Source organism: Bacillus taeanensis (assembly GCF_003318295.1).
In the GTDB taxonomy this organism is placed as follows: domain Bacteria; phylum Bacillota; class Bacilli; order Bacillales; family UBA6769; genus Maribacillus; species Maribacillus taeanensis.
The window spans coordinates 57672-98829 of the sequence record NZ_QOCW01000017.1 but is presented as its reverse complement, the minus strand read 5'-3'; the positions used below and the strand labels follow the sequence as shown (position 1 = coordinate 98829).

Annotated in this window: 45 protein-coding genes and 1 pseudogene (1 of these 46 running past the window's edge); 2 read left to right on the top strand and 44 right to left on the bottom strand. The window is 40.6% G+C overall.

The window, feature by feature from the left end; genetic code table 11:
• From DS031_RS15465 to DS031_RS15365, 22 genes and pseudogenes are all read right to left on the bottom strand, one after another.
• Nucleotides 1-437: pseudogene (locus tag DS031_RS15465) on the bottom strand (RNA-guided endonuclease InsQ/TnpB family protein); the annotation flags it as partial.
• 115 nt (nucleotides 438-552) lie between these two features.
• On the bottom strand, nucleotides 553-957 hold the full coding sequence (locus DS031_RS15460; protein WP_113806976.1) for a diguanylate cyclase domain-containing protein: 405 nt from the start codon (nucleotides 955-957) through the stop codon (nucleotides 553-555).
• Complete coding sequence (locus tag DS031_RS15455) at nucleotides 912-1826, bottom strand: MHYT domain-containing protein (RefSeq protein ID WP_113806975.1); 915 nt, start codon at nucleotides 1824-1826, stop codon at nucleotides 912-914. Before DS031_RS15455 ends, DS031_RS15460 begins: the two co-directional genes overlap by 46 nt.
• A 99-nt stretch (nucleotides 1827-1925) precedes the next feature.
• Nucleotides 1926-2759 carry a stage II sporulation protein SpoIIQ gene (gene spoIIQ, locus DS031_RS15450; RefSeq protein ID WP_113806974.1) on the bottom strand — a complete coding sequence of 278 codons (834 nt, stop codon included), beginning with the start codon at nucleotides 2757-2759 and terminating at the stop codon, nucleotides 1926-1928.
• A gap of 117 nt (nucleotides 2760-2876) precedes the next feature.
• Entirely contained in the window at nucleotides 2877-4094 is a 1218-nt protein-coding gene (locus tag DS031_RS15445; RefSeq protein WP_113806973.1) for a Ger(x)C family spore germination protein, read from the bottom strand.
• A 115-nt stretch (nucleotides 4095-4209) separates the two neighbouring features.
• On the bottom strand, nucleotides 4210-5418 hold the full coding sequence (locus DS031_RS15440) for a Ger(x)C family spore germination protein (protein ID WP_113806972.1): 1209 nt from the start codon (nucleotides 5416-5418) through the stop codon (nucleotides 4210-4212).
• Nucleotides 5419-5551: 133 nt separating this feature from the next.
• Entirely contained in the window at nucleotides 5552-5722 is a 171-nt protein-coding gene (locus DS031_RS23770; protein WP_181833184.1) for a hypothetical protein, read from the bottom strand.
• A 250-nt stretch (nucleotides 5723-5972) separates the two neighbouring features.
• Nucleotides 5973-6986, bottom strand: a complete 1014-nt coding sequence (gene spoIID, locus DS031_RS15435) for a stage II sporulation protein D (protein ID WP_113806971.1) — start codon at nucleotides 6984-6986, stop codon at nucleotides 5973-5975.
• Between the two features lie 388 nt (nucleotides 6987-7374).
• On the bottom strand, nucleotides 7375-8703 hold the full coding sequence (gene murA, locus DS031_RS15430) for a UDP-N-acetylglucosamine 1-carboxyvinyltransferase (protein WP_113806970.1): 1329 nt from the start codon (nucleotides 8701-8703) through the stop codon (nucleotides 7375-7377).
• 29 nt (nucleotides 8704-8732) lie between these two features.
• Nucleotides 8733-9473 (bottom strand): YwmB family TATA-box binding protein, encoded by a 741-nt coding sequence (locus tag DS031_RS15425; protein ID WP_142675782.1) that lies wholly within the window; start codon nucleotides 9471-9473, stop codon nucleotides 8733-8735.
• Nucleotides 9474-9762: 289 nt separating this feature from the next.
• Nucleotides 9763-9996: a DUF1146 family protein gene (locus DS031_RS15420; RefSeq protein ID WP_113806968.1), complete on the bottom strand. Its 234-nt coding sequence runs from the start codon at nucleotides 9994-9996 to the stop codon at nucleotides 9763-9765.
• A gap of 138 nt (nucleotides 9997-10134) precedes the next feature.
• The gene (gene nuoN, locus DS031_RS15415; protein ID WP_113806967.1) at nucleotides 10135-11658 is read right to left on the bottom strand and encodes an NADH-quinone oxidoreductase subunit NuoN; all 1524 of its coding nucleotides are present in this window, start codon (nucleotides 11656-11658) and stop codon (nucleotides 10135-10137) included.
• Nucleotides 11658-13175 (bottom strand): complex I subunit 4 family protein, encoded by a 1518-nt coding sequence (locus tag DS031_RS15410; protein ID WP_113806966.1) that lies wholly within the window; start codon nucleotides 13173-13175, stop codon nucleotides 11658-11660. Before DS031_RS15410 ends, nuoN begins: the two co-directional genes overlap by 1 nt.
• A complete protein-coding gene (nuoL, locus tag DS031_RS15405) occupies nucleotides 13172-15028 on the bottom strand; it encodes an NADH-quinone oxidoreductase subunit L (protein WP_113806965.1) in 1857 nt (618 codons plus the stop codon). Before nuoL ends, DS031_RS15410 begins: the two co-directional genes overlap by 4 nt.
• A gap of 159 nt (nucleotides 15029-15187) precedes the next feature.
• Nucleotides 15188-15502, bottom strand: a complete 315-nt coding sequence (gene nuoK / locus DS031_RS15400; protein ID WP_113806964.1) for an NADH-quinone oxidoreductase subunit NuoK — start codon at nucleotides 15500-15502, stop codon at nucleotides 15188-15190.
• A complete protein-coding gene (locus DS031_RS15395) occupies nucleotides 15499-16008 on the bottom strand; it encodes an NADH-quinone oxidoreductase subunit J (protein WP_113806963.1) in 510 nt (169 codons plus the stop codon). Before DS031_RS15395 ends, nuoK begins: the two co-directional genes overlap by 4 nt.
• On the bottom strand, nucleotides 16008-16427 hold the full coding sequence (gene nuoI / locus DS031_RS15390; protein WP_113806962.1) for an NADH-quinone oxidoreductase subunit NuoI: 420 nt from the start codon (nucleotides 16425-16427) through the stop codon (nucleotides 16008-16010). The genes DS031_RS15395 and nuoI overlap by 1 nt, the downstream gene beginning before the upstream one ends.
• A gap of 154 nt (nucleotides 16428-16581) precedes the next feature.
• The gene (gene nuoH, locus DS031_RS15385; protein WP_113806961.1) at nucleotides 16582-17583 is read right to left on the bottom strand and encodes an NADH-quinone oxidoreductase subunit NuoH; all 1002 of its coding nucleotides are present in this window, start codon (nucleotides 17581-17583) and stop codon (nucleotides 16582-16584) included.
• Nucleotides 17583-18683, bottom strand: coding sequence for an NADH-quinone oxidoreductase subunit D (locus DS031_RS15380; RefSeq protein ID WP_113806960.1), 1101 nt, complete (start codon nucleotides 18681-18683; stop codon nucleotides 17583-17585). Before DS031_RS15380 ends, nuoH begins: the two co-directional genes overlap by 1 nt.
• Before the next feature lie 3 nt (nucleotides 18684-18686).
• Complete coding sequence (locus tag DS031_RS15375) at nucleotides 18687-19904, bottom strand: NADH-quinone oxidoreductase subunit C (RefSeq protein WP_113806959.1); 1218 nt, start codon at nucleotides 19902-19904, stop codon at nucleotides 18687-18689.
• Entirely contained in the window at nucleotides 19901-20419 is a 519-nt protein-coding gene (locus tag DS031_RS15370) for a NuoB/complex I 20 kDa subunit family protein (protein WP_113806958.1), read from the bottom strand. The genes DS031_RS15375 and DS031_RS15370 overlap by 4 nt, the downstream gene beginning before the upstream one ends.
• Nucleotides 20410-20787 carry an NADH-quinone oxidoreductase subunit A gene (locus tag DS031_RS15365; protein ID WP_113806957.1) on the bottom strand — a complete coding sequence of 126 codons (378 nt, stop codon included), beginning with the start codon at nucleotides 20785-20787 and terminating at the stop codon, nucleotides 20410-20412. Before DS031_RS15365 ends, DS031_RS15370 begins: the two co-directional genes overlap by 10 nt.
• A gap of 250 nt (nucleotides 20788-21037) precedes the next feature.
• Here DS031_RS15365 and DS031_RS15360 point away from each other — a divergent pair, with 250 nt between their 5' ends.
• The gene (locus tag DS031_RS15360) at nucleotides 21038-21871 is read left to right on the top strand and encodes an STAS domain-containing protein (RefSeq protein ID WP_113806956.1); all 834 of its coding nucleotides are present in this window, start codon (nucleotides 21038-21040) and stop codon (nucleotides 21869-21871) included.
• A gap of 90 nt (nucleotides 21872-21961) precedes the next feature.
• Here the strand turns inward: DS031_RS15360 and DS031_RS15355 are convergent, their stop codons facing one another.
• From DS031_RS15355 to DS031_RS15275, 17 genes are all read right to left on the bottom strand, one after another.
• Nucleotides 21962-22366: a F0F1 ATP synthase subunit epsilon gene (locus DS031_RS15355; protein WP_113806955.1), complete on the bottom strand. Its 405-nt coding sequence runs from the start codon at nucleotides 22364-22366 to the stop codon at nucleotides 21962-21964.
• 41 nt (nucleotides 22367-22407) lie between these two features.
• Complete coding sequence (atpD, locus tag DS031_RS15350; protein ID WP_113806954.1) at nucleotides 22408-23829, bottom strand: F0F1 ATP synthase subunit beta; 1422 nt, start codon at nucleotides 23827-23829, stop codon at nucleotides 22408-22410.
• Nucleotides 23830-23958: 129 nt separating this feature from the next.
• The gene (locus DS031_RS15345; protein WP_113806953.1) at nucleotides 23959-24819 is read right to left on the bottom strand and encodes a F0F1 ATP synthase subunit gamma; all 861 of its coding nucleotides are present in this window, start codon (nucleotides 24817-24819) and stop codon (nucleotides 23959-23961) included.
• Nucleotides 24820-24939: 120 nt separating this feature from the next.
• Nucleotides 24940-26448 (bottom strand): F0F1 ATP synthase subunit alpha, encoded by a 1509-nt coding sequence (gene atpA / locus DS031_RS15340; protein WP_113806952.1) that lies wholly within the window; start codon nucleotides 26446-26448, stop codon nucleotides 24940-24942.
• 104 nt (nucleotides 26449-26552) lie between these two features.
• Nucleotides 26553-27101, bottom strand: a complete 549-nt coding sequence (locus DS031_RS15335) for a F0F1 ATP synthase subunit delta (protein WP_113806951.1) — start codon at nucleotides 27099-27101, stop codon at nucleotides 26553-26555.
• Nucleotides 27098-27619 (bottom strand): F0F1 ATP synthase subunit B, encoded by a 522-nt coding sequence (gene atpF / locus DS031_RS15330; RefSeq protein WP_113806950.1) that lies wholly within the window; start codon nucleotides 27617-27619, stop codon nucleotides 27098-27100. The genes DS031_RS15335 and atpF overlap by 4 nt, the downstream gene beginning before the upstream one ends.
• A gap of 169 nt (nucleotides 27620-27788) precedes the next feature.
• The gene (gene atpE, locus DS031_RS15325; protein WP_113806949.1) at nucleotides 27789-28001 is read right to left on the bottom strand and encodes a F0F1 ATP synthase subunit C; all 213 of its coding nucleotides are present in this window, start codon (nucleotides 27999-28001) and stop codon (nucleotides 27789-27791) included.
• Between the two features lie 49 nt (nucleotides 28002-28050).
• The gene (gene atpB, locus DS031_RS15320) at nucleotides 28051-28767 is read right to left on the bottom strand and encodes a F0F1 ATP synthase subunit A (protein WP_113806948.1); all 717 of its coding nucleotides are present in this window, start codon (nucleotides 28765-28767) and stop codon (nucleotides 28051-28053) included.
• Between the two features lie 17 nt (nucleotides 28768-28784).
• On the bottom strand, nucleotides 28785-29153 hold the full coding sequence (locus DS031_RS15315) for an ATP synthase subunit I (RefSeq protein ID WP_113806947.1): 369 nt from the start codon (nucleotides 29151-29153) through the stop codon (nucleotides 28785-28787).
• Complete coding sequence (locus DS031_RS15310) at nucleotides 29153-29374, bottom strand: AtpZ/AtpI family protein (RefSeq protein ID WP_425451973.1); 222 nt, start codon at nucleotides 29372-29374, stop codon at nucleotides 29153-29155. Before DS031_RS15310 ends, DS031_RS15315 begins: the two co-directional genes overlap by 1 nt.
• A 543-nt stretch (nucleotides 29375-29917) precedes the next feature.
• A complete protein-coding gene (gene upp, locus DS031_RS15305; RefSeq protein WP_113806946.1) occupies nucleotides 29918-30547 on the bottom strand; it encodes a uracil phosphoribosyltransferase in 630 nt (209 codons plus the stop codon).
• A 561-nt stretch (nucleotides 30548-31108) separates the two neighbouring features.
• Nucleotides 31109-32206 (bottom strand): GerAB/ArcD/ProY family transporter, encoded by a 1098-nt coding sequence (locus DS031_RS15300; RefSeq protein ID WP_245947464.1) that lies wholly within the window; start codon nucleotides 32204-32206, stop codon nucleotides 31109-31111.
• Between the two features lie 163 nt (nucleotides 32207-32369).
• Nucleotides 32370-33623 (bottom strand): serine hydroxymethyltransferase, encoded by a 1254-nt coding sequence (gene glyA, locus DS031_RS15295; protein ID WP_113806944.1) that lies wholly within the window; start codon nucleotides 33621-33623, stop codon nucleotides 32370-32372.
• 417 nt (nucleotides 33624-34040) lie between these two features.
• A complete protein-coding gene (locus DS031_RS15290) occupies nucleotides 34041-34610 on the bottom strand; it encodes a TIGR01440 family protein (protein ID WP_113806943.1) in 570 nt (189 codons plus the stop codon).
• Nucleotides 34611-34644: 34 nt separating this feature from the next.
• A complete protein-coding gene (gene rpiB / locus DS031_RS15285; protein ID WP_113806942.1) occupies nucleotides 34645-35091 on the bottom strand; it encodes a ribose 5-phosphate isomerase B in 447 nt (148 codons plus the stop codon).
• A 146-nt stretch (nucleotides 35092-35237) separates the two neighbouring features.
• Nucleotides 35238-35849 (bottom strand): low molecular weight protein arginine phosphatase, encoded by a 612-nt coding sequence (locus tag DS031_RS15280; protein ID WP_113806941.1) that lies wholly within the window; start codon nucleotides 35847-35849, stop codon nucleotides 35238-35240.
• Between the two features lie 390 nt (nucleotides 35850-36239).
• Nucleotides 36240-36800, bottom strand: a complete 561-nt coding sequence (locus DS031_RS15275; RefSeq protein WP_113806940.1) for a manganese efflux pump MntP — start codon at nucleotides 36798-36800, stop codon at nucleotides 36240-36242.
• A gap of 160 nt (nucleotides 36801-36960) precedes the next feature.
• Here DS031_RS15275 and DS031_RS15270 point away from each other — a divergent pair, with 160 nt between their 5' ends.
• On the top strand, nucleotides 36961-37215 hold the full coding sequence (locus DS031_RS15270) for a DUF2533 family protein (RefSeq protein WP_113806939.1): 255 nt from the start codon (nucleotides 36961-36963) through the stop codon (nucleotides 37213-37215).
• 234 nt (nucleotides 37216-37449) lie between these two features.
• Here the strand turns inward: DS031_RS15270 and DS031_RS15265 are convergent, their stop codons facing one another.
• From DS031_RS15265 to prfA, 5 genes are all read right to left on the bottom strand, one after another.
• The gene (locus DS031_RS15265; protein ID WP_425451975.1) at nucleotides 37450-38484 is read right to left on the bottom strand and encodes an L-threonylcarbamoyladenylate synthase; all 1035 of its coding nucleotides are present in this window, start codon (nucleotides 38482-38484) and stop codon (nucleotides 37450-37452) included.
• A 152-nt stretch (nucleotides 38485-38636) separates the two neighbouring features.
• A complete protein-coding gene (locus tag DS031_RS15260; protein ID WP_113806937.1) occupies nucleotides 38637-39065 on the bottom strand; it encodes a GNAT family N-acetyltransferase in 429 nt (142 codons plus the stop codon).
• A 165-nt stretch (nucleotides 39066-39230) separates the two neighbouring features.
• Nucleotides 39231-39899, bottom strand: coding sequence for a stage II sporulation protein R (gene spoIIR, locus DS031_RS15255; RefSeq protein WP_113806980.1), 669 nt, complete (start codon nucleotides 39897-39899; stop codon nucleotides 39231-39233).
• 289 nt (nucleotides 39900-40188) lie between these two features.
• Nucleotides 40189-41055 carry a peptide chain release factor N(5)-glutamine methyltransferase gene (gene prmC, locus DS031_RS15250; protein ID WP_113806936.1) on the bottom strand — a complete coding sequence of 289 codons (867 nt, stop codon included), beginning with the start codon at nucleotides 41053-41055 and terminating at the stop codon, nucleotides 40189-40191.
• Nucleotides 41055-41158, bottom strand: partial view of a peptide chain release factor 1 gene (prfA, locus tag DS031_RS15245; protein WP_113806935.1) — the end only. It continues 967 nt past the right edge of the window; the window shows 104 of its 1071 coding nt (coding positions 968-1071); the start codon falls outside the window, past its right edge; the stop codon is at nucleotides 41055-41057. The genes prmC and prfA overlap by 1 nt, the downstream gene beginning before the upstream one ends.

The following is a 41158-nucleotide window of genomic DNA, read 5'->3' as shown; positions in this document are numbered from 1 at the left end:
TTCACATTTCCTGGAGGGACTTTAGGCAGTTTAAGTGTTAATCTAGGCTGACGTTTGCCATTCCATATTCCTAATGAAAGGGTGATTTTCTTCCCTTCAAGTGTAAACGATTCTCCGACCCATTTGGAGTTGAACACAAATTTATGCTTCCAAGGATAGCGGACATTGAATCCTGCTTTTCTCGCTTTTTGCGCGCCCTCTCTTGCTTGAAGGAATTTATGAGCGACAGCTTGAATTGTTTGGCTGTGAAGAGGATAGAGCCCTTTTAGTTCCTTTTGAAGATCGCTCTTGGTGATCCATCCCCCGCCGAGCCGGTAATAATAACGGGCGATTTGAACACAATCATTCCAAACAACGGCACAAAGACGACGAATCTCAAACAACTTTTGAATGGCAGCAGCAGAAGCAGAAAACGGGACTTTCATTGTTCGATACATGGGTTTCACCTCCATGCCTCTATTTTACTATTAGGAACAAATGTTTTTATATAAGGAAATTGTATTATTTTTTATTTCTGCGCACAAAAACAAAAAAACGCCATTCATCCCCCACCTAAAATTCTATCAAATTTTTGAGGAAGGGGACTTCTGGCTGAATTTCGTTAAAAAGTTGATAATGATTTCTTCCGTTTTGTTTTGCATAAGAAAGGGCCTGATCAGCATCCCGTATAATCATATGAACCTCCTTGGTAACCGTCGGAAATATCGTAATCCCCGCTGAGATTGTTGCCACAAAAGAGTTGTTCTCAACGAAGATCGGCTTCTGCATTTTTTTAATAATTTGATCGGCAAGAGCGATCACGCACTGCTCGGATTCGATGTTTGGGAGCAGAAGAATAAATTCATCACCGCCGACACGAGCAAGTATATGATCCTTTCCAATTAGCTTCTTCACTCTTTTAGCAAATTCTTTTAATACGTAATCGCCCCCGCATGACCAGCCGTGCCGTTGATCCATTTAAAGCGATCAAAATCCATATAAATCACAGCGAGCTCTCTCCCTTTAAGCGCTGCTTGTTCAGAAGCTTCGGCTAATTTCAATTCAAACAACCGGCGATTTGGAATTTCCGTTACGGAATCATAATAAGCGAAACTGAACATCGTTGTTCGCTCCATATTTGTTTTCGTAAAAATTGCATTAAAAATTAATCCAGAACCAATAATGACACCTACAACGAGAATCGTAGTATCCATTTGGAATGGGTTTACATAATTTTTAAAAACGCTCGGAAGAAAAAACGATATCCCTTTCATCCCAATATAGTGTGCCGATGTAACGGCCGCTCCCATTAAGAGCGCGCTGATTGTTTTTAAGAGAATAGAAGAATGAATGCGTAAAAAAGAAAACACAAATAAAGTAGCCGAAGCAAAAAAAACAGCTCCACTAGTCGAAACACTCACATAAAAAAGATCATATTCGATGTGACGAGGAATTGTTATCGCTTTCATAGAAAGGTAATGCATCACACTTATTCCTAATCCTATTGCGATTCCGGCAAACAGAATAGGAAGCTTTTTGTGTTTATAAACAGACAATAAATAAAATGTGAGCATTGAAGCGGCAAAAGGAGGAAGCACTGAAAGAAGCGTCAGCCACCAGTTGTACGAAAACATAACCGGAAGCCTTAATGCTGTCATTCCGATATAATGAGTTGACCATATCCCTACTGCAAGAGCACTTGCCCCAATAATCAACCACGTTTTTTCCAACTTTGCCTTTTCAGCAATTCGTTCTTTTATATCAAATGACGTATACGAAGCGACAACAGAAATAATCGTAGATAATGCCACAAGTATCATATTATAAGAACCAATTACTTCCTTCATGAGGCACCTACCTTAACCTTCTGTAAAATTATTATGCACGGTAGTAACAAAAAAAGTTAACCCACCTTGTTGTGAGTCAACTTTTTTGCACCTTATTTGTTAGGCATTTGTCATTGCAGCAGAAGCATCTTTTGGCTCTGCTTTTTTGTCTTCACTATCTTCTGTTTCGCTGCGTTCTTCTTTCTCGCTTTCCGTATCTTGATCATCTGCTTTTACTTCATCAGATGCATTGACATCTTCAAGAGACGCGGCTGATTTCTCAAAATAGTTAATCGGATTTACAGCTTGACCATCTTTACGGATTTCAAAGTGTGCGTGAACACCGGCATCTTTATTAAAAGCACTGCGTCCTGCTTGACCAAGCACATCACCTTGGACAACCTCTTCGCCTTTTTCTACTTTTACGTTTTCAAGACTTTGATAGTACGTCATAACGCCATCTTGATGTTCAATGTGAACCACATAACCTAATAAATCATCTTTTTCCGCCTTCACAACCTGACCACTCATCGCAGCAACAACATCAAATGTTTCACCGCTCTCTTTTGCATAGTCGATCCCTTCATTTTGGAAATAACTATTATTATAAAATACGAGAGCAGATTCTTGTTCTTCAGCTGAAGCTTCGACATCATAGTATGGAACTTTAATCTTAATATCATCACCAATGACAGGCTGCTTAAATACTTCTGGACGAGCATTAACGGCAACAGCATCATCATTATACTCATAACCAGTTGGATTGTACTCAACCTCTGTATTCGTATTTGGCGAACCTTCATTTGACCCGCTTTGCATCCAAAGAACTGTTACTAACACAATCGCGGCAAATCCAATATAGACGGCAGGAAAGACCCAACGTTTACGTGCCAACTTTTGCAGTTTTGTCGGCATTTCTTTAACGCGAGAAGAATTTTTGTTTTCATCTTTCATTTTTTCATCACCTCAGAAACCATTTTGATCAGATTTCTGGGAATATATACATGGTCATAAAAAAATTATTAGATTATTTTTCGACAAAGTGTTTCATCTTATTCATCAACCAGCTAATTATTTCTCAGCATCGCTATCTGCCTCTTCTAAAAACGAATTTCCAACCGTTCCTGTCCGGCGAATATGACCATCTATATTAATGGTAACCTTCAGTTCCTGAAAGGCTTCATCCCACTCTTTTTTTAGCTTTTTCCACTCTTTTGGATTGGAGCGATGAACCGCCTCTCCAAATCCGAAAATATCAGTTCCCTCTTCTTTTGCTTTATCAATCGTGTCTTTCATATGGGATTGAATGTCTTTTTCTAATCCCGTATTCAGCTTTTCAATTGTTTCTGTTTTTGTTAAATCAATGCTGCACTGCACTTCACCAACATTTCCTTCCGCAAACAAATCAACTGTTATTTCAGGTTTTCCATCTTTCACTTTTGCTTTTACTTCTGTATCTGTACGAATCAGTTCAATAACAAGCTTGCCGCCCTTTGGACACTTAACATCGATCGCTGTGCTTTCAACTTTCCCCATAATATAGTTATAGCCTTTACTTTGTGACTCATTTAACCAGGCTTTCAGCTTATCGTCTTTAAACATCGCAATCCCTGAATATTTTAAAATTGTTTCCGACATCGTTGTTTCAACATTTTTCTGCTCTGCTCCTACTTTAGGATCGCCAATCATCTTTAACCCTGTTAAGACAGGATGTTTGCCATCGCTTACAAGATCAGAAATCAGTTCGTCTAATGCAACAGAAACAGATGGGGCCCAGGCTTTTTGGGAGATTTCCAAAGAAGTAAACAATTTATTTGCTGGAATATCATCGGCATGTGTTAATATTTTAACGATGTCTTCTGCTTTTGCCTCTTTTGTAACAACAAGATAAAAGTCTGTGCGAAGTTCATGATCGCGTGATAAAAAATCAAGGACTTTATTAATTCCAACTTCTTTAGCAAGTTCTTCCCCAATCACAACCATTCTTAAATGCGACCAGTACAACTTTCGCGGCATCACCGTTGACATTTTTCTTATCGCTTCAAAGACCGTGTCCGCTTCTTCTTGATAAACTGAGACGGGAGTTCGATTTGTCGCACCTGCTTGAGAGGCTACTTCGCCTGGGTTTACAACTTGAACGGTCATTAAAAGCGAATTTTCTTCTTCTCCTTTGTCAATACCAACAGCGGTCATGATAGCAAGATCATTTAATTCACGCCGGCTCCAACAGCCTGTTAATAAATTTAAAATGAGAAGAAACACGAGACCTACAACCCATTTTCTTTTCATTTTTTCATCACCTTCTATTCATTAAAAGCATTCACCCTGTTCGTTCTTTTTAATGTTTGCTCCCCACAATCTTTTATGCGAATCAATAGACTTCTCTACAACGACCAGCGTCCTCTTAGTTTGTACCGACTTCTTCTAAAAACGAATTTCCAACCGTTCCTGTGCGGCGGATATGATAATCAACATTTATTGTAACTGGAATTTCTTTAAACGTTTTATCCCAATTTTTCTTTAGCTTCTTCCACTCTTTCGGATCGGAGCGGTGAATTACTTCTCCAAAACCGAAAATATCGGCTTCTTCTTCTTTTGCTTTTGCAAGCGCGCTTTCTATAATATCTTTTACCACTTCAGCTGCAAGACGATTCAACTCTTTAATCGTTTCTTTTTTTGTTAAATCAATTCTGCACTGCACTTCGTTGATGTTTCCTTCTATAAAAAGATTAACGGTGATTTCAGGCTCTCCATTTTTCACCTTGCCTTTTATTTGCGAATCTGTGCGCACGACTTCAATAACAAGCTTTCCACCTTGTGGACATTTAACATCTCCTACTGTGCTGTCAACATGCCCGACAATATAGTTATAGCCTTTGCTTTCCTTTTCATTTAACCAGCCGATCAGCTTATCTTTTTTAAACATGCCGATTCCTGAATACTTTAAAATGGTTTCTGACATCGTTGTTTCGACATTTTTTTGCGACTGTCCTACTTTAGGATCCCCGATCATCTTTAATCCTGTTAACACTGGGTGTTTTCCATCACTTACAATGTCAGCAATTAGTTCGTCTAATGTAATTGAAACAGATGGGGCCCATGTTTTTTCTGAAACTTCCAAAGAGGTAAACAATTTATTTGCCGGAATATCGTCAGCATGAGTTAATACTTTAACAACTTCTCCTGCCTTCACCTCTTTTGCGATCACAATATAAAAATCAGTTCGAAGCTCATGATCACGCGATAAAACATCAAGTACTTTTTTTATGCCTACTTCTTCAGCAAGTCCCTCACCAATGACAATCATGCGAAGATGCGACCAATAAAGCTTTCTTGGCATCATGGTCGACATTCGTCTTATCGCTTCAAAAATCGTCCTGCCCTCTTCTTGATAGACAGAGACTGGCGTCCGGTTTGTTGCACCCGCTTGAGCAGCTACTTCACCGGGATTCACAACTTGAGCCGTAATAAGGAGCGAATCTTCGGTTTCACCTTTATCAATTCCAACAGCTGTTAGGATGGCAAGTTCGTTTAATTCCCGTCGGCTCCAGCATCCTGCTAATAAACTTAAAATGAGAAGGAACAGTATACATATGACCGATTTTTTCTTCATCACCTAGTCACCTTCTAACCATTGAGCTAACAACCAAAATTTTCTTTTTTAATGTCTGTTCATTTCATACCTTTTATGCGCTTGAAAGGAGACAAAAAAGAGGCCGACAGTTTTGTCAGCCTCTTGCGCTTTGTTATTTTGGAACGTTTGGTTCGCGAACTTTTTTGTTGCGCTGGTATTTTGCCGCTCGTTTATTTCCTTTGTTGCTGTTGCCAATATCAAACTCATTCGCAAGCTCTGTATCACGCTGGCGGTTGTTTTGCCCAGTATGCGGCTGGTTCCGGTTGTCATTGCGGTTTGTCATCCGTTTCCCCTCCATAGTCGCACATTTTGAGAACAAATCGTGCGTTCTCTTTTGTAGTTTATCCAAGTTTGCGCTTCTCATGAATTGATTTTTTTAACAGTTATTTTCATTTTAAACCAGTGAATTGCTTTTGTAGTTCCGCGCTTTCAAATTAAAAAGAGGTTGGCTCAATAGGATCTGCCCCCTCAAAACTATACAATATATAGCGGTTTTGAGGGGGCAGACCTTACACTTTTGAGACAACCCCTACTTATTTTTTCGCTGTCATTTTTGTAACAAAGGGCTGAACGGGCGAGATTTCAATTCCTTGGTAATAATAACTAACAATGTCTTGAAAACTTTGTCCTTCCTGCGCCATTCCATTTGCCCCGTATTGGCTCATGCCGACGCCGTGACCATACCCTTTTGTTGTGACGACAACTTGATCTCCTTTGCGCTCCCAAGTAAAGTCAGATGATTTCAAATCAAGCTTTTCTCTTACTTCCCGTCCTTCTAATGTTTTTCCGTTAATCGTGACTTCCGCAACACGTTTTCCTTCTGTATAGTTTACAATTTTTCCGATTGTTCCATCATCAGGAAGCGTAACATTTAACTTCCGCTGAAACTCTGAGGCGGAAAAGCTTTTTTGATCATAAAATTTAGGCGAATCAACATCCCAAGGACTTTTAACACTTTTTAAATATGGAATTTCATTTTGCCAATAATCTTCTGAGTTTTCCGTATAACCATTGCTCGTTGAAAAAAATGATGCTTCAATTGGATTTCCATCATACGTTAAAATTTGTCCGCCTGTTTCTTTGACTGCTTTCGTAATGCGTTCGATTTTCCACTCATAATCAGCACCCCAAAGCTGTTTTAATTCTTCCTTGCTTCGAAATACTTGATGGAGCGTTGAATCCGTGACGACCGCACCGCTTGGAACTTTCATATCAGATGGCTGTAAAAGCTGTTTAACGATGTACGTTCGTGCCGTTAAGCTTTGCGCTTTTAACGCTTCCATTTCAAACTCAGCCGGCATTTCCGAGGCAACAACACCGATCACATAATCTTCTAAAGAAAGGTTTTCTACAGTTTTTGTTTGCGTTCTGTAGACAGCGACTTCTACGGCAGGATCGGAAGCTGCCGGTGACGATGCTTTTGTGTCTGATTGCGGCATTACATTGGCCTCAATCGATTTTGTTTCCGAAAAAGGCAATACAAGCAAAGCAGGTATAATAATGACGATACTGGTTAAGATGGTAATAACTACAAAAAAACGTTTCACACCAAGCCCCCTTTTCCAATTTTCTTTACTGTAAAATGTATGGGCTTGGACAACCTTTTAGAACAGAGTCACACCAAACTTTTGACTCATTTTTGTCAAATTGTGACAAAAGTTACAGATTAAAAACAATAATTTTGAAAGTTCTATTTTTTATAAACCATAATAAAGTAATAGTGGACGCTGCCCTTTTCAAGGAACTACACAATTTGCGGTAATTATTTCACCGGAAATAAGAAAAGCGGAAGCGCCCGTTCAGCCTCGATTAGCAAATGTTCTTACGACGAAAAGGCGCTGTTTGCCTTTACGACGTAAGGTTATTTGACTCGAGAGGCTGAACGGGCGCTGAAGCTGGACAATAAAAAAACGACCGGCTAAAAGCCAATCGTTTTTAAGCAAATTTCGGTTTTACATTCATTGCAGGAACTGCTTTTTCCTGCTCCTCTTCAACAGCGGCAGGCGCTTCATTCACACGCTCTACATCGGCACCAAGGGCAGCAAGTTTACCAGCAAAGTTCACATAACCGCGGTCTAAATGCTTTAATTCCGTTACACGTGTATAACCATCAGAAACGAGGCCAGCTAAAATTAACGCTGCACCAGCGCGAAGATCTGTTGCTGCTACTTCTGCACCTTGTAAGTTAGAAGGACCTTCAATAATCGCTGAGCGGCCTTCAATTTTAATGTTACCGTTCATACGCTGAAATTCTTCAACATGCATAAAGCGGTTTTCAAACACCGTTTCTGTAATAACGCTCGTTCCTTTTGCACGAAGAAGAAGTGCCATCATTTGTGACTGCATATCTGTTGGAAATCCTGGATGCGGCATTGTTTTAATATCTATAGGCTTTAATTCTTTTGGCCCGATAACCTGAATACCGTTGTCTTTCTCAATTAACGTAACACCCATTTCTTCCATCTTCGCTACTAATGGACGAAGATGCTCTGGGATTGCTCCCTCCACAAAAACATCACCGCCAGTAATTGCTGCGGCTACCATAAACGTACCTGCTTCAATACGGTCGCCAATTACTGTGTGATCTGCACCAGCTAGTTCCTCTACACCTTCAATGCGGATTGTGCCTGTTCCTGCACCTCGAACATTCGCACCCATCGCATTTAAATAGTTTGCCAAGCATACAATTTCCGGTTCTTTTGCGACGTTTTCGATAACTGTTGTACCTTCTGCAAGTACAGCTGCCATCATAATGTTTTCTGTTGCACCTACACTCGGAAAGTCAAGATAAATATTTGTGCCTTGTAACTTTCCGTCAACAGATGCTTCAATAAAGCCGTTGCCAATTGTTACCGTTGCTCCCATTGCTTCAAAACCTTTTAAGTGTTGATCAATTGGTCTTGAACCAATTGCACATCCTCCAGGAAGCGCAATGCGTGCCTGACCCACACGGGCCAATAATGGTCCCATTACAAGAAAAGATGCACGCATTTTCCGAATAACCTCAAACGGTGCTTCTGTTTTTAACGGTTTTGATGCATCGACTTTTAAAACACCATCAGAAAAGTTCGCATCAACATTTAAATGACCTAATAATTCATTAATCGTGTATACATCAGCAAGGGTTGGCACATCATAAATTGTGCTAGTGCCGCTTTTAGCTAATATCGATGCTGCGATGACAGGCAGTACAGCATTTTTTGCTCCTTCCACTTTGACGGAGCCAACCAGCCGCCTACCACCACGGACAATGATTTTTTCCAACGTATTCCCCTCCGCGTCCAATTTATATATTAGTATTCAGTCAGTAGAATGGGTGTACCAATTATCACTGTTGTTTTATCGCCTATTTCTTTTTGTCGTAATGCTACTTGTATATTCATGTCTTCATTGTTTGTGCTGATCTTTTCGTTCCACAGTTCAGTATATGCGGAAAGTGATACAAACGTCTCTTCTTTCAGAGATTCCACTTCTGTCCCTTGAAACTCCTGAAGCAAACCGTTTGCGTAATCATACAAACCAACACCCATTGTATCATTGATATTTCCCTTTAGACAAGTAAAAACTGCAGTATTTCCTGAAAATAATTCCTTTGAACGATTGTTAACAAACTTTTTGATTTTTAGGCGCTGCTTTTTACCTAAATCAGTTGTTCCTCTAAGTTCATACATAATGTACGTATGAAAACTTCCGTTTGTGGGGTAAGCTAAAAAAGTTATTTTTTCTTCTCCTTGAAAGTCAGAAGCGCGCTTTTCTGCAGTCACTTTCAACATGCCGTCTGTTTCTGTGATTTTTCCCCATGTAAACTGAGGTGTTCTTTTCTTTAATGCTTGAAGACCGGTATTATAAGCTGCTTTGTCTGCTGCAATCGTTGTTTCGCCTTTTACAAGAAATGACCATTCTTCTACAGCAATATGCCGCTCTTTCATGACTCGTGAAATTTCTTCAAAAGGATGTTTTTTACCTTCTCCAAACACCTCATGGCCGATGCTGACAGATAGTAAAAGTAAACATATCATACCGATTGTCTTCATTTTCTTCACGTCCTCTCCTTATTAATCAGTTTGACCAGGAGAGGCATTGTCATACATGGAAGTTATAGTCAACTATCGACAATTTTAAAAAGTTTTTGCGCATTATACAATGTGCTAAAAGACCGATATTGTTACTATTGTGTTACAGTTTTTTAAATGCCCGTTTGTGAGACCATGTAAACGTATTATTTATAAATTGTTACAAAAAGATTACAAAAAAAGTGTACCTCATTATAATACAAAGGTACACTAACTTTAGTATGATTTTCTCGTTCTTGTTTCATTTTAATTAAAATAAATACTGCAGTCTTGTTGCCCATTGATAATAGGATAAAAAGAAATTCGCGGCTGTCGATCCAATCGCGATCGTTAATAGAATTTGCAGTACTTTTGCCTGCGGACTGTTAATGTTTTTCACAAAAAAATCAAGCTTTACAATTTGCAGCGCCCACCATGTAACAAATAAAAAAACAAGCTGAATCATAATATGCATAATTGCCTGCTGTCCAAAAAGTTCTTCCACTTCAAAACCTCCATTTTACAAAATATACCTTTTAGCTGTTTAGCTTATTTTTTATTATTTCGTTTAAATCTTACCATGAAAAGGGTCGTTCCAACAAAAAGAAGGGAACATGCTGCTCCCTTCTTTTTCTCTCATTTATTATTTTACTAAAAATACATCTGAGAAGTTAAAATGTTGATTCATAAACTCAAGCCCAATTCCCGGGAAAATTCCGAATAAAAGCGTCCCAGCAAGACAAACAATAATGACAGTTCGGATGCCGATTGGAAGAGATGCTTCCTCTCGCTCCTCTCCTTCGTGCTTCCTAAAATACATTTGAACCATAATATTAAAATAATAAATGTAAGAAACAATTGTTGTCGCAAGCATCACGCCAACTAAAAAGTAATGCTTTGGCACCGTGCTTAAAGCTGTCATAAAAATCCCATATTTCCCAATAAATCCAGCTGTTAATGGAATACCAGCAAGAGACAATAAGAAAATTGTCATTCCAAGGGCAAGAAGCGGATTTTTCTTATAAAGCCCTGAGAAAACATTAAGATCTTCACTGTCCGCTCTCGTTGTAACATAATGAAGAATCGCAAATGCGCCGAGATTCATCAGCAAGTACGCACCGAGATAAAAAGCTGTCATATTAAATAAAAAGCCTGATAAAGAGATAAACGGTACGAGTAAATAACCGGCATGGGCAATGCTTGAATAAGCAAAAAGACGCTTCACATTGCGCTGTCTTAAGGCTGCTGTATTTCCGACAATCATCGTAATTCCCGCTAAAAAAGCAATATACGGCTGCACCGATAACAGAAGCGGCTTTACTCCTGTTAACACTTGGAGTCCGGGTGCCTGCGCAAAGCTCAGCACCATCATCCGAATTAACAGCGCAAAACCAGCTGTTTTTGACACAACGCTTAAAAACGCTGTAACAGGAGTCGCCGCGCCTTGATACACATCAGGCGCCCACATATGAAACGGTGCTGCCGCAATTTTAAAAGAAAGCCCGCCAAACAGTAAAAAGAACGCAAAAATCATTAAAAACGCATTGTCTTGTACAAGAGGATTGGCAATTGCTCCTGCAATTTCATATAAATTTGTTGTGCCGGTAAAACCGTACAAATAACTCATTCCAAACAGTGTAAACGCCGTTGCAATACTGCCGTTTACAACATATTTAAAGGCGGCTTCATTGGATTGAAGATTATTTTTACGCATCCCCACTAAAATATAGGAAGAAAGCGATAAAAGCTCTAAGCCGACAAAAAGGGTAATTAAATCAGCACTTGAGGCCATCATCATGCCACCGAGAAGCGCTGTAAGCATTAAATAATAAAATTCGCCGCGGTACTCCTTCTCAATTCCACTTCTGTCAAGGGCCATTAAAAAGACAAGTCCGGTTCCAATTAACATAAGCAGTTTAAATGCCTTTGCGAAAGAATCAAGGCGGTATGTGTTGTTTAAAATCGTCGTAACCTCTTCATTAAACTGCCCTACTAAAAAAACGAGCGACACTACAATTCCTAGTAAACCGAGAAAAACAAAACCTTTTCTGTCTTTATCTTTTCCGATAAATAAGTCTAAAAGTGATAAGAGGGTCGCTGTAATAAGAATCGTAAATTCTGGTGCCATGCTGCTCCATTCATATGATAGCAATGTTTCAAGATCCATTACATCCCGCCCCCTATCCAAAGCATCATTAATTCTAATGTCGCCTGCAGTGAGTTTGAAAGCACTGCTGGAAACACACCAATTAAAACGATAAAACCAAGCAGCACAACTGGAGGAATCCACTCAGTTAGCTTTAAATCTTCTCCTGATTTTACACTCCATGACGCTGGTCCAAAGGTTACCGATAAAACAGCGCGGAGAATATAAACAGCCGTTAAAATAATGCCAAGCGTTCCAACAGCAGCAATTTCCGGCATCGTCTCAAACAATCCGAGAAAAGCCATAAATTCACTCACAAAGCCTGACATTCCCGGCAGTCCAAGTGAGGCAAGGCCGCCTGCTAAAAGAAAGCCCGCTGTCAGCGGCATTATTTTCGCCATTCCACCAAGCACATCTAAATTTGTCGTGCCTGTGCGTGTATAAATAACACCGATCAGGAAAAATAATAAGGCGGAAATTAATCCGTGTGAGACAAGCTGAAAAATCGCTCCCTGCATGCCTGAGCCGTTTAAGGCTGCAATTCCAAGCAGAACAATTCCCATATGCGACACACTCGAATAGGCAAGCACCTTTTTTAAGTCTGTTTGAATGAGCGCTAAAAACGCGCCATACAATAAATTAATCACACCGAGAATTGCAAGAAACACAGCAAGCTCTTTGACCGCTTCTGGGAAAATCCCAACACCGAGGCGAATCAAGCCGTAGGCGCCGATTTTCAGTAAAATACCCGCATGAATCATCACAACAGCAATCGGTGCCTGCACGTGCACGCGGACCATCCAGCTGTGCAGCGGCACAATCGGAAGCTTCACACCAAATGCCGCCAACAGCGCAAGCACTGCGCCAATGCGAAAGGCCTGCGGCACAGAAGCATACGACATATCTTCCTGCATATAAAGAGACAGCTCATTTATATTCACAGTTCCTGTCATCATAAACAGCGCTACAAACACGATAAGTAAAATCGCTGAACCAATGCCATTATAAATAAGGAAACTAAATGCTGCTTTTTCCCTTTTAAAATAGCCCCATTTTCCAATTAAGAAAAACATCGGAATTAATGTCAGCTCAAAAAAGATAAAAAACATGACTAAATTTTCTGCGGCAAACACACCAATCATGCCAATTTCAAGCAGTAAAAACAGCAGCGCATACCCTTTTACTTCTGCCGTAATTGTTAATGCTGCAATCGCTGATAGTGTACAAATAATCGTTGTTAACAGGATCATTACAATAGAAATACCGTTAACGCCTAGTTCGTAGGAAATGGGGAACGGCTCAATTCCAAACTGTTCAGGTCCGGAAAACTCAAGCCATTTATACACTTCTAAAAATTGACTGCCCTGCACTGTTTGATCAAATCCGCTGTAAATCACAAAAGCGAGTCCGAGCGGCAGCAGTGTTGCAAGAATCATTAACAAGTGAAGCTGCCGTGTTTCTGCTTTTGGAATAAAGCTGATCACAATGATACCAAGAAGCGGGGAAAAAACGAGCAGTGATAATAACATCTCATTCATTGAAAATACCCCCCTCTTAGTGCAATCACAACAATTAAAATAACAATGCCGGCAAACGCAGCGGCCGTATACCCCTGCACTTGTCCGCTCTGCAGACGTGACGCTGTTTTTCCAGTGCCTTTTGTAATTTCTGAAACAATAGCCGCAATCCCTTCAACAAGAAAACGTTCGATATAAAGGACAAAATAGCTGATCATTCTTGTCCATGTTACAAACGTGCCGCGGTACGTTTCATCAACATAATATTTATTAAACAATAGTTGATAAAGAAACGGCATGTAGCTTGACAGCCAATCTCTTGCAAGTATTTTTTTTCCGTACATGAGCCATGCTAAGAAAATACCGCTAAGTGAAACGGCTGCTGCAAGAAGCGGTACCCACATTCCTTCTCCATGATGCAGCTCTGGAATGGTAAATGGTCCGCCATTCAGCCAGTCACCTAGTCCGTGAAAAAACGGGGTTTGCACATAACCCGAAATGACCGCAAGCAAACCGAGAATAAGCATTGGCAGCACCATTACACTTGGAGATTCATGAACCTCCCTTTGTTTTTCACGTCCCTCTCCTGTAAAGACGAGGAAAAACATTCGGAACATATAAAATGCGGTAAAAAAGGCTGCAATGACGGCAACGATAAACAGCATATAACTGCCGTTTGCTATTGTAGACGCTAAAATTTCATCTTTACTAAAAAACCCTGAAAAAAGCGGAACTCCTGAAATTGCTAAACTGCCGATTAAAAAAAGTGGACCGGTTAGCTTCATCTTGTTCCATAAGCCGCCCATTTCTTCAATGTCCTGTGTATGCGCGGCGTGAATGACGCTGCCGGCTCCTAAAAAGAGCAGTGCTTTAAAAAAGGCGTGGGTCATTAAATGAAAAATCGCTGCCACATAGCCGCCAACACCTAAGGCAAGCATCATATAGCCGAGCTGACTGACGGTTGAATAAGCTAAAATTCGTTTAATATCGCGCTGCACAAGACCAATCGATGCCGCAAAAATTGCGGTAAAACCGCCAACGACAGCCACAACAGTCATCGCCGTTTCCGATGCTAAGTAAAGCGGGTAAACTGTTGCGACTAAATACACACCTGCTGCAACCATTGTTGCGGCATGAATTAACGCCGATACAGGTGTCGGGCCTTCCATCGCATCCGGAAGCCACGTATGAAGCGGAAACTGACCTGATTTTCCGACGGCACCGATAAACACTAAAATCGCGATTAGTGTAATCATTCCTTCAGGGACGATTCCCATTTCAAGAGCCTGAAAAATTTCATCAAACTCAAAGCTTCCAACCTGCCAAAATAATAGAAGCATCCCGATAAATAAGCCAACATCCCCAATACGGGTAACGATAAACGCTTTTTTCGCGGCGGCTTTCGCTTCTGAATTATAAAAATAAAAGCCGATTAATAGAAACGAACAAACGCCAACAAGTTCCCAAAAAATATAAAGCTGAAGAAGGTTCGGTGATAACACAAGGCCAAGCATTGAAAAAGTAAACAAACCGAGATAGCTGTAAAACACCGAAAAACGCTCATCGCCTTTCATATAACCGAGCGAATACATATGTACTAAAAAGCTGACAAGCGACACAATCACAAGCATTAACGCATTTAAAGGATTTACTTCCATTCCCATTGTGATGACAATTTGTTCGACTTTCAGCCATTCTCCTTCTCGGATGATGCTTCCTTCGCCAATTTGCTGAAACAGTACAACAACAGACAGGATAAAACTTACAAACACAAGCCCTACTCCGATATATGCGGCTTTGTTTTGGCGAAAGAACAGCAGAAGGAGAAACGATAGAAGCGGTAAGACTGGAATTATCCACGCATTTTCCATCATTTTTTATCATTCCCCTCTAAATGACATGTAGGTGAAAGAAAGTACACTTTTTAAAGTCTCCCTTTCAAATCCATACATTGTACAGCGGCTTTTCAAAGGCAGTACCTTATCAATGAATCGAAGGGGGAGCTTCTTTCTTTTAAGGCACCCCCTGTTTGCTTAATGCTTTAATTCTTCCATTTCATCAACATTGACTGTTGCTTTATTTCGGTACAGTGCAATTAAAATCGCAAGTCCAACCGCAGCTTCTGCGGCTGCAACAGTAATCGTAAACAATGAAAAAACTTGACCTGTTAAATTAGGATTGACGCCAAACTTTGAAAAAGCAACTAAGTTAAGGTTGACCGCATTTAACATCAGTTCAATCGAAATCAGCACAATCACTGCGTTTCGCTTCGTTAAAGCACCAAATAAGCCGATGCAAAACAGCGTTAACGCAAGCAATAAGTAGGCAGATAACGGAATTGTGCTCATTTTTGCTCACTCTCCTCGTCATCTCGTTTTGCAAGGATAATCGCCCCAATAAGCGCGACAAGCAGTAAAACAGAAAGCAGTTCAAATGGAATCACATATTCTGAATAAATCATCGTTCCAATTGCTTTCGTATTTTCTTCATGCAGCTCTCCCGCCTGTGTGCCGAGATTTAAATCATTAATCCCGTAAAACATAATAAAGAAAAAGGCTGCCGCTGAAAAAAGACTGATGAGAAGGCGGCGCGGACTCACTTTATAACGCGTTCTGTCATCATGCTTTGTAAGCATAATCCCAAACAGCATAATGATTGTAATTGCTCCCGAATAAATGAGCACCTGCACCACAGCGACAAATTCAGCCGAAAGCATGACATAAATACCAGCCAGGCTTAAAAAGGTAAACACAAGTGAGATCACCATATGCATCACATTTTCAAGGTTTAACATCAGCACCCCGCCGGCAATAGCCGCGAGTGCGAGAATAAAAAACGCCATCAATTCACCCATTACGCTTTATTCTCCCTTCTGATGTTTTGATCGTTTTCATCGAGCCATTCTAAGTTTTTAAACAATTCATCTCGGCTGTATTCGGCAAGCTCAAAATTATTCGTCATCACGATCGCTTCGGTTGGACAAACCTCTGTACAAAGATCGCATAAAATACAAATTTCAAAGTTAATGTCATACGTATCAATCACTTTACCCTTCTTATTCGGGTCTGGATGCGGTTTTCCTGTTAGCTGAATGCAATCTGTCGGACAAATGTTGGCACATTGATTGCAAACAATGCATTTTTCCGGATGAAACTTTTGAATACCGCGAAAGCGATCCGGCATCATTAACGGCTCATCCGGATAGCTGTGGGTCACAGGCTTTTTCGTTAAGTTTTTTAATGTGTATTTTAATCCTTTTACAAGACCTAACATGAACTCTCACCTCTTTTAAAAGAAATGCGGAAGCGACTTGCTCACCCCCGACAAGCAAATGTTCTTACGACGAAAAGGGGCTCTTTCCCTTTACGGCGTAAGGTTATTTGACTCGAGGGGATAGGCGCTGCAGCTGGACAACAATTTAATCCTACTAGAAAAATAGCTCTTTTATAAAGGCAGTTACAAAGATGTTCGCAAGCGCCACCGGTAGAAGCACTTTCCAGCCAAAGGACATTAATTGATCGGCGCGAATCCTTGGAAATGAAGCGCGGAACCAAATCATAATAAAGACAATGCTCATAAACTTCAGTGCAAACCAAACCACGCCTGGAATAAATCCTAAAAACGGAAGCGGCGGATGCCATCCCCCTAAAAATAAAATGGTTGTTAAAGACGCCATCGCAAATAAATAAACATACTCAGAAAGCATAAAAAACGCCCAGCGAAAGCCTGAATATTCAACATGATAGCCGGCAACAAGCTCTGATTCCGCTTCCGGCAGGTCAAATGGCGTCCGGTTTAACTCAGCTGTTGCCGCAATTAAAAACACTAAAAAGGCAACAGGCTGCAGAAAGATATAGGCGATATTTTCTTGTGCAGCAACAATTTCAGTTAAGTTTAAGCTTCCTGTTAACAGCACAATGCCAACAACTGACATCACTAAGGGAATTTCATATGAAATCATCTGTGCCGCTGAACGCATTCCACCAAGAAGCGCATATTTGTTATTCGATGCCCAGCCGCCAAGTAAGACGCCAATTGTTGAAATGCCAGAAACAGCAATATAATAAAGCAGTCCAACCCCAATATCAGCAAACTTTAAGTTTTCACTAAACGGAATTGCCGCAAGCACCATAAATGCCGGCGCAAAAGCAAGTACTGGTGCGAGTATAAACAGGGGCCGATCGGCAAGTTTTGGAATCGTATCTTCTTTTAATAACAGCTTCAACACGTCCGCGACTGTTTGTAATAAACCAAAGCGGCCGCCAACACGACTCGGTCCCATCCGTGCCTGCATAAAGCCGAGCACTTTTCGTTCCGCTAAAATGCCGTACGTTACGAATCCTAATACTGTCATTAATAATGACACACCTAAAAAGAAGAAAATCGCCGTATTCGTCCAATTTGGTGCTGATTGAAGCAGTTCATTCATTAGCCGTCAACCTCCCCAAGGACAATATCAATGCCTCCAAGAATCGTAATTAAGTTCGCAATGTTTTCGCCTTTTAACAGCTTCGGCAAAATTTGCAGATTATAAAACGATGGCCGGCGAAACTTCAAGCGGTACGGCTCCTTTTTTCCATCTGATGCAATATAACAGCCAATCTCGCCGCGCGGTGACTCAATGCGGACATATGTCTCGCCTTTTGGCGGCTTAATAATCCGCGGTACTTTCGCCATAATCTCGCCTTCTTCCGGAAACTGCTCAACAGCCTGCTCGACGATTTTAATTGATTCCTCTACTTCCGCCATGCGGCACTGATAACGCGACCACGCATCCCCTGCTGTGCGGACAGGTACGTTAAAATCGAAGTGATCATAAATTGAATACGGCTCATCTTTACGAAGATCCCACTCAACACCTGTACAGCGAAGATTTGCGCCGCTTAACGAATATTGCAGTGCTTCTTCTTTGGAATAAACACCGACACCTTTTACACGCTGCAGAAAGATTTCATTTCCAGAAACAAGTTCATGATAGCCGGCAAGCTGTTCGCGTAAATAAGGCAACAAGTCTCTTACCTTTTGAATCCAGCCCTCCGGCGCATCCCACTTCACGCCGCCAACACGCATATAGTTAAATGTAAGACGAGCACCTGAAATCTCATTTAAAAGATTAATAATCATTTCCCGCTCACGAAATGCGTAGAGGAATGGGCTTAATGCACCGATATCCAATAAATATGTACCATACCAAACGAAATGACTGGCAATTCGCCCAAGTTCCATCACAAGAACACGCAAATATTCCGCCCGTTCCGGCACTTCAAGGTTCATCATTGTTTCCACCGCATGACAGAGCACATAGTTGTTTGTCATCGCTGATAAATAATCCATTCGATCTGTATACGGGATAATTTGCGTATACTGCAGATCTTCTGCAAGCTTTTCGGTGCCGCGGTGAAGATAGCCGATCACAGGTGTTGCTTCTTTAATCGTTTCTCCATCAATTTTCAAGACAATTCGAAACACACCGTGTGTACTCGGGTGCTGCGGCCCGACATTTAAAAGCATTTCCTCTGTACGAATCACCTTCTACACCTCCACGTCAAACGGCTCATAATCTTTACGAAGCGGATAGCCAACCCAATCTTCTGTAAGCAAAATCCGCGTTAAATTTGGATGTCCTGTAAATTCAATGCCCAGTAAATCATATGCTTCCCGCTCCGGCCAATCCGCGCCAAGCCAAATCGGCGTAATTGATGGAACAACTGGTTTGTCGCGGTCAAGCTTTACCTTTACGGCGGCTGACTGCTTGTTGCGGTACGAATACAAATACACATACACTTCCATATGTGTTTCAAAGTCTGTGCCGTGAAGCTCTGAGCAGTAGTCAAAAGCAAGCTGTTCATTTTTTCGTAAAAACTCCATCACTTGATAATAGCATTCAAGCTTTACGATAAGCGTTGGCACATCTTTTCCAAGTTTATTAATATAAGACTCTTCAAACACATCTTTTCCGATATGTTCTGTAATGACTTTGACATATTTATCGAGCATTGGCTGATTCGGTGATGGCTGTTCTTCTTCAGCAGGCTCTTCAGAAGCTTTTGCTTGTTTTGCTTTGGCAGCGGCTGCGGCTGCGGCTTTTGCTTTCGCTGCAGCGATCGCTTTTGCTTTTTCATCATCTGATGCCCCGCCGCCCGCTTTTGCCCGAGCTGCGGCTGCCGCTTTCGCTTTGGCGACGGCCGCTGCCTTTTTCTTCGCAAGATCTTCATCACTGGCTGACTCTTCCGATGTACTCTCCTGCATTTCTTTTGCTTTTTGTTTTGCGAGCGCGGCCGCCTTTGCCTTTGCGGCTGCCGCTGCCTTTTTCTTGGCAAGATCTTCATCGCTGGATGACTCTTCTGATGTACTCTCCTGCATTTCTTTTGCTTTTTGTTTTGCGAGTGCGGCCGCTTTTGCTTTTGCCGCTGCCACTGCTTTTTTCTTGGCGAGATCTTCATCGCTGGATGACTCTTCCGATGTACTCTCCTGCATTTCTTTTGCTTTTTGTTTTGCGAGCGCGGCCGCCTTTGCCTTTGCTGCCGCCGCTGCTTTTTTCTTGGCGAGATCTTCATCGCTGGATGATTCTTCCGATGTACTCTCCTGCATTTCTTTTGCTTTTTGTTTTGCGAGCGCGGCCGCTTTTGCTTTTGCCGCTGCCGCTGCTTTTTTCTTCGCTAAATCGTCTCCATCTTTTGAAAGCGTTTCCTTTTCTTCTGATTGCTCTAAATCGCTATGAGGCTTTTTTGGGTCTTTGTCATTCGTCATTGACTTGTCACCCGCTTTCCGGTTTTTGCTTCATAACGGATTTTTTCTTGTAATTTATTAATTCCATAAATAAGTGCAGCTGGATTTGGTGGACAGCCTGGAATATATACATCAACAGGGACAATCTGGTCAACACCTTTTACAACAGCATAAGACTTTATGTACGGTCCACCAGCTGTTGCGCAGGAACCCATTGCGATTACCCATTTCGGTTCAGGCATTTGATCATAGAGACGCTTTAAAACAGGAGCCATTTTTTTTGTAACAGTTCCTGACACAATCATAACGTCTGATTGTCGTGGTGAGGTACGGAAAAAGGAGCCAAAGCGGTCGAGGTCATAGTGTGAGGCACCAACACCCATCATTTCGATTGCACAGCAGGCAAGCCCAAATGTAAGCGGCCAAAGGGAATTGCTCCGCGCCCATCCTTTTACTTGCTCAAGTGTTGAAAAAAAGACATTGCGATTTAACTCTTCTTGTTCTTCTGGTGTAATGTTCTCTAAATTCATATCCATGTTAACACCTTCTTCTTCCATGCATAAATTAATCCGATTAAAAGCATGACGATAAAAATTAACATTTCAATTAATGCAAATAATCCTAGCTCATCGTATGCGACAGCCCACGGATATAGAAATACGGTTTCAACATCAAAAATGACAAACATTAACGCAAAAATATAATACCTTACATTAAAACGGACCCAACTTTGATGAAACGGCTCAATCCCGCTTTCATAGGTTGTCTGCTTTTCGCGGGTAGGCTTGTTTGGCCTGAGAAGTTTCCCTGCTGTTAACGCAACAGCCGGCAGCAAAATCCCGAGTAGAAGAAAGATTCCGACAATAATGTAACTGTTTTGATACACGTAATAAGTCGTCTCCATCGCATCTTCTCCAATCTAAATGAAGGCTTTCTTAATAAGAGTTTTCTCTTTGTACTTATTATAACAAATACAAATATTGGTGTCGACACCACTAATTGGGGGTCTGCCCCCACAAAAAGACACTTACCCTATTTTGTTCATATGGAGAGGACAAATAATAAAAAAAGTACAGCCCCTTATTTATTGCCTAAAGATTTTATATGTTTTACGATAGTATTATCTTACACTTCAGAGGAGATGGCAGCTGCTTATGAGAGAGGAATTGAAGTACATAGGCAACATAATCATTGAAAATAAAGAACAATTAGTGAAAAACCTGCTTCAACTTCATGATAAAGACTATTGCAAAAAAATCCAAGAAGCTGAGATTGAGCTATCTCAAGTTGAAAATTGGCGCACAGAACTTATTCACTATTTAGGAGAAGCGTTATACAAAGACCGGGAAATGATGGCTGAGAAAATAAAAGCCTGGGCACAAAACGTAGGGGAAACAGCCCTTCAAAAAGGCATCCCTTTAGATCAATCCATTCGAGCACTTACTTCGTACCGCACTGTCATATGGGAAGTGTTTACCGATGAATTGAATCAAAGACGCTTCGAGCCTATTACAATGCTTGATGTAAGTAAAATCATTGACCCTTTACTTGATGAAATTAGCTTTATTTTCAGCACGATTTATTTAAATCATCATAACCGGCTTATGAAGCTTGCTCATAGTGCGATGGAAGAATTATCTGCTCCGGTTGTCCCGCTTTGCAAAGAAATCGGAGTTCTTCCGCTTATTGGGGAAATTGATACACACCGCGCAAACTTAATTATGGAAATCGCGTTAGAAAAAAGTGCGCAGCTAAAATTAAAACATTTAATTATTGATGTTTCAGGAGTACCAATGATTGATACAATGGTTGCTTATAATATTTTTAAAGTGGTAAAAGTATTAAAGCTCATTGGTGTAAAAGCAACTTTAACCGGAATACGACCTGAAATCGCCCAAACACTCGTAAGTTTAGGAGTGGAGTTTGAAGATGTTAAAACAAAAATGACTGTCGCGCAAGCTTTAGATGAATTAGGTGTAGTGAAATAAGGGGTCTGACCCCGCAAAAAGACATACCATGCATTTTGTCCATATAGAGAGGACAAATAATAAAAAAGCGCCGCAATGGGCGCTTTTTTATTATTTGTTTTGTGCAATATCTAAACGATTGACTGCACGCTTTAACGCGATTTCAGCGCGTTTAAAGTCAACATTATCTTGTTTTGCATCATTTAAGCGGCGCTCTGCACGCTCTTTTGCGGCACGAGCGCGATTGACATCAATACTTGAAGGCAGTTCGGCTGACTGAGCAAGTACTGTTACTTGATCAGGGCGAACTTCGATAAAGCCTCCACTGACGGCCACCATTTGCGTGTTGCCAGATTGTTGGAGACGAACTGCACTAATGGTAAGCGGAGCGACAAGCGGAATGTGACCTGGTAAAATACCAAGCTCCCCGCTTTGTGATCTCGCACTAACCATACTAGCCTCTCCCTCAAAAACCGGGCCGTCAGGGGTAACGACGCTGACTTTTAACGTCTTCATAGTACCCCCTCCTCCTTTGGTTTATTTCTTATGAGAGTGTATTAAACGTTCGCTTCCATCTCTTTTGCTTTTTCAACCACTTCTTCAATGCGTCCAACGAGACGGAATGCATCTTCAGGAAGGTGGTCATATTTACCTTCAAGAATTTCTTTAAATCCTTGAACCGTTTCTTTAACTGGTACGTATGAACCTTTTTGACCTGTAAACTGTTCCGCAACGTGGAAGTTTTGAGATAAGAAGAACTGAATACGACGCGCACGTGCAACAGTTAATTTATCTTCTTCAGATAACTCGTCCATACCAAGGATTGCGATAATATCTTGAAGCTCTTTGTACTTTTGAAGGGTTTGCTGCACACGGCGAGCTACACTGTAATGCTCTTCACCAACAACTTCAGGAGACAGTGCACGTGAAGTTGATGCAAGAGGGTCTACCGCAGGGTAAATACCCATCTCAGAAAGCTTACGCTCAAGGTTCGTTGTTGCATCTAAGTGAGCAAACGTTGTTGCCGGAGCCGGATCCGTATAGTCATCGGCTGGTACATAAATCGCTTGGATTGATGTTACAGAACCAACGTTTGTTGATGTAATACGCTCTTGTAATTGACCCATTTCCGTTGCAAGTGTTGGTTGGTAACCAACGGCAGATGGCATACGGCCAAGAAGGGCTGATACCTCTGAACCTGCTTGTGTAAAACGGAAGATGTTGTCAATGAAGAATAATACGTCTTGACCTTGCTCATCACGGAAATGCTCGGCCATTGTAAGACCTGTTAACGCAACACGTTGACGCGCTCCAGGCGGCTCGTTCATTTGTCCGAATACCATCGCTGTTTTGTTAATTACGCCAGAATCTTTCATTTCGAAGTATAGGTCGTTTCCTTCACGCGTACGCTCACCTACACCAGCGAATACTGAGATACCGCCGTGCTCTTGGGCGATATTATTGATAAGCTCTTGAATTAATACGGTTTTACCTACGCCGGCACCACCGAATAACCCGATCTTACCACCCTTAATATAAGGAGCAAGTAAGTCTACAACTTTAATTCCTGTTTCAAGAATTTCAGTTGTTGTTGAAAGATTTTCAAATGTAGGTGCTTGACGGTGGATTGGATCACGCTGTACATCAGCTCCAATTTTCTCATCTAAGTCAATTGACTCACCTAATACATTAAATACGCGACCTAATGTCGCATTTCCAACAGGTACGGAAATAGGAGCACCTGTATCTACTACTTCAACACCACGCATTAAACCATCAGTAGATGCCATTGCTACTGTACGTACAGTGTCATCTCCAAGGTGAAGCGCAACTTCTAATGTAAGACTAATGCTTACTTCAGTTTCAGACTGCGCTTTGTATTCAACCTTAAGGGCATTATAAATTTCAGGGAGTGCACCGCTGTCGAATTTTACGTCAACAACCGGACCCATAACTTGAGTAACGCGTCCTTTGTTCATCCTTTTTCCCTCCTAACAACATTTCGAGGTTGAGATGACGAGGATTATCCCAGTCATCTCATGCATTGATTTTTTGCGCTTTAAACACGCATCTATATTCCGTTCGTTTATATCGACGATTCCACTTTACTATTCTAACGCTGCCGCACCGCCGACGATCTCGGTAATTTCCTGCGTGATCGCTGCTTGACGGGCACGGTTGTATGATAATGTAAGTGAACGGATAAGCTCATCGGCATTATCTGTCGCACTTTTCATTGCAGACATACGCGCGCCGTGCTCACTTGCTTTTCCATCAAGTAAAGCACCATAAATTAAGCTTTCAGCATATTGCGGTAAAAGCACTTCTAAAATTGCTTCTTCAGAAGGCTCATACTCGTAACTGCTTAAAGACGATTGATTCGCTGCTAAATCTGTTAACGGAAGCACTTTCTTCTCTGTTAACGTTTGTTGAATGGCACTAACATAGTGGTTGTAGTACATGTACAGCTCATCAAATGTTCCATCCGAGAACATCCCTACTGCTTTCGCTGCAATTTCCTTAATATCAGCAAATTCAGGTTGATCACTAACCCCTGTAATGCTATCCACTACCGGCATACCGCGCTTTTCAAAGAATTTTAATCCCACTTTACCGAACACGATGATCGTATACTCGTCTTTTGACTTATGACGTTCATTAATTGTGTTGTACACATTACGAAGAACGTTACTGTTGTAAGCTCCCGCAAGGCCACGGTCAGATGTGATGACAAGATAACCTGTCTTCTTTACTGGGCGGCTTTCAAGCATTGGATGTGTTGCGTCTTTGCTTCCGAGCGCCACACTTGCCACTACTTCTTGGATTTTATCCATATATACCGTAAATGTTTTCGCATTTTGTTCAGCGCGATTTAGTTTGGCTGCAGAAACCATTTCCATCGCTTTTGTAATTTGCTTTGTTTTCTTCGTGGACGTGATCCGCGTCTTAATATCACGTAAAGATGCCACTCAATCTCACCACCTTTTCGCTAAGCTCGAGACCAAATAAGGAAGCAGACTTGACGTTCGCAAGTAGTCACCTCAAGCAACCTCCATCTATTTGGCTTCTCGTGTTAGACAATCATTCTATTACTCTGAAACCGCAAAAGTTTTCTTGAATTCTTTAATCGCTGCTTGAATATCTTCGTCAGCAGGAAGACCTTTTGTTTCACGAATTGTATCAAGGATTTCTTTCTTATTATGTTCAATCCATGTTAACATTTCTTCCTCAAAACGAGTTACATCCGCTACAGGAATGTCGTCTAAAAGTCCACGCGTTAACGCATAAAGACTGACAACTTGCTTTTCAACAACAAGCGGCTTATGCAAGCCTTGTTTTAAAATTTCTACCGTACGTGCACCACGGTTCAGTTTTGCTTGTGTTGCTTTATCAAGATCAGAACCAAACTGTGCGAATGCTTCTAATTCACGATATGCAGCAAGGTCAAGACGAAGTGTACCGGCTACCTTCTTCATCGCTTTAATTTGTGCGGAACCACCTACACGTGATACAGAAAGACCCGCGTTAATCGCTGGACGCACACCTGAGAAGAAGAGATCAGACTGTAAGAAGATTTGTCCGTCTGTGATTGAGATTACGTTTGTTGGGATATAAGCAGAAACGTCACCTGCTTGCGTTTCGATAAATGGAAGCGCAGTAAGTGAACCGCCGCCTTTTGCGTCGCTTAATTTCGCCGCACGCTCGAGTAGACGAGAGTGTAAGTAGAATACATCCCCTGGGAATGCTTCACGACCTGGAGGACGACGAAGTAATAATGAAAGCTCACGATATGCAGCAGCTTGCTTTGATAAGTCATCATATACAACTAATACGTGCTTGCCGTTGTACATGAACTCCTCACCCATTGTAACTCCTGTATATGGTGCTAAATATAAAAGTGGTGCCGGCTGCGATGCACTTGCTGTTACAACGATTGTGTAATCTAATGCACCGTGCTTACGTAATGTTTCTACTACACCACGAACTGTTGATTCTTTTTGACCAATGGCAACGTAGATACAAATCATATCTTCGTCTTTTTGGTTTAAAATTGTATCAATCGCAACCGCTGTTTTACCAGTTTGACGGTCACCAATGATTAACTCACGCTGACCACGACCGATTGGAACAAGCGCATCGATCGCTTTAATTCCTGTTTGAAGCGGCTCGTGTACAGATTTACGATCCATAACACCCGGTGCTGGACCTTCGATTGGACGAGATTTTGTTGTTTCGATTGGACCAAGACCATCAACAGGTTGTCCTAACGAGTTTACAACACGTCCAAGTAGTTGTTCACCTACTGGTACTTCCATGATGCGGTTCGTACGTTTTACTTCATCGCCTTCGCGAATATCAGTATATGGACCTAGGATTACGATACCTACGTTGTTTTCCTCAAGGTTTTGTGCCATACCCATAACACCATTTTGGAATTCAACGAGCTCTCCGGCCATTACGTTATCTAAACCGTGAACGCGGGCGATACCGTCACCAACTTGGATAACTGTACCCACATCGTTCACTTCGATTTCAGTTTGATAATTTGCGATTTGCTGTTTTATCAGTGCACTGATTTCATCTGCTTTGATGCTCATGAATTTTCACCCCTATCGTCAGATGTAGCTCAATAAATAAACGATTTATTGAACCAGCATTTTAAGTTGTTCATAAAAAGAAAGGGTTTTGCCCTCTTAAAATCTTATTTCCTTACTAATTGACGCTCGATTCGCGCTAATTTACCGCTAACGCTTCCATCGTAAATACGATTTCCGATCTGAATCTTCACGCCGCCAAGTAAGTTTTTATCGATTTTGTTTTCAATCTTTAATGTTTTTTTGCCGGCTTTTTTCGCGAAAATTTCTGACAATGATGCCTTTTCCGCATCAGAAAGCGGCTTAACTGAATAAACTTTTGCTTCTGCAACGCTTCTTTCTTCATAAGCAAGCTTAAAGAATTCCACTGCCACAGAATCAATGATGTCACCGCGGTGACGTTCCACTAAAAGCAAAAGCGTATTTAATACGTGCTGTGAAACAGATTTACTAAAGCTTTCTTTCACAACGTGCTGCTTTTTTGCGACAGCAACTTTTGGATGTGCTAAGAAAGATTGCAGTTCTGCTTTATTTAAAACAACGTCTTTTACAAGCTCCATGTCTTTTTCAACTTGAGCTAAGACATTTTGTTCTTTTGCAATTTCAAAAAGCGCGGCAGCATAGCGTTTTGCTACTACTTCGTTATCCTTACTCATCGCTTATCTCCTACCTCTTGAAGGTATTCGTTGATAAGTTTCTCTTGTTCACCTTCATTAAGCTCTTTTTCAATTACTTTAGAAGCAATCATAATAGATAAAGAAGAAACTTGTTCGCGTAATGCGGAAACGGCTGCGTCTTTTTCACGCTCGATTTGTGCAAGAGCATCCTGCTTAATGCGTTCTGCTTCTTTACGAGACGCTTCGATAATTTCTTCACGTTGGCTTTCGCCAAGCTTTTTCGCACTTTCAATAATGCCTTGTGCTTCTTCACGCGCTTTCTTTAATTCATCGCGCTGCTGCTCTAAATATGTTGCAGCTTCTTTGCGATTTTTTTCTGCTGTTTCGATTTCAGATGAAATATGTTGTTCACGCTGTTTCATGATGCCCATTAATGGACCCCATGCGAACTTGCGTAATAACGCTAATAATACTAGGAATAAAACAAGCTGATAAAGAATATCGCCTGTATTAAGCGTTGCAGCTAATACGGTATTCGCGGGATTCAAGAAATCCACTGCAGTCACTCCCTTCTAGGTCTACATAAGGAATGGCGAAGGTCCTCTTCTTCACATGAGATGTCCGAAGAATTCGACAAGCCCTTCTCTCGAACCCTTACTAGAATTGGACTAACTTCGCCACATTCACTAATAAAAAGCTTTTTTCAATTCGTATTAAAGGCTGTAATTAGCCACCCATTACGATGAAGGCAATAACTACGGCGATAATTGGAACCGCCTCTACTAACGCTACCCCGATGAACATTGTCGTTTGAAGTGCACCTTTAAGTTCCGGTTGACGAGCAATACCTTCTACTGTACGACTTACGATAAGACCGTTACCAATACCAGCACCAAGTGCCGCTAAACCTACTGCGATTGCAGCTGCTAAAAGACCCATGTTAATTTCCTCCTCTTATTGTTTAAAAATAGTATTTTAATTTATTTTATTAATGGTCTTCGCTCACTTTGTGGGCCAAGTATACCATTGTTAACATAGTGAAAATAAATGCCTGAATTGCACCTACGAAAATACTGAAGCCTTGCCAAGCTAACATCGGGATTGCACCGCCAACGGCGCCAAGCACCCCGCTTGTTCCAAGTGCTGCAAGTAAGCCGAGTAATACCTCACCTGCATAAATGTTCCCGTAAAGACGAAGACCAAGCGTTAATGTGTTCGCAAACTCCTCAATAATCTTTAGTGGGAATAAAAACGGCAGCGGACGGAAGAAATCTTTTCCGTACTCAGAAGCCCCCTTCATCTTCACACCATAGAAGTGTGAAAGTGCAACCACCATTACTGCAAGTGTTAATGTGATTGTCGGGTCAGCTGTTGGTGATTTCCACCAAAGCGTGTGTTCCTCTCCTACAATGATCGCAAAAGGTAAACCTAACATGTTGGATACAAAGACATACATTAATAATGTCATGCCAAGTGTTAAGAAACGTCCACCTGTTTTCCAATCCATTGTGCTGTTGATAATGCCTTTTACAAAGTCCATCACCCATTCCATGAAGTTCTGCACCCCTGTTGGACGCATTTGTAATGAGCGTGTGCCAATAACTGCGATAATAAATACGATGACAGCTGCAATGGTTGTCATAAGGACATTTGATAAATTAAATGTTAAACCTAAAAACTCTGCTATCGGAGCATGATGTTCCAATTGTTTCACCTCGCTTCCTACTGAGTACGTATTGTTTTAAGGAAAAAATCTATAAAGATGATAATGTAGGCACTGCTAAAGCCTATTACCATACTTAACAAATGGAATGTGTCTGGATACCTTAGAGCAACTAAGACGGCGAGCCCTGCTAGTGCAAATCTTGTCAGCATCCCGAGTGAATAAGCTTTCGTTCCTTCTGCGGCTGCTTGTCCGAGTTTTTTGACTTTTCGGTACATAAACCAAATATTAAAGCTTCCTATAATAAGCCCTAATATGGCTCCAAGAAAGACTGACTGATAAGGAGTAAATCCCCACCCTAGTACTAAAAGCGCGATTATGTATACCGTCAGCTGCATAAAACGTTTTAAGTTGCGGTCTTTTTGCATTAGCGCTCTTCTCCTGAATACTTACGAATAAGGGTCATCATGCCAAAGATGCCTGTTCCAAGCCCTAGAAAAAGGCCAAGAATTAAACATAACGGAGCTGTTTGAAAGAGATTATCAAGCCATTTCCCTAAAAAAACACCGCATATTGTAGCGCCGGCAAGCTGTCCAAGAATCCCGGACATAAGGGCCATTGCATATAAAGGGGGCTTTGCTTGTTTCACTCGTAAGCTCCTTTCAGCTTGACTTTGAAACATTGCTAACAATTAACGACAAACTTTCGCAATTAATATGTGACATTATGTGACAAACATCACGTTAACATGTAAGATGATGTGCTATGCTGGAGATGAAATGAAGCTGGCACATTGTTACTTGAAAAAATTCGTGTAAACCTTAACAATATATCCGTAGTAAGAATACAATAGTAGGCTTACAATGTCAATGTATTACAAAACTCGACATTCAGAGAGAAACAATCATTCCCACCGCCTATAAACGTTGATATATCAGTTTTTTCAGGCATCTCCTATAAACTTTTACCTCAAAAGGAAAGCGCTTCCCTTATTTATTCAATTATATTTGTAACAAAAAAGTCACATTTCTCCCCTTAACATAACCTATTTTTGTCAAGTTCGTGGATTTTTACTCAAAAAATGAAGAAAAAACACGTTTTAAATGTAGAACACACAAACAGCAAAAATCTCCTTTTATAAAACAAAAAAAGGCTCACTTCTATTAAGCGAACCTCTCATCGTTTCTTTTCCTTATTTTGTACCAAACAGACGATCTCCAGCATCACCAAGACCTGGAACGATATAACCTTTTTCATTTAACTTCTCGTCCATCGCCGCAAGATAAATATCCACATCTGGATGTGCTTCCTGCATCATTTCAACGCCTTCTGGGGCTGCAACAAGACACATTAATTTAATGTTTGTTGCGCCGCGCTTTTTAATTGCGTTAATCGCTTCAACAGCAGAGCCGCCCGTTGCAAGCATTGGATCAATCACAATAAATTCACGCTCTTCCACATCCTTTGGAAGTTTTACATAATATTCAACAGGCTTTAATGTTTTTGGATCACGGTATAACCCAACATGTCCTACTTTTGCTGCTGGAATAAGCTTTAAAATCCCGTCTACCATCCCAAGACCGGCGCGAAGAATGGGAACAAGCCCTAATTTTTTACCTGAAAGAACTTTTGCTGTTGCCGTCTCAACTGGTGTTTCTACTGTTACTTCTTCAAGCGGAAGGTGTCTTGTAATTTCAAATGCCATTAAAGATGCTACTTCATCAACAAGCTCACGAAATTCTTTTGTTCCTGTATTTTTATCACGAATAAATGTTAACTTATGCTGAATTAACGGATGATCAAACACATACACTTTACCCATTATAAATCTCCCCTTTGCAGTTCGCTTAATTGCTCTTCAGAAAGTTTACATAAAAACAACCATCAATTCAAGCTCAAGCATAATTATAGGAATTTTCATACTTTTAATATATAGATCATCCGTTCATTTTGAATCCAAACAGGTGATAGAATCGTTTCATACAGTGGAGTTAAAATGAACAATCTTGTTTAGATTACAAACGTTTATTCACAAAAAATAACATCCTAGATTTGCTCTAGGATGTTATTTTTGGATGTTTATTTTAATTTGCTGCACATCTTTACTTTGACATGCGGGGCAGTGATTTCCTGAAAAAATATTTAAACAATGTTTGCAGTAATGTTTCATGTTCTCCATCCTCCTACTCCTTGTCTATTTCCTATATTTTTAAGATGTAAACAAGATTTAATTTTATTAATTTTCTGATTTGTTTATATATATGTATTATAGTACTATATGTTGCCTGCATATACCATAATTTTAGGAAGATTATCTATCAGACTTTCTAATTAACTGTTTAAAAATTTTTAAAGCTCTGCATTCTTTATGATGATTCCTCTTTTACAATTTTTTTCGAAATTTCGATGCTGCTAATAATAACAAAGGTAACACTAATCCGTAACCCAGCGTATACGGCCACCATACCGACAAGACAAATGTATTAAAATAAACCGAATCAGGTACTTCTGCAAGCGAAACAATTACTAAAAGAACTGCAAATGGAAATGTTAAAATACGATAATTTTTCAACCTTAAAAGCTGCGCGGTTCCTAATAAAGAAGCATAAAAACAAAGCGATAGTTTAATAAAAAGCGTAAAAAACCAAATTGAAGCCATCACAACTTCAATCCGCTCTAGGAAATGTCCTACCGTGATTTTTTTAGCTAACATGTAGCTTGGATAAATATGACGATTTGTGAAATCCGCACCGAGCACTGCGATACTAAAAAAGATAATAATAAATAATAAACTTCCTCCAATAAACATCCCTAATCGATAAGCTCTTCCTACTTTAATCTTTTGCTGGATACATGGAAAAATCATTAAAAGAATGACCGATTCCAAATAATAACCAATTAAAGGAAGCGAGCCTCTAATGGCAGGTTTAAATCCTTCTCCAAGCAACGGCTGTAAATTTTTTAGTTCTACTTGAGGAAAAATTAAAAATATAAGAATGAAAAACAATACGATCACAACAGGAAAAAAGATTTCTGCAGCATGACTCAATGCTTCGATGCCAAGACGCATCGCAATGACTACAACAAGTAAAAATATTACTAGCACAAATTGAATCGGTGTATCCGGCAGCACCTGCGCTACTATAAAATCGCCAACTTGCCAAAGAATCACCCCTGAATCAAGAAAAAAATAACTAACAAGTAATATTCCGACGATTTTTCCAAACCAAGACCCTAAAATTTTTTCACTCATTTCTATCAGTGTTATGTTAGGAAAGCGGCTGCCCAACACGCTGTACAAAGATACAAGCAATAATCCCACACCTAAAGAAATAAGTGCTGAAATCCAGGAATCTTCCATACTTTCCGTTGCAACATTTGAAGGAACATATAAAATTGTATCTCCAATAACGAATAAAGAAACCAAGATCGTAAATTGACGTCTGCTTATTTTTGAATTCTCCACCATTTTGTTTACCATTCTCCATATGTACGTAATAAAACCCATTTTCCCTATAATTATTACTGTTTCCTAAACTGCCCTATTCATACTTCTCTAAAAAAAGCGGCTGGTCCATATGGACCAGCCGCTTTTTTTATTATCCAGTTCCAGCGCCGCTCACAATGGGCGCCTTACGCTTTTCTTACAAACTTGGGTACATTTCGAATTTGCTTGTTAGTTCTTCAACGCGTTTTTCTGCTTCTTTGAGCTTGTCTTCGTTTTCAACGTTTTTAAGAACAAGTGCGATAATAGAAGCAATTTCATCCATTTCTTCAAGACCGAAACCGCGTGATGTAACAGCAGCTGTACCGATACGGATACCGCTCGTTACAAATGGGCTTTCAGGATCATATGGAATCGTGTTTTTGTTTACTGTAATACCGATTTCGTCTAACGCTTCTTCCGCCACTTTACCAGTAATGCCAAGGCTTCTTGTGTCTAAAAGAAGAAGGTGATTGTCTGTACCGCCAGACACTAAGTTAATGCCTTCTTTTTGAAGACCTTCTCCAAGACGCTTCGCATTGTCGATAATTTGCTGTGCATATGCTTTAAAGTCATCTTGAAGTGCTTCACCGAATGAAACAGCTTTCGCAGCGATAACGTGCATTAATGGCCCACCTTGAAGACCAGGGAACACAGACTTATCAATTTTTCTGCCAAACTCTTTGCCCAGTTCTTCGTTGCAAAGAACCATACCGCCGCGAGGACCGCGTAATGTTTTGTGTGTTGTTGTTGTAACAAAATGCGCATGCGGTACTGGGTTTTGGTGAAGACCTGCTGCAACAAGACCAGCGATGTGGGCCATATCAACCATTAAGTAAGCACCAACTTCATCAGCGATTTCACGGAATTTCGCAAAATCAATTGCGCGAGGATATGCACTTGCACCAGCAACGATTAATTTTGGCTTATGCTCAAGTGCTTTTTGACGAACATCTTCATAATCAATGCGGTGTGTTTCTTTGTCTACACCATATTCTACGAAGTTATATTGTACACCACTGAAGTTAACTGGACTTCCATGTGTTAAGTGACCACCATGTGAAAGATTCATTCCAAGCACTGTGTCGCCGTGCTCTAAAATTGTAAAGTAAACGGCCATGTTTGCCTGTGCACCAGAGTGAGGCTGTACGTTTACATAGCCTGCGCCAAAGATTTCTTTTGCGCGATCGCGAGCGATGTCTTCTGCAATATCAACATATTCACAACCACCGTAGTAACGACGGCCAGGATAACCTTCTGCATATTTATTTGTTAATACAGAGCCTTGTGCTTCCATAACCGCTTCGCTTACAAAGTTTTCAGAAGCGATAAGCTCGATTTTGCTGCGCTGTCTTCCTAATTCTAATTGAATGGCATCAAAGACTTTTTGATCTTGTGCTTTTAAATGTTCCATGATGATCCCCTTTCGATTTTCCCATTTTCCGTATTTTAAAAATTAAAAAGGTTTTTTTCTCATGTTCATTCTAACATGAATTATGAATAATTCTAGTTAAAATTTTGTTAAAATCAAGTTTTTTTATTTGAAAAACGAATTTTGTTTTTGAAACCCTTTGCTAATGTACGTGATTTAAGGTTACTGCATATGATTGCACAGATGCCGAGGGGGAATTTGTTAATCTTCTAGAAGATTAGATTTGCTTGACGCAAATCCGAGCGGAAAACCGTGCTCGAAATCCCCCTCTCTATGAAGTTTATTCTTAAATTCTTGTTCCTAAAGCGCCTCTTCATTCACTAATATAAACATTCATGATTTTATTATGTAATAAAGCGGATTACCTCATTCAGTAACCCGCTTGTTTATAAATGTTGGCTAGAAGCAGTGAAATTCTTTATTTGGATAAACAGCACGTTCGCCGCCAATGAGTTTTGGACGGGTTTTTGCAAGGGTCACATGCGCTTCCCCGACTTTTTTAACACGACTTCTAACAGGAACGGCGACATGCTTTAAGTGCATACCGATGAATGTGTCACCGATATCAATTCCCGCGTCTGCTTTAATAAATTCAACCACGGCAGGCTCTTTAAAATGATGATAAGCATATGTGGCCATCGAACCGCCGGCAGAGCGCATCGGGATAACAGATACTTCTTCATAGCCGCGCTGTTCTGCTGTCTCACGTTCAACAACAAGGGCACGGTTTAAGTGTTCACAGCATTGAAAGGCAAGCTGTACGCCTGTTTTCTCTCGAAATGCGGCTGCTTCTTTATAAATTGCTTCTGCAATCTCATCGGTGCCGGATGTGCCAATTTTTTCACCAATCACTTCACTTGTACTTACCCCAATTACAAGCAGATGACGAGATGATAACGGCATACTTTCCACTAAATCTTCTAAAACCGCGCGAACTTCTTCGCGAATAATCGCCGAATTGTCGCTCATTTTTTCAACTCCTTTATACTGCAGGGCGAACTCGTTAAGCTTGTTGGTCTTCATATTCTGAAATTTTACTTACACGACGCTGATGACGTCCACCTTCAAAGCTCGTTTCAAGCCATACTTTTGCGATTTCTCTCGCAAGGCCAGGCCCAATGACACGCTCACCCATCGCAAGCACATTGCTGTCATTATGAAGACGCGTTACTTTTGCTGTAAATAAATCATGAACAAGGGCACAGCGAATGCCTTTTACTTTGTTTGCGCTAATTGAAACACCAATTCCTGTCCCGCAAATGACAATACCGCGATCTGCTTCACCGTTGGCTACTTTTTCCGCTACTGGAATTGCATAATCGGAATAGTCAACAGATGTATCACAATTGCAGCCAAGGTCTTCATACTCGACACCGGTTTCCTCCATTAAACTTTTAATTTCTTCTTTTAAATTTACTCCCGCATGATCAGAACCAATTGCTACTTTCACAACTTTCCCCTCCCAAAAATTATCGTATTATAATGCAGCAGCCTGTTAAAGAACGCTTACACTTGCTTCAAATAGTAGTGTCGTTTCTCGCTGTTGTCAATTGATTTCTCGACTCTACCAGCGAATTCACTTAGGAATAACGCCCTTTATTCATCTTTTATTTTTTGTCTGAGCGCTTCAATTAATTCATCAAGCTCCTTCAGTGTTTCTCGATAAATATCAACAGGACCGCCGAATGGATCGATAATATCATTAGAAGGAATATCCCGCTCAAGCTTTAACACCCGCTCACGCAAACGTTGAATTTCTTTAATTAATACTTTATTTGGTTCGCCCTCATTATTTTGCTGTTCACCGATAAACAACGCCTGTTTTGTTTCAAGCTCTGCAGACAGCTCCTGCAGTTTATCTATAGTATCCTTTACCGCCTTATCTTCTAAAACAAACTCTTTTAAGGTGTATACTTTTTCAACGCTTTCCGGAAACTGCTGATGCACATAGCGTTTGTGGTTTTCCGTCATCGTTAAAATAACATCTGCCCATTTCACAAGCTCTGTTGTCAGCTGCTGGGAGCGGTGCGAAACAGGAATATTTTTTTCGGATAATACCATTGTCACTTGCGGACTTTCTTTCGTACCGTTTGAAGCAAAAACACCCGCTGATTTTACTTCAAGATCTTTTTCTTTATGCCGCAGCAGCGCCTCCGCCATCGGACTTCGGCATGTATTTCCTGTACAAACAAATAGTATCTTCTTCAATAGGATCACCTCTTACCTCTTATTATTCTATATTTTGAAGTAAATTTAAATCATCATGATGCATTTATTGTTTCAAGCCGTTTAGAACTTCTTTTCTTTCTTTAAAAACTCCTGCTGCTACGAAAATATTCCCTTTATTAAAAAAAGAAAACGAGCAGACATTAATTGACTGCTCGCTTACTGATAGATATGAATGAACATACTTATTTAAAAAATAACAATGAGGCTTATTTCCCACTAAACTATTCAACTATAAAATTAGTGTTCCTGACTTATAATAAAAATGATCTTCATAAAAATGTAAATGCTTTTTTATAAAGTTATTTCCGATATCTAATAGTTTTCTTATTTGTAAAAAATAACCAAATAAATACAGCAGAAATTAAGCTTTTAAAGCGGAAACAATAACTTAATACCAAACGCAAGCAGAACACAGCCGCCGATCGCTTCACTGTATGTACCAAACCACTTCTGCACCTTTTGGCCGAGCAGCAAACCGAGCCATGTTAACCCAGTGCTTGCTAGTCCAAATAACGCGATCGTCAAAAAAACGCGCGCCCCGACAATGCCAAGACTAAGCCCAACCGAAAAGCTGTCAAGACTTACACTTAATGAAAATAAAATAAGACCAAAACCAACCGGCATCACAAACGGCTTGTCATCTTCTTGAAAAGACGATCGAATCATCTGCCCGCCTAATAGCAGCAGAAGTGCCCCGCCAACAAGTGTGGCAATTTCTCCAAAGTGCGAGGATAGCACTTTTCCAATTAACATTCCGAAAAGCGGCATAAATACGTGAAAGATTCCGATTGTTAGTCCAATTATAAAAATTTGCTTTGAACGAAGTGAAATCATTCCCATGCCAAGCCCAATTGAAAAAGCATCCATGCCAAGCGCTACCGCCATCATGCTGAGCGTTAACAGTTCCCCAAGCATTGCTGAAGCTGTCATTGTCATCTCCCCTTAAAACCCGCTAATTCACCATATGCACGTCCAAGGAAAAATAGACGATTATTCCATTTCGATAAATCGTGCTATAATTGACGAAAAGCCCATGTTCTTACAAACTTAAGAACTCGAGCTTCATATGAAAAGAACTGGAGGATTTAAAATGGAAGTACATCGCTCAATTTCAAAACATTCCGAATCACAACATAAACGGATTTCACTATTCCGGTCATTAGATGCACAGCGCGAGCTTGCGATTGAAGATGCGGTAAGAAAATGCCAAAACGGCGAAGAGTTTTCTATCGAGGCAATTAACGCGGTAACAGCAGAAATTAATGAACTTGCAAATCAAGGGATTGTCCCGACACGCAAGCTTGTTACAAAAGACATGATCCAGCAGTATGTTGAAAAACTATAAAACAGCACAAACAGCTTAAGCTAAACATTCAAAAATTGATATTTTCTTAATTTAAAAAACAAAAAATACCCGTTTGCAAGAGAATGCAAACGGGTATCTTAATTTATTAAACACTATGATATCATTACTTTTCCTAAACAAACCATTCCCTATTTTCTACAAAAACAGCTTTCCTCACATCATCTATACATACTTTTTTCGATCGCAATATCCCTTATACAAAACTTGTACAGCTTACTCTGACGCAGTGCGGCCGCCTGCTGCTTTTTCTAAACGATTCATCACAGCAGCTCCAACACCTTCTTGTGGAAACACTTCACTATAAATATTATCCACATGTGAATAATCAAACGCTCTTAGTACATCGTAAAGACGATTGGCAACTGTGGATAAATCAGAACGTGTTCCACAGGCAATAACAATGTCTGCATCATAAGCATGTTTGTTTTCTTCTGTTGTTAAAACACCGACTTTTTTCCCGAGCTTCCGATCATCATTCACAAGTTTTTGAAGCATTTCTTGTGAACCTGAAACGAGCGTAAGTGGGGCTTTTGGCGCATAATGCGTATATTTCATGCCCGGTGATTTTGGGGCTTGTCCACTTGAAAGAAGAGCTGGGTCAATCGCAACGTCGCCAACAACTGCTTCAAGTTCTTCTTTTGTTACACCGCCTGGTCGTAAAATCGTTACGATATCTGTTGTGCAGTCTACAACAGTGGATTCCACGCCAACACCTGTCGGACCGCCATCAACAATACCGGCAATACGGCCGTCAAGATCCTCATAGACATGTTTTGCTGCTGTTGGGCTTGGTTTTCCCGATAAATTTGCACTCGGTGCTGCCACAGGAAGATCGGCATAACGAAGCAACGCTAAGGCAACCGGATGATCCGGCATTCTTACCGCAACAGTCTGAAGACCTGCCGTTACTTTTTCTGAAACAACATCGCCTTTTGGCATCACAAGTGTTAATGGGCCAGGCCAAAAATGGGCCATTAATTTTTCGGCATTTTCAGGGATTTCGCTTACAACGCCTTGAAGCTGCTCACGTTTTGCAATATGAACAATCAGCGGATTATCACTCGGTCTTCCTTTTGCTTTAAAAATTTTTTCGATCGCTTCATCAGATAAAGCATTGCCGCCAAGTCCATAAACCGTTTCTGTCGGAAAAGCAATCACTTCATTTTTCTTTATCCACAAAGAAGCCTCTTCAACCTGTGGATAACTTTCCGGCGAGTCCTCGTCCACTGTCCAATAATATGTTTTTATTCCAGTCATTTTAAACGCCACCTTTTTTCTTATATGTCAAGTGTTTTCTGACTTTTTTCAACACTTCACAAAAAAAGATTTTCAGTTATCCACTGTGGATATTTTTTGAATTTTTTCACAGATAAACTTGTGGATAACTTTTGTTGGTTTTTTTAAGTTTCTAATGAACAGTACATCGCTGCTGCTTGAGCGGTATCCTGCCCACGCACTGCATATTTAATACTTTCTGGAAGCTGTTCTTGATCTATTTCTTTAAAACCTAATACCGAAAGAAACTCCGCATGTCCTGCTGTAAATAAATATAAACTGTGAAGCTGTTTTTGTTTTGCCGCAGCAAAGACGGTTTTAAAAAAGCGCACTGTTTTTTCAGCATCCCAATCTTTTGCCATCACAACAAATGAACGCAAAAGACCAACTGTTTCATAGGCTTCAATTGCAATCATTGCGATAATTTCCTGCTGCTCATTTTCAACAATAATCGTATTAGACATATTTTCAGGTAGCTTTTTCACCTTTGCTTTTTCCGCAAAAGCATGGATTCGCTTTTCATCTCCTTGTTCCGCTTGACGCATCACCAACATCTTCATTCCTCCTATTTTCATTCTTTGAAACTAGTTTATGAAAATAGGACAAGACTATGACAGAAAGAAAAGCGGAAGGCGCCTGCAGCTGGATAGAAAAACGGAAGCGGCCTGTTTCACTCCTAGAAGGAACCGGCCGCACAATCAAGACAATACCTGTATAGGTTAGCCAAAAAGCTTCGAAAACCATTCAACAAGAAAGAACTTTACTTCCACTTTGCCATCGTCTTCTGAAGAAGCGGCTTTTTCTGCTTCAAGTTCAGCATCACTTCCAACCGCTTCACTCCCATTCTCTTCTTTGACCGCTTGACCGCTGTCTATATCTAAAAAGCACAGCGGAGGAAACAGTACACACCACCAGTTTGCCCCTAGCCCTTCTCCAAGCGTAATCAGTACGGCTTCATAATTTCCAGCAGGATAAATATAATCACCATACATTTTTGTCGGAAACGCCACTTTGCCAAGCTTTACTGAAAAGCTTTGCTGAATACCGCGCGCTTTTAGTTCATGTGCAACAATTTCTTTAATTTCCGGTAAATGACGAGCAATTTCTGCACGAGCAAGTTCAATTGATTTATAGTTTTCAACCCATCCTGCAATCTCAACGTTCACAAGATCACGGATTTGTCGTTTCACTTCTTGATCTTTTTCAGAATTTGAGTTTGCTAGAATACGAAGGCGAATCGCCTCATCTGGGATAACAGTTGATTCTAATGCATCATACGGCTTATGCATATTAAATGAAAGAACAATTACACACATCATTAATAATAGATTAGAAAAAATCACCTTCTTGTTTTCCTTAAACGAAAAAGCATTTATTTTTCTTTTCATATTATTGACCACTTTATAAGATGGAAGTTTATGAATAAGTGCGTTTTGTTTCATTTTTCTGCCACCGTCCCTTCACTAATCAGTGTGGACAGCGGCATTATTTATTAAACAAAGATTCGTCCGTCAAAACGTTCAGTAATTCGACAGCCTTAACTTAATCTACATTTGTGGATATCGTGTTAATTTTGACTCATGCTTTCAACATTCGTTGAAAGCGTGCGAAACAGTTTCTTTGCACGAATGAGTCAAAATTAACATATCTATATTTCAATTTTAAATATAATATAGATTAGCGAATCACCGCGAACACCATGCGATCTTTGCCGTTAATATCATATTCTACTTTCACATCAGCTTGTGGATAAACGGCTTCAATCATTTCAGCAACCGCACTTCCCTGCCCAGCTCCGACTTCAAAGGCGACAATTCCTGTTTGATTCAGTACGTTCGGCAAACTAGAAACAAGCTTTCGATACAAATCATAGCCGTCTAATCCGCCATCAAGCGCTAAAATCGGTTCATGGGCGCGGACAATTTCATCAAGTGTTTCAATTTCTTGTTTCGGAATATATGGAGGATTAGAGACGACAACATCAACTTTTTCACCGCGTTCAATAAGAGGCGCGAATAAGTCTCCTTGTAAAAAGCGGACAGATGCCCCCAACTCCTCGGCATTTTGCTTCGCCATTTTAAGTGCCGCTTCAGAAATATCCACAGCCGTTACATCAAGCTTTTTATTTTCAAGCGCTAATGTAACTGAAATTGCGCCGCTTCCTGTTCCGATATCGACAACTTTAATAGACGCTTTACCAGGAAAAACTGCTTCCATGCGCTCGAGTAAACCGTGCACAAGCTCTTCGGTTTCCGGTCTTGGAATTAATACATCCGGGCTAACCGCAAAAGTACGTCCATAAAACCTTTCAATACCGGTAATATGCTGAATCGGAATTCCTTCGCTGTGCTTGTGGACAGCCGCAAAAAAAGCATGCCCTTTATCCACAGGAAGATCTTCCTGCAGCCTCATTAACAAGCCTGTTCGGTCCACATTAAGATAATGCCGAAGCAGAATTTCTGCGCCGTATTCTTCACGATTATGTTCCTTCAAAAAAGAAGAAGCCCAATTCAGGGCTTCAATGATGCGCCATTTCTTTTCCATTATTCTTCAACCTGCTTCATTGCTGCGGTTTGTTCTTCTAAAACAAGTGCATCAATAAATTCATCAAGTTTACCTTGTAAAATTTGATCAAGCTTTTGAATCG

What these genes read in the sequence shown, in the direction of transcription:
- atpD (WP_113806954.1), bottom strand. Translation starts at nt 23,829, where the DNA reads ATGAACAAAGGACGCGTTACTCAAGTTATGGGTCCGGTTGTTGACGTA.
- DS031_RS15375 (WP_113806959.1), bottom strand. Translation starts at nt 19,904, where the DNA reads ATGACGAATGACAAAGACCCAAAAAAGCCTCATAGCGATTTAGAGCAA.
- atpE (WP_113806949.1), bottom strand. Translation starts at nt 28,001, where the DNA reads ATGGGTCTTTTAGCAGCTGCAATCGCAGTAGGTTTAGCGGCACTTGGT.
- DS031_RS15335 (WP_113806951.1), bottom strand. Translation starts at nt 27,101, where the DNA reads ATGAGTAAGGATAACGAAGTAGTAGCAAAACGCTATGCTGCCGCGCTT.
- DS031_RS15315 (WP_113806947.1), bottom strand. Translation starts at nt 29,153, where the DNA reads ATGCAAAAAGACCGCAACTTAAAACGTTTTATGCAGCTGACGGTATAC.
- DS031_RS15260 (WP_113806937.1), bottom strand. Translation starts at nt 39,065, where the DNA reads ATGTTGGTGATGCGTCAAGCGGAACAAGGAGATGAAAAGCGAATCCAT.
- DS031_RS15275 (WP_113806940.1), bottom strand. Translation starts at nt 36,800, where the DNA reads ATGACAGCTTCAGCAATGCTTGGGGAACTGTTAACGCTCAGCATGATG.
- DS031_RS15445 (WP_113806973.1), bottom strand. Translation starts at nt 4,094, where the DNA reads ATGAAAAGAAAATGGGTTGTAGGTCTCGTGTTTCTTCTCATTTTAAAT.
- DS031_RS23770 (WP_181833184.1), bottom strand. Translation starts at nt 5,722, where the DNA reads ATGACAAACCGCAATGACAACCGGAACCAGCCGCATACTGGGCAAAAC.
- nuoL (WP_113806965.1), bottom strand. Translation starts at nt 15,028, where the DNA reads ATGATGGAAAATGCGTGGATAATTCCAGTCTTACCGCTTCTATCGTTT.
- nuoK (WP_113806964.1), bottom strand. Translation starts at nt 15,502, where the DNA reads ATGAGCACAATTCCGTTATCTGCCTACTTATTGCTTGCGTTAACGCTG.
- DS031_RS15440 (WP_113806972.1), bottom strand. Translation starts at nt 5,418, where the DNA reads ATGAAGAAAAAATCGGTCATATGTATACTGTTCCTTCTCATTTTAAGT.
- DS031_RS15270 (WP_113806939.1), top strand. Translation starts at nt 36,961, where the DNA reads ATGGAAGTACATCGCTCAATTTCAAAACATTCCGAATCACAACATAAA.
- atpA (WP_113806952.1), bottom strand. Translation starts at nt 26,448, where the DNA reads ATGAGCATCAAAGCAGATGAAATCAGTGCACTGATAAAACAGCAAATC.
- DS031_RS15370 (WP_113806958.1), bottom strand. Translation starts at nt 20,419, where the DNA reads ATGGATATGAATTTAGAGAACATTACACCAGAAGAACAAGAAGAGTTA.
- spoIIQ (WP_113806974.1), bottom strand. Translation starts at nt 2,759, where the DNA reads ATGAAAGATGAAAACAAAAATTCTTCTCGCGTTAAAGAAATGCCGACA.
- spoIIR (WP_113806980.1), bottom strand. Translation starts at nt 39,899, where the DNA reads ATGAAAAGAAAAATAAATGCTTTTTCGTTTAAGGAAAACAAGAAGGTG.
- DS031_RS15395 (WP_113806963.1), bottom strand. Translation starts at nt 16,008, where the DNA reads ATGGGTGAATTGATGGCGTTTTTTATTCTCGCACTCGCGGCTATTGCC.
- nuoI (WP_113806962.1), bottom strand. Translation starts at nt 16,427, where the DNA reads ATGTTAGGTCTTGTAAAAGGATTAAAATACACATTAAAAAACTTAACG.
- DS031_RS15455 (WP_113806975.1), bottom strand. Translation starts at nt 1,826, where the DNA reads ATGAAGGAAGTAATTGGTTCTTATAATATGATACTTGTGGCATTATCT.
- nuoN (WP_113806967.1), bottom strand. Translation starts at nt 11,658, where the DNA reads ATGGATCTTGAAACATTGCTATCATATGAATGGAGCAGCATGGCACCA.
- DS031_RS15300 (WP_245947464.1), bottom strand. Translation starts at nt 32,206, where the DNA reads ATGGTAAACAAAATGGTGGAGAATTCAAAAATAAGCAGACGTCAATTT.
- DS031_RS15360 (WP_113806956.1), top strand. Translation starts at nt 21,038, where the DNA reads ATGAGAGAGGAATTGAAGTACATAGGCAACATAATCATTGAAAATAAA.
- DS031_RS15410 (WP_113806966.1), bottom strand. Translation starts at nt 13,175, where the DNA reads ATGAATGAGATGTTATTATCACTGCTCGTTTTTTCCCCGCTTCTTGGT.
- nuoH (WP_113806961.1), bottom strand. Translation starts at nt 17,583, where the DNA reads ATGAATGAACTGCTTCAATCAGCACCAAATTGGACGAATACGGCGATT.
- DS031_RS15425 (WP_142675782.1), bottom strand. Translation starts at nt 9,473, where the DNA reads ATGAAGACAATCGGTATGATATGTTTACTTTTACTATCTGTCAGCATC.
- prmC (WP_113806936.1), bottom strand. Translation starts at nt 41,055, where the DNA reads ATGGAAAAGAAATGGCGCATCATTGAAGCCCTGAATTGGGCTTCTTCT.
- DS031_RS15365 (WP_113806957.1), bottom strand. Translation starts at nt 20,787, where the DNA reads ATGGAGACGACTTATTACGTGTATCAAAACAGTTACATTATTGTCGGA.
- DS031_RS15290 (WP_113806943.1), bottom strand. Translation starts at nt 34,610, where the DNA reads ATGAGCGACAATTCGGCGATTATTCGCGAAGAAGTTCGCGCGGTTTTA.
- DS031_RS15460 (WP_113806976.1), bottom strand. Translation starts at nt 957, where the DNA reads ATGGATCAACGGCACGGCTGGTCATGCGGGGGCGATTACGTATTAAAA.
- glyA (WP_113806944.1), bottom strand. Translation starts at nt 33,623, where the DNA reads ATGGAACATTTAAAAGCACAAGATCAAAAAGTCTTTGATGCCATTCAA.
- DS031_RS15355 (WP_113806955.1), bottom strand. Translation starts at nt 22,366, where the DNA reads ATGAAGACGTTAAAAGTCAGCGTCGTTACCCCTGACGGCCCGGTTTTT.
- upp (WP_113806946.1), bottom strand. Translation starts at nt 30,547, where the DNA reads ATGGGTAAAGTGTATGTGTTTGATCATCCGTTAATTCAGCATAAGTTA.